This window comes from Pseudomonas sp. BN505 (assembly GCF_029873175.1).
Lineage (GTDB): Bacteria > Pseudomonadota > Gammaproteobacteria > Pseudomonadales > Pseudomonadaceae > Aquipseudomonas > Aquipseudomonas putida.
The window spans coordinates 227245-284915 of record NZ_SSOI01000032.1 but is presented as its reverse complement, the minus strand read 5'-3'; the positions used below and the strand labels follow the sequence as shown (position 1 = coordinate 284915).

At 63.1% G+C, this 57671-nt stretch carries 46 protein-coding genes (2 of these 46 only partly in view); 21 read left to right on the top strand and 25 right to left on the bottom strand.

The window, feature by feature from the left end; genetic code table 11:
• Together E8E78_RS10360 and E8E78_RS10355 are read left to right on the top strand one after the other, a co-directional pair.
• A protein-coding gene (locus E8E78_RS10360) for a pyridoxal phosphate-dependent aminotransferase (RefSeq protein ID WP_059394691.1) crosses the window boundary here: on the top strand, nucleotides 1-1068 show its 3' portion. It extends 81 nt beyond the left edge of the window; the window shows 1068 of its 1149 coding nt (coding positions 82-1149); its start codon lies off the left edge, out of view; its stop codon occupies nucleotides 1066-1068.
• Nucleotides 1056-1847, top strand: a complete 792-nt coding sequence (locus E8E78_RS10355) for an amidohydrolase (RefSeq protein WP_059394690.1) — start codon at nucleotides 1056-1058, stop codon at nucleotides 1845-1847. The genes E8E78_RS10360 and E8E78_RS10355 overlap by 13 nt, the downstream gene beginning before the upstream one ends.
• 129 nt (nucleotides 1848-1976) lie before the next feature.
• Here E8E78_RS10355 and E8E78_RS10350 read toward each other — a convergent pair whose 3' ends face one another.
• On the bottom strand, nucleotides 1977-4532 hold the full coding sequence (locus E8E78_RS10350; RefSeq protein ID WP_280312190.1) for a sulfite reductase flavoprotein subunit alpha: 2556 nt from the start codon (nucleotides 4530-4532) through the stop codon (nucleotides 1977-1979).
• A gap of 102 nt (nucleotides 4533-4634) precedes the next feature.
• Complete coding sequence (locus E8E78_RS10345) at nucleotides 4635-6926, bottom strand: TonB-dependent siderophore receptor (RefSeq protein WP_049274102.1); 2292 nt, start codon at nucleotides 6924-6926, stop codon at nucleotides 4635-4637.
• A gap of 221 nt (nucleotides 6927-7147) precedes the next feature.
• Here E8E78_RS10345 and E8E78_RS10340 point away from each other — a divergent pair, with 221 nt between their 5' ends.
• Both E8E78_RS10340 and E8E78_RS10335 read left to right on the top strand, forming a co-directional pair.
• Complete coding sequence (locus E8E78_RS10340) at nucleotides 7148-7828, top strand: Fe2+-dependent dioxygenase (RefSeq protein ID WP_016501384.1); 681 nt, start codon at nucleotides 7148-7150, stop codon at nucleotides 7826-7828.
• 3 nt (nucleotides 7829-7831) lie between these two features.
• A complete protein-coding gene (locus E8E78_RS10335; protein ID WP_016501383.1) occupies nucleotides 7832-8581 on the top strand; it encodes a tetratricopeptide repeat protein in 750 nt (249 codons plus the stop codon).
• Between the two features lie 156 nt (nucleotides 8582-8737).
• Here the strand turns inward: E8E78_RS10335 and E8E78_RS10330 are convergent, their stop codons facing one another.
• Nucleotides 8738-9901 carry a type III PLP-dependent enzyme gene (locus E8E78_RS10330; RefSeq protein WP_016501382.1) on the bottom strand — a complete coding sequence of 388 codons (1164 nt, stop codon included), beginning with the start codon at nucleotides 9899-9901 and terminating at the stop codon, nucleotides 8738-8740.
• A gap of 494 nt (nucleotides 9902-10395) precedes the next feature.
• On the opposite strand from E8E78_RS10330, the gene E8E78_RS10325 reads away from it, so the two are divergent.
• The 3 genes from E8E78_RS10325 (at nucleotide 10396) to E8E78_RS10315 (ending at nucleotide 14414) form a co-directional block, all read left to right on the top strand.
• On the top strand, nucleotides 10396-10893 hold the full coding sequence (locus E8E78_RS10325; RefSeq protein WP_016501381.1) for a sigma-70 family RNA polymerase sigma factor: 498 nt from the start codon (nucleotides 10396-10398) through the stop codon (nucleotides 10891-10893).
• 20 nt (nucleotides 10894-10913) lie between these two features.
• Entirely contained in the window at nucleotides 10914-11876 is a 963-nt protein-coding gene (locus tag E8E78_RS10320) for a FecR family protein (RefSeq protein WP_059394686.1), read from the top strand.
• 108 nt (nucleotides 11877-11984) lie between these two features.
• A complete protein-coding gene (locus tag E8E78_RS10315) occupies nucleotides 11985-14414 on the top strand; it encodes a TonB-dependent siderophore receptor (RefSeq protein WP_280312184.1) in 2430 nt (809 codons plus the stop codon).
• Nucleotides 14415-14550: 136 nt separating this feature from the next.
• Here the strand turns inward: E8E78_RS10315 and E8E78_RS10310 are convergent, their stop codons facing one another.
• From E8E78_RS10310 to E8E78_RS10295, 4 genes are read right to left on the bottom strand one after another with little or no spacing between them, the layout of a single operon-like run.
• Nucleotides 14551-15708: an ABC transporter ATP-binding protein gene (locus tag E8E78_RS10310; RefSeq protein ID WP_049275033.1), complete on the bottom strand. Its 1158-nt coding sequence runs from the start codon at nucleotides 15706-15708 to the stop codon at nucleotides 14551-14553.
• Nucleotides 15705-16358 carry an ABC transporter permease gene (locus E8E78_RS10305; protein ID WP_016501377.1) on the bottom strand — a complete coding sequence of 218 codons (654 nt, stop codon included), beginning with the start codon at nucleotides 16356-16358 and terminating at the stop codon, nucleotides 15705-15707. Before E8E78_RS10305 ends, E8E78_RS10310 begins: the two co-directional genes overlap by 4 nt.
• Nucleotides 16355-17269, bottom strand: a complete 915-nt coding sequence (locus E8E78_RS10300) for a glycine betaine ABC transporter substrate-binding protein (protein WP_016501376.1) — start codon at nucleotides 17267-17269, stop codon at nucleotides 16355-16357. The genes E8E78_RS10305 and E8E78_RS10300 overlap by 4 nt, the downstream gene beginning before the upstream one ends.
• Nucleotides 17270-17282: 13 nt before the next feature.
• On the bottom strand, nucleotides 17283-17996 hold the full coding sequence (locus tag E8E78_RS10295) for an ABC transporter permease (RefSeq protein ID WP_016501375.1): 714 nt from the start codon (nucleotides 17994-17996) through the stop codon (nucleotides 17283-17285).
• A 556-nt stretch (nucleotides 17997-18552) separates the two neighbouring features.
• Between E8E78_RS10295 and E8E78_RS10290 the strand changes: the two genes are divergently transcribed.
• A complete protein-coding gene (locus tag E8E78_RS10290; RefSeq protein ID WP_016501372.1) occupies nucleotides 18553-20136 on the top strand; it encodes a peptide chain release factor 3 in 1584 nt (527 codons plus the stop codon).
• A 116-nt stretch (nucleotides 20137-20252) separates the two neighbouring features.
• Here the strand turns inward: E8E78_RS10290 and E8E78_RS10285 are convergent, their stop codons facing one another.
• From E8E78_RS10285 to E8E78_RS10270, 4 genes are all read right to left on the bottom strand, one after another.
• Entirely contained in the window at nucleotides 20253-21332 is a 1080-nt protein-coding gene (locus E8E78_RS10285) for a polyamine ABC transporter substrate-binding protein (protein ID WP_061203523.1), read from the bottom strand.
• A 52-nt stretch (nucleotides 21333-21384) separates the two neighbouring features.
• Complete coding sequence (locus E8E78_RS10280; RefSeq protein ID WP_016484999.1) at nucleotides 21385-21726, bottom strand: cupin domain-containing protein; 342 nt, start codon at nucleotides 21724-21726, stop codon at nucleotides 21385-21387.
• Between the two features lie 33 nt (nucleotides 21727-21759).
• Nucleotides 21760-23166, bottom strand: a complete 1407-nt coding sequence (locus E8E78_RS10275) for an FAD-binding oxidoreductase (RefSeq protein ID WP_174370901.1) — start codon at nucleotides 23164-23166, stop codon at nucleotides 21760-21762.
• 64 nt (nucleotides 23167-23230) lie between these two features.
• On the bottom strand, nucleotides 23231-24031 hold the full coding sequence (locus tag E8E78_RS10270) for a nuclear transport factor 2 family protein (RefSeq protein ID WP_016501368.1): 801 nt from the start codon (nucleotides 24029-24031) through the stop codon (nucleotides 23231-23233).
• 211 nt (nucleotides 24032-24242) lie between these two features.
• Here E8E78_RS10270 and E8E78_RS10265 point away from each other — a divergent pair, with 211 nt between their 5' ends.
• The gene (locus E8E78_RS10265) at nucleotides 24243-25142 is read left to right on the top strand and encodes a hypothetical protein (protein ID WP_280312179.1); all 900 of its coding nucleotides are present in this window, start codon (nucleotides 24243-24245) and stop codon (nucleotides 25140-25142) included.
• 223 nt (nucleotides 25143-25365) lie between these two features.
• On the opposite strand, the gene E8E78_RS10260 is transcribed toward E8E78_RS10265, so the two are convergent.
• The 9 genes from E8E78_RS10260 to E8E78_RS10220 form a co-directional block, all read right to left on the bottom strand.
• Nucleotides 25366-26334, bottom strand: a complete 969-nt coding sequence (locus E8E78_RS10260) for a peptide ABC transporter ATP-binding protein (protein ID WP_016501366.1) — start codon at nucleotides 26332-26334, stop codon at nucleotides 25366-25368.
• Entirely contained in the window at nucleotides 26334-27302 is a 969-nt protein-coding gene (locus E8E78_RS10255; protein ID WP_016501365.1) for an ABC transporter ATP-binding protein, read from the bottom strand. Before E8E78_RS10255 ends, E8E78_RS10260 begins: the two co-directional genes overlap by 1 nt.
• 10 nt (nucleotides 27303-27312) lie before the next feature.
• The gene (locus E8E78_RS10250; protein ID WP_016501364.1) at nucleotides 27313-28239 is read right to left on the bottom strand and encodes an ABC transporter permease subunit; all 927 of its coding nucleotides are present in this window, start codon (nucleotides 28237-28239) and stop codon (nucleotides 27313-27315) included.
• A gap of 10 nt (nucleotides 28240-28249) precedes the next feature.
• The gene (locus tag E8E78_RS10245; protein WP_016485006.1) at nucleotides 28250-29260 is read right to left on the bottom strand and encodes an ABC transporter permease subunit; all 1011 of its coding nucleotides are present in this window, start codon (nucleotides 29258-29260) and stop codon (nucleotides 28250-28252) included.
• Between the two features lie 91 nt (nucleotides 29261-29351).
• Nucleotides 29352-30962, bottom strand: coding sequence for an ABC transporter substrate-binding protein (locus tag E8E78_RS10240; protein ID WP_236197793.1), 1611 nt, complete (start codon nucleotides 30960-30962; stop codon nucleotides 29352-29354).
• Nucleotides 30963-31041: 79 nt separating this feature from the next.
• Nucleotides 31042-32421, bottom strand: coding sequence for an OprD family porin (locus E8E78_RS10235; protein ID WP_049275223.1), 1380 nt, complete (start codon nucleotides 32419-32421; stop codon nucleotides 31042-31044).
• A 229-nt stretch (nucleotides 32422-32650) separates the two neighbouring features.
• Nucleotides 32651-34243: an ABC transporter substrate-binding protein gene (locus E8E78_RS10230; RefSeq protein ID WP_049275224.1), complete on the bottom strand. Its 1593-nt coding sequence runs from the start codon at nucleotides 34241-34243 to the stop codon at nucleotides 32651-32653.
• Nucleotides 34244-34386: 143 nt separating this feature from the next.
• A complete protein-coding gene (locus E8E78_RS10225) occupies nucleotides 34387-36012 on the bottom strand; it encodes an ABC transporter substrate-binding protein (RefSeq protein ID WP_061203525.1) in 1626 nt (541 codons plus the stop codon).
• Nucleotides 36013-36364: 352 nt separating this feature from the next.
• Nucleotides 36365-37081, bottom strand: a complete 717-nt coding sequence (locus E8E78_RS10220) for an SIMPL domain-containing protein (RefSeq protein ID WP_061203526.1) — start codon at nucleotides 37079-37081, stop codon at nucleotides 36365-36367.
• A 201-nt stretch (nucleotides 37082-37282) separates the two neighbouring features.
• Between E8E78_RS10220 and E8E78_RS10215 the strand changes: the two genes are divergently transcribed.
• The 4 genes from E8E78_RS10215 (at nucleotide 37283) to E8E78_RS10200 (ending at nucleotide 41671) form a co-directional block, all read left to right on the top strand.
• The gene (locus E8E78_RS10215) at nucleotides 37283-38539 is read left to right on the top strand and encodes an ATP-binding protein (protein ID WP_016501358.1); all 1257 of its coding nucleotides are present in this window, start codon (nucleotides 37283-37285) and stop codon (nucleotides 38537-38539) included.
• Nucleotides 38539-39099, top strand: coding sequence for a response regulator (locus E8E78_RS10210; RefSeq protein WP_003255244.1), 561 nt, complete (start codon nucleotides 38539-38541; stop codon nucleotides 39097-39099). Before E8E78_RS10215 ends, E8E78_RS10210 begins: the two co-directional genes overlap by 1 nt.
• A gap of 215 nt (nucleotides 39100-39314) precedes the next feature.
• Complete coding sequence (locus E8E78_RS10205) at nucleotides 39315-40256, top strand: AEC family transporter (RefSeq protein ID WP_049274375.1); 942 nt, start codon at nucleotides 39315-39317, stop codon at nucleotides 40254-40256.
• A 56-nt stretch (nucleotides 40257-40312) separates the two neighbouring features.
• A complete protein-coding gene (locus E8E78_RS10200; RefSeq protein ID WP_016501356.1) occupies nucleotides 40313-41671 on the top strand; it encodes an amino acid permease in 1359 nt (452 codons plus the stop codon).
• A 95-nt stretch (nucleotides 41672-41766) separates the two neighbouring features.
• On the opposite strand, the gene E8E78_RS10195 is transcribed toward E8E78_RS10200, so the two are convergent.
• The 5 genes from E8E78_RS10195 to gatC all read right to left on the bottom strand — a co-directional run bounded on the left by E8E78_RS10195 (nucleotide 41767) and on the right by gatC (nucleotide 46592).
• Nucleotides 41767-42810 (bottom strand): calcium/sodium antiporter, encoded by a 1044-nt coding sequence (locus E8E78_RS10195; protein WP_016501355.1) that lies wholly within the window; start codon nucleotides 42808-42810, stop codon nucleotides 41767-41769.
• A 60-nt stretch (nucleotides 42811-42870) separates the two neighbouring features.
• Nucleotides 42871-43245, bottom strand: a complete 375-nt coding sequence (locus E8E78_RS10190) for a septal ring lytic transglycosylase RlpA family protein (protein WP_016501354.1) — start codon at nucleotides 43243-43245, stop codon at nucleotides 42871-42873.
• A 135-nt stretch (nucleotides 43246-43380) separates the two neighbouring features.
• Nucleotides 43381-44826: an Asp-tRNA(Asn)/Glu-tRNA(Gln) amidotransferase subunit GatB gene (gene gatB / locus E8E78_RS10185; protein ID WP_016501353.1), complete on the bottom strand. Its 1446-nt coding sequence runs from the start codon at nucleotides 44824-44826 to the stop codon at nucleotides 43381-43383.
• 11 nt (nucleotides 44827-44837) lie between these two features.
• Nucleotides 44838-46289, bottom strand: a complete 1452-nt coding sequence (gatA, locus tag E8E78_RS10180; RefSeq protein WP_280312166.1) for an Asp-tRNA(Asn)/Glu-tRNA(Gln) amidotransferase subunit GatA — start codon at nucleotides 46287-46289, stop codon at nucleotides 44838-44840.
• Between the two features lie 15 nt (nucleotides 46290-46304).
• The gene (gene gatC / locus E8E78_RS10175; RefSeq protein WP_003255165.1) at nucleotides 46305-46592 is read right to left on the bottom strand and encodes an Asp-tRNA(Asn)/Glu-tRNA(Gln) amidotransferase subunit GatC; all 288 of its coding nucleotides are present in this window, start codon (nucleotides 46590-46592) and stop codon (nucleotides 46305-46307) included.
• 205 nt (nucleotides 46593-46797) lie between these two features.
• On the opposite strand from gatC, the gene mreB reads away from it, so the two are divergent.
• The 8 genes from mreB to tldD all read left to right on the top strand — a co-directional run.
• On the top strand, nucleotides 46798-47835 hold the full coding sequence (mreB, locus tag E8E78_RS10170; RefSeq protein ID WP_003255163.1) for a rod shape-determining protein MreB: 1038 nt from the start codon (nucleotides 46798-46800) through the stop codon (nucleotides 47833-47835).
• 166 nt (nucleotides 47836-48001) lie between these two features.
• On the top strand, nucleotides 48002-49069 hold the full coding sequence (gene mreC, locus E8E78_RS10165; RefSeq protein WP_080889172.1) for a rod shape-determining protein MreC: 1068 nt from the start codon (nucleotides 48002-48004) through the stop codon (nucleotides 49067-49069).
• Nucleotides 49069-49557 carry a rod shape-determining protein MreD gene (gene mreD, locus E8E78_RS10160; RefSeq protein WP_016485021.1) on the top strand — a complete coding sequence of 163 codons (489 nt, stop codon included), beginning with the start codon at nucleotides 49069-49071 and terminating at the stop codon, nucleotides 49555-49557. Before mreC ends, mreD begins: the two co-directional genes overlap by 1 nt.
• Nucleotides 49558-49590: 33 nt before the next feature.
• The gene (locus tag E8E78_RS10155; RefSeq protein WP_174370911.1) at nucleotides 49591-50202 is read left to right on the top strand and encodes a Maf family protein; all 612 of its coding nucleotides are present in this window, start codon (nucleotides 49591-49593) and stop codon (nucleotides 50200-50202) included.
• Between the two features lie 54 nt (nucleotides 50203-50256).
• Complete coding sequence (rng, locus tag E8E78_RS10150) at nucleotides 50257-51714, top strand: ribonuclease G (RefSeq protein ID WP_049275123.1); 1458 nt, start codon at nucleotides 50257-50259, stop codon at nucleotides 51712-51714.
• An 82-nt stretch (nucleotides 51715-51796) separates the two neighbouring features.
• Nucleotides 51797-55618: a YhdP family protein gene (locus E8E78_RS10145; RefSeq protein WP_280312160.1), complete on the top strand. Its 3822-nt coding sequence runs from the start codon at nucleotides 51797-51799 to the stop codon at nucleotides 55616-55618.
• A gap of 8 nt (nucleotides 55619-55626) precedes the next feature.
• Complete coding sequence (locus E8E78_RS10140; RefSeq protein ID WP_059394671.1) at nucleotides 55627-56478, top strand: carbon-nitrogen hydrolase family protein; 852 nt, start codon at nucleotides 55627-55629, stop codon at nucleotides 56476-56478.
• A gap of 2 nt (nucleotides 56479-56480) precedes the next feature.
• Nucleotides 56481-57671, top strand: the 5' portion of a protein-coding gene (tldD, locus tag E8E78_RS10135; protein WP_049275119.1) for a metalloprotease TldD. It continues 249 nt past the right edge of the window; the window shows 1191 of its 1440 coding nt (coding positions 1-1191); it begins with the start codon at nucleotides 56481-56483; its stop codon lies off the right edge, out of view.

Genomic DNA, 57671 nt, shown 5'->3' with positions numbered 1-57671 from the left:
AACCTGTCCCAGGGTTTCCCTGATTTCAACGGCCCGCAGGCCCTGCTCGATGCAGTGGGCCGGCATGTGGCTGCCGGGCACAACCAGTATTCGCCAATGACCGGCCTGCCGGCCTTGCGCCAGCAAGTGGCGGCGAAGGTGGCGCGGCTGTATGGCGCACAGGTGGATGCCGACCAGGAAGTGACCATCACCCCCGGTGCCACCGAGGCGATCTTCTGTGCCATCCAGGCGGTGGTCCATGCCGGTGACGAAGTGATTGTCTTCGACCCGTGCTACGACAGCTACGAGCCGTCCGTGGAACTGGCCGGTGGCCGCTGTGTGCATGTGCAACTGAGCGACGGCGACTTCCGTATCGACTGGCAGAAGTTCAGTGATGCCCTGAGCCCGCGCACCCGCATGGTCATCCTCAATTCGCCGCATAACCCCAGTGGCGCACTGATCACTCGCGAAGACCTTGAGCAGTTGGCAACGCTGATTGCCGACCGCGATATCTACCTGGTCAGCGATGAGGTCTACGAGCATCTGGTTTATGACGGCGTTCGTCACGCCAGCGTGTTGGCCCACGAGCAGTTGTATCAACGCGCCTTTGTGGTCAGTTCGTTCGGCAAGACCTACCACGTTACCGGCTGGAAGACCGGCTACGTGATCGCGCCCCCGGCGCTGAGCGCAGAGCTGCGCAAGGTGCACCAGTACGTCAACTTCTGTGGCGTGACGCCATTGCAGTGCGCCCTGGCTGATTTCATGGCCGAGCACCCTGAGCATATCGATGAGCTGCCGGCCTTCTACCAGGCCAAGCGCGACCTGTTCTGCGGCTTGCTGGAAGGCTCGCGTTTCAACTTTACCCGCACGGCGGGCACTTATTTCCAGCTGGTGGACTACTCGCAGATTCGCCCGGACCTGAACGATGTCGACATGTCGCTATGGCTCACCCGTGAGCACGGTGTGGCGACCATCCCGGTATCGGTGTTCTACCAGCAACCCATCCCCGAGCAACGCCTGGTACGCCTGTGCTTTGCCAAACGTGAGGAGACGCTGCGTCAGGCAGCGGAACGACTATGCGCGATCTGAGCACACTGCCCAACCTGAAAGTCGCCCTGGTGCAAACCACCCTGGCCTGGCACGACCGCGAGGCCAACTATGCACACTTCGAGGTGTTGCTGGAGCAGGTAGGGGAGGTGGACCTGGTAATCCTGCCAGAGATGTTCACCACCGGATTTTCGATGGACTCCGAAAGCCTGGCCGAACCGGAGAATGGCCCGACCTACAAATGGCTGAAGGCCCAGGCGAAGAAGTACAACGCGGTGATCACCGGCAGCGTGATCATCCAGGCCGCCGATGGCAGCCACCGCAACCGCCTGCTATGGGCGCGGCCGGACGGCGAGATATTGCACTACGACAAGCGCCACCTGTTCCGCATGGCCGGTGAGCACAAGCACTACACCCCCGGTGAACGCCAGGTGCAGTTCGAGCTCAAGGGTTGGCGAATTCGCCCGCTGATCTGCTACGACCTGCGGTTCCCGGTATGGAGCCGTGACGCCCAGGACACTGACCTGCTGCTTTACACCGCCAACTGGCCGGCTGCACGCCGCCAGCACTGGAACCGTCTGCTACCGGCGCGGGGCATCGAGAACCTGTGCTATGTGGCAGCGGTGAACCGGGTGGGCACGGACGGCAAGGGCTTTGCCTATTCGGGCGACAGCCAGGTGCTGGACTTCCAGGGCGAGAGCCTGCTCGGTGCCGGCGAGGCAGACGGGGTGTTTACCGCTGTGCTGAGTGCGCCGGAACTGGCGGCGTACCGGGCCAAGTTCCCGGCCAACCTGGATGCCGATACCTTCGATTTACACTGACAGCTTGTACCGGCCTCTTCGCGGGTAAACCCGCTCCCACAGGTACTGCACAGTCTTCGTAATCTGTGATGATCCTGTGGGAGCGGGTTTACCCGCGAAGAGGCCGGCGCTGGTTAAATCAATAGATGATCAGTACACATCCCGCCGATACCGCCCATCCTCGATCAACTGCTGCACAGCGGCTTCACCAAGCATGCCGTTGAGCGCCGCATCCACCCCCGCAGCCATCCCTTGCAGGCTGCCGCAGACATACACACAGGCGCCATCCGCCACCCAGCGCTTGAATTCCTCGGCTTGCTGCAGCAACACATCCTGCACATACACTTTCTCGGCCTGATCCCGCGAGAACGCCAGGTCCAGGCGTGCCAGGTCGCCGCTCTGCAGCCAGCCTTGAAGCTCGTCACCACACAGCAGGTCATGCGCCCGGTTACGCTCGCCAAACAGCAGCCAGTTGCGCTGTTCGCCAGCATTCACCCGTGCGCGGATCAGGCTGCGCAGGCCGGCCAGGCCGGTGCCGTTACCGATCAGGATCATCGGGGCTGCGGTCTCCGGCAGGTGGAAGCCGCTGTTGCGCCGCAGGCGCAAGCTCAGCGTGCCGTTCAGTGGCAGGTATTCGGTGAGCCACCCGGAGCCCAGGCCCAGGTTCCCATCGCTATGGCGCTCCTGGCGCACGATCAGCTCCAGCGCGCCATCACTGGCGATGGAGGCGATGGAGTATTCGCGGCTGCCGATCGGCACCAGGGCGTCTACCAGCGCCTGCGGCTGCAAGCCGATCAGGTGATCACGGCGCGCCGGCAACTGGCGGCCAGCGAGGGCTTGGGCAAGTGTTTCCCCCAGGCCATTCACCTGTACCCGGGCGCTGGCGTCCAGCGCCATGCCCTTGAGGAACGCGTCGATCCGTGGCTGCCCATTGAGCGGCAGTATCTCCACCAGGTCGCCGGCTTCCCAACTGGCAGGCTCTTCAGCCAGCAGGCCAAGCAAGTACACCGGCTGGCCCTGGCTGCCCGGGTTGAGCAGTTCGCGACGCACCAGTGACCAGTTGCCAAAGCTTGCCGGCTGCCAGGCGGCCACTGGCTGGGCGCCGGTCAGTTGCGCCAGCTCCTGCTGCCACTGCTGCAGGGCGGCCTGGTCGGCGTTGTCCACTTCCACCGGGCTGAACGCGCTGCTGGCACCGCGTTCTCCCAGCCACGCCTGCAGGCGACGGGCGAAGCCACAGAAGTGCGGGTACTGGCGGTCGCCGAGGGCGAGCAGGGCGTAGTTGAGGTTGTTCAGCGCCCAAGGCTGGCCGAGCACCTTGCGCTCGAAACCGCGGGCGCTGTCGGGTGCTTCGCCGTCGCCGAAAGTACTGACCACGAACAACGCGCGGCGGGCCTGGCGCAGGTCGTCTTCACGCAGTTCGGCCAGTGCGCGTACCTGCACCGGCAGGCCGGCTGCCTGCAACTGGCCGGCACTTTGCCAGGCCAGTTGTTCGGCAAAGCCGCTTTGGCTGGCAAAGCCGATCAGCCAGCTGTCGCCGCTGCCGTCGCCGGTGGCGACGTTGCCACGGGCTGCGCGGACCTGGCGCTTCTTGCGGCGGCGGTCGAGGTACAGCAGCCAGCCCGTGACGAAAAACAGTGGCATGGTCAAGCTGGCGATGGTGACGATGATGCGCCCCGGCAGGCCGAAGTATTCGCCCACGTGCAGGGCGTAGACGCTCTGCAGCAGCTGGGCCTTGAAGGATTTGTCGGAGTAGCGGTCGTGTCTTTTCACCTGGCCGGTGGCCGGGTCCAGTTCCAGGGTGTTGAAGGCGCGCGGGTGATCGGCGTTGTCCAGCAGGTAGAACAGGTTGGCCGGCTGGCCGCCAACCGGTGGCAGGCGCAGGTTGTAGGCGGCAAGGCCTGGCCCTGCGGCGTCTTTGAGGTTGGCCCAGATGGCGTCGTAGTCGACCACCAGCGGCGGGGCGTTCTTGTCGACCTTCTGTGGGCCGTGACGGCCACGGCCTTCGCCGCGTTTTTGTTGCTGGCCGGCTGCCGGCGCGTCGGCCAGCAGCTTGTTCAGGCCTCCGCGGTACCACTCATAGGACCAGAACAGGCCGGTCAGGGCGAACAGAAGATAGAACAGCAGGCACCAGGTACCGGCCACGGCGTGCAGGTCCCAGTTGAAGGCGCGGCCTTTCTTGGCCCAGTCGAAAGTAAGCCAGGTGCGCCAGTCCAGCGCCTTGCGCGGCCAGCGCAGGTACAGGCCGGACAGGCAGAAGAACACCAGCATCAGGGTGCAGGCGCCGGTGATCTGCCGGCCGGTGTCGCCAATGGCCAGGAAGCGGTGCAGGTTGAGCATGAGGTTGAAGAAGCCTTGCCCGGCCACTTCGCCTTTGAGTTCGCCCGTATAGGGGTCCGCATAGCGCAGCTCGCCACGGCGCTCGCCCGGTGCCGGCATGAAGAAGATGCGTGCGGCGTTGCCTTCACGTACGTCTACCCACAGCATCGATACCTTGTCGTGTTGCTGGGCCTCGACCCGTTGCACCAGCTCGGCCGGCGGCAGTACGCCTTCGGCGCGCACTTCTACCTTGAGCACATCGGCATTGAACGCGCGCAGCAGTTCTTCCTGGAACGAGTACAGGGCCCCGGTGATGCCCATCAAGGCCAGCACCAGGCCAGCGGTGATGCCAAAGAACCAGTGCAATTGGAACAGCGTCTTCTTCACCACATCGATCACCTTGTGTTGCTGCCGCAGACTGCGCGGCGTGCATTATGCCTTGATACGCAAAAGCCCCGCTCACTGGAATGAACGGGGCCCTTGGTTGTTGCTTTAGAAGTGGACGCTGGTGGTCAACAGTGCAGTCCGCCCGGCCGCCTGGTTGGCGAAGTGGGTGGAGAAGGCCTTGTCGTAGTACACCTCGTTGGTCAGGTTCTGCACGTTCAGCTGCAGGTCGACGTTCTTGGTCAGCTTATAGGCGGCCATGGCGTCGTAGCGCACGTAGCTGTCGACCATGGTGGTGTTGGCCACGCTGCCGTACACGTCATCCACGTAGAACGCACCGCCACCGACGGTCAGCTTTGGCGTGATCGAGTAGGTCGTCCACAGGCTGGCGCTGTTGTTCGGGGTGTTTGGCAACTGGTTGCCATCGTTGGCCTTGCCCAGCGGGCCGCCGTCGATCTGGCGAGCCTGCATGTAGGTGTAGCCGGCGAATACCTGCCACTTGTCGGTGATCTTGCCGCTGGCCGACAGTTCGATGCCTTGTACGCGGGTTTCGCCGACGTTTTCGTAGGTGGTGGTGTCCACCTGGACGCGGGCGTTTTCCTTCTCGGTGCGGAACAGCGCAGCGGTCAGCGACAGGCGCTGGTCGAGCAGGTCCCACTTGGTGCCGATTTCGTAGTTGGTGGTTTCCTCTGGCTCCATGTCGCTGGCCAGCAGGTTGCCGTTACGGTCCGGGGTGCCACCCAGCGGGTTGCCTTCTGTACCTTCGCCGAGCATCGAGCCTGGTGGCGTTGCAGAAGTGGCGTAGGAAACGTAGATACTGCCGTTTTCGGCCGGTTTCCACACCAGGCCCAGCTGGCCGGTCACGAACTCGCTGACATCCTTGCCCTTGGCGGTGGTGTTGCCAGCGGCGTTGTAGGTCTTGTAGTCGGTGTCGAAGTGGTCGTAGCGCAGGCCCATGTTGACCAGCCACTCGGGGGTAAGCTCCAGAGTGTCGAAAACGTAGATCGCCCGGGTCTTGCTGTTGGTGGTGGTGCCGGCGTAGTTGCGCGAGATGGTACCGTTCCACGGGTCATCCGGGTTCGGGTTGCTCAGTGAGGTGCAGTTGTAGCCACTGGTGGCGCCGATCATGCCGGGGGTGCAGTTGGTGTTGGCGGCGCCGCCTGGCACGGTGTCAGTCCCGACGGTGTAGGACGAACGGTCGCTCTCTTCGCGGCTGAGCTCGATACCGGTAGAGAAGCTGTTTTTCATACCACCGACGTAGAACTCGCCGAACAGGTCGGTCTGGTTGGTGGTGGTGGCGGTGTTGCCGACACGGGTGTTTGCACGGCGCCAGACGCTGCCGTTGTTGACGTTGCCCTTGCTGTCGTCAGGCTGGGTCAGGATGTAGTCCTGCATGCTGTTGCCGTGACGCAGGGTGTTCTTGATGGTCAACGAGTCGGTCAGGTCGTGCTCGATCGCGAAGGTGGCGATGTCTACACGGCTCTTGCGGAAGTCACGGCCGGTCAGGCCATAGAAGTTGTCGCTGTCGCCGCCGTCATTCGGCTTGCTCGGGTGTGCCGAGGTGCGCCCGCCGCTGCCGTTGGTCGGGATGGTGTACGGGATGCCCGAATCCGGCAGGTCGTCGCTTTCCAGGTGGTAGTAGTCGAGGTTGACGCGGGTCGGTGTGCCCAGGCCGAAGGCCAGCGACGGGGCGATCCCCCAACGGTCGTAGTTGACCTTGTCGCGGCCGGCAACGTTGCTTTCGTGGGTCATCAGGTTCAGACGGCCGGCAACGGTGTCGCTGAACTGGTAGTTGCCATCGAAGGTGTAGCGCTGGGTCTGGTCACTGCCCCAGGTCCAGGCGCCGTCCAGCGAGTTGCCCAAGTGCGCACGCTTGCTCACCAGGTTGATGGTACCGCCGGCAGCACCACGGCCACCGATGGCCGAGTTCGGGCCCTTGGCCACTTCTACCGACTCGATGGCGAAGATTTCGCGGGTTTGCGCGCCAGTGTCACGCACGCCGTCCAGGTAAGTATCGCCTTGGGCGTCGAAGCCGCGGATGAACGGGCGGTCGCCTTGCGGGTTGCCGCCTTCGCCAGCGCCGAAGGTGATGCCTGGCACGGTACGCAGGGCGTCCTGCAGGGTCAGGGCGTTGGTGTCCTTGATCACCTGCTGCGGGATGACGGTGACCGAGCGCGGGGTGTCTACCAGCGGCGCGGTGTACTTCTGCGAGGCGGCCTTCTCGACTTTGTAATCGGTGCTGGCCTGTTCAGCCTTGCCGTTGACGCTGGTAGCGTCGAGGGTGATCGCGCTATTGGCGGCCGGGTCGGCGGCATACACCGATGTGGCGCTAAGCGCGACGCCGATGGCGGATACGATCAGGCGTGGCGAACTCACTGCAGATGGTACGTACTGGCGCATTGCTAAGGACCTTCCCCAAGGTGTTGAGGCGGCGGATCTTAATGTAAGCAATTGTGACTAACAATTGAGAGTCGTTACCATTCGTGAAGAATTTACAATCTTTACATTTGTCCTTTACGGTTTCATCAAGCTGAAACGTCTTAAGCGGCGAAAAGGCTTGTGCAGCGCAAAAGGGAATCAATATCATTGGCGCCTTTACATTTCCTAACGGTGCTGCCGCCATGCTGCTTCACATCCCAGGCCTGTTTGACGCTGACGAGCTGGCCCGTATCCGCGAGGCGCTGGAGCAGGCCGACTGGGCTGATGGCAAGGTGACTGCCGGATATCAGTCGGCCAAGGCCAAACACAACCTGCAGTTGCCGGAAGGGCACCCGTTGGCCAAGGAGATCGGCACTGCGCTGATCGACCGCCTGTGGAAAACCCCGCGCTTCATGTCTGCGGCCCTGCCGCACAAGGTGTTCCCGCCGTTGATCAACTGCTACCGCGAGGGTGGCAATTTCGGCTTTCACATCGATAACGCCTTGCGTCAGCCCAAGGGCAGTCCTGAGCGGGTGCGTACCGACCTGTCATCGACGTTGTTCCTCAGCGACCCGGACAGCTACGACGGCGGTGAACTGGTGATTCAGGACACCTATGGGGAGCGGCAGGTGAAGTTGGCGGCCGGGGACCTGGTGCTGTACCCCGGTACCAGCCTGCACAAGGTCAACCCGGTGACCCGAGGCCAGCGTTACGCCGCGTTCTTCTGGACCCAGAGCCTGGTGCGCGAGGACAGCCAGCGGGCGCTGCTGTTCGAGATGGACGATGCCATCCAGCAACTGACTGCCGATGTACCCGAGCACCCCTCGTTGCTGCAGCTGACCGGCACCTACCACAACCTGCTACGCCGCTGGGCCGAGGTCTGAACCGTGTCCTATCAGTTGCGACGTGAGGAAGTGGTGGATGTGGCTGGCTTGCAGTCCATGCTGGAGGAGAGCCCCGGCAAAGCTGCCCAGGCAATCCTGGCAGCGGCGGGGCAGGGCGCGGTCGAGGCGCAGTTGCTGCTGGGGCAGATTCTGCTGGATGGGCGCGGTATCGAAGAAGATGCCACCGTGGCCCGGCGTTGGTTCGGCATCGCCGCACAGGGCGGCAGTGCCATGGCGCATAACATGCTCGGGCGTTGCCTGGAGCATGGTTGGGGGGGGGAGCCGAGCCTGGAGCAGGCAGCCATTCATTATGCGCGTGCGGCTGACGCCGGGCTGGACTGGGGCCTTTACAATCTGGGCAACCTGCTGGCCACCGGGCGCGGGGTGCCGGCCAACCAGGCACAGGCACTGATGTGCTACGAGAAGGCTGCGCAGCTGGGGCACGCCAAGTCGATGAACCTGTATGGGCGTTACCTGGAGCAGGGCATTGCCACGGCGCCCAGCCCGGCGCGGGCGGTGCGCTGGTATCGGCGCTCGGCAGAGGCGGGGGATTTCCGTGGGATGTTCAGCCTGGGGCTGGTGCTGGTCGAGCGCGGGCAGCTGGCCGAAGCAGGGCAATGGCTGGAGCAGGCGCGGGTTGAGGGGAACATGAATTTCCTGCGTGCTGCGTTGGTAACCTTGCAGGGTGCAGGGCCGGTGTTGATGGCCTTTGCGGCGCGGTATGCCGAAGAGATCGAACGGCGCGGGGATTGAAGTTGCCTGTGCTGGCCTCTTCGCGCGCTTGCCGGCTCCCACAGGTACTGCGCTGGGCCTGAAGGAAGCACCGCACCTGTGGGAGCGGGCAAGCCCGCGAATGGGCCGGTACAGTGGAGCACACATGAAAACGGGGCCTTGCGGCCCCGTTTTGCGTTACAGGTAGTAAGCCTTCAGCGGCGGGAAGCCGTTGAATTCGACTGCGCTGTAGCTGGTGGTGTAGGCACCGGTCGACAGCCAGTACAGGCGGTCACCGATGGCCAGGTTCAGCGGCAGGCCGTACTTGTAGTTTTCGTACATGATGTCGGCGCTGTCGCAGGTCGGGCCGGCGATGACGACTTCTTCGGTTTCGCCTTTCTTCTCGGTCCAGATCGGGAACTTGATGGCTTCGTCCATGGTTTCGATCAGGCCGGAGAATTTGCCCACGTCGGTGTAGATCCAACGCTCGACGGCAGTGCGCGACTTGCGCGCCACCAGCACCACTTCGCTGACCAGGATGCCGGCGTTGGCAATCAGCGAACGGCCTGGCTCCAGGATGATTTCCGGCAGCTCGTCACCGAAGTCTTCCTTGAGGAAGCGGATGATTTCTTCGGCGTAGGTTTCCAGGCTGTTGGTACGGGTGATGTAGTTGGCCGGGAAGCCGCCACCCATGTTGATCAGCTTCAGCTCGATGCCGTCTTCTTCCTTCAGGCGCTCGAAGATCACCTTGACCTTGGCGATGGCGGCGTCCCACACGCTGATGTCGCGCTGCTGCGAGCCCACGTGGAAGGAGATGCCGTAAGGCACCAGGCCCAGGTCACGGGCGAGGATCAGCAGGTCCATGGCCATGTCGGTCTGGCAGCCGAATTTACGCGACAGCGGCCAGTCGGCAGTGGTGGAGCCCTCAGTCAGGATACGCACATACACTTTCGAACCCGGTGCGGCCTTGGCGATGTTGCGCAGGTCGGCTTCCGAGTCGGTGGCGAACAGGCGCACGCCCTTCTCGTAGAAGTAGCGGATGTCCTTGGACTTCTTGATGGTGTTGCCGTAGCTGATGCGGTCGGCGCTGACACCGCGGTCCATCACCTTGTCCAGTTCGTAGATCGAGGCGATGTCGAAGCTCGAACCTTTCTCTTTGAGCAGGTCGATGATTTCGACGGCCGGGTTGGCCTTGACCGCGTAGTAGACCTTGGCGAATTCGAAACCGGCGCGCAGGTCGTCATAGGCCTGGCTGATCATCTGGGTATCGATGAGTACGAACGGGGTTTCCTGCTTGTCGGCGAACGCCTTCATTTTCTGGAAGGTGTCACGCGCGAAATAGTCTTCGACCTGGATCGACATGCTCAGGGACTCCATGGGCAAACAAAAAGAATAAGTGGCTGCAAACTGAACGTCCTCCGTATCCCCACTTTGGTTCGCCTACTCAGTACTTGAGCCGGATGGATCGTTTCCAGCATGGACGTTCGGCGCGCACTTTAGGGCGTGAAGAATGCAGAATCAACAGGCAATCCGGGCGTGATCGGCGTGGATCGACGACCAGCCATTTGAATAACCGACTCGTGTGACCGGCTGATGTTCCCCGCGATGTTTCAAGCGTTAAATATTGTGGAATAGACCGTGTTGGCCCCTTTGTGGGTAAACCCGCTCCTATAGGCTTTTCGCAATTCTCGGGTGTGCGGGGTCACCCGTTAAGGGGCCAGAGGTGTTCATATTTATGGCCACATTTTCCTGGTACCCACGTACAGGAAATGGCCCATAAATTTTTTGTTACCGACTGGCGGATTTGCTGGTTTTGATGAGAAACATTACTATTCGCACCCTTATCCGCCTCCCTGATGACCCAGACCGTGTCCGGACACAAAGGCTTCCTCGACCATTACCATGAGCTGATCGGCACCTGGACGCGCAAACTGCGCAATCGCCAGCAGGCTGAAGACCTCACCCACGATGCCTTTGTCCGGGTACTGGAAAACCCGCGCGACCAGGTCGAGCAGCCCCGCGCCTACCTGCACCAGACCGCACGTAACATTGCCGTGGATGGCTTGCGCCGCGAAGACCGCCGCCAGGCCCTGGCGCTGGAAGCGTTAGACGAAGGCACTGGCGGCAGCGATGACCCGGAGGCCTACGTGCATGCGCTGGAATTGGCCGACAGCGTCGAGCGGGCGCTGGCCGAGTTGCCGCTCAACTGCCGGCAGGTTTTCATCTGGCAGAAACTCGAAGGGCTGACCCAGGCCGAGATCGCCGAGCGGATGGGTTTGAGCAAGAACATGGTCGAAAAGTATATGATCCGCACGCTCCGGCATTTGCGTGAGCACCTGGATGTGTCGGCATGATGAGTCAGGAGACCTTTTCGATGAAACAGCACGGTACCGATACCGTCCGCGAGCAGGCGGCCGCATGGTTTGCCCGCGTGCAGGATGCGCCTCAGGATGCCGGGCTGCAGAAACAGTTGCGCGCCTGGTTGGCCAGCGACGAGCGCCACCGGGAGGAGTACCAGCACCTGTGCCGCGTGTGGCAGGCCGCCGACTTCATTCCACGCCAGCGCCTTGAAGCGTTGTGCCAGCCGGACCCGGTGCAGCAACTGCCTCGTCGGCGTTTCGTGCGTCACGCCCTGGCTGCCAGTGTCGCGGTATTGGCCTTGGGCCTGGGTTGGGGCGGCTGGCACCACCAGCAACTGAATCACCAGGGTAGCTTGCAGACCGCCTTCAATGAACGCCGCCAGGTCGAACTGCCGGATGGCTCCTTGCTGGATCTCAATGGCAGCACACAGCTGCAGGTCGACTTCAGCGCCGGCCAGCGGCATATCCGCCTGAGTGCCGGCGAGGTGATGTTCAACGTCGCCCACGACAGTGCCCGGCCGTTTGTGGTCGACACCGCCCAGGGCAGCGTGACGGTAACCGGTACCCGCTTTGACGTGCGGCAGGACCCTGCCAGCACCCGGGTGGCGGTGGAGCAGGGTTCGGTGCGTGTGCAGGGCAAGGGCGACGCGCTGGCGCAGCTTACGGCCGGCCAGGGTTCGCATATAGATGCACATGGCGGGGTGGCCGCCCCCTACGCCGTCAATACCGCTGCCGTTACCGCCTGGCGCCAGGGCAAGCTGGTGTTCGACAACGCTACCCTCGCCGAGGTGGTGGCCGAAGCCTCGCGCTATCGTAGCCAACCGCTGCGGGTCGCCCCCGGTAAAGTCGCCCAGATGCGCCTTTCGAGCACCTTCAGCACCGACGACACCGACGCACTGTTGCGGGCCTTGCCGAGCATCCTGCCGGTGGCCATCAAGGCCCATGAAGACGGTTCTCGCGAAATAATTGCGAAATAGATTCAGGTTTTTTCTCGCTCGTTCGTCTTCCTCGCCAGCTGCAACTGCCAAGCATTTCCATTTGCACGCGGTTGGCGTTTATTCCGCATTCCAGGATGTTTCGACGACGTGAACAACAACAAACCCTTCCCACGCTTCCGCGCCCTGGCGCTGGCCCTGGCGGTCAGCGCCGTGACCGTCAACAGCCAGGCTGCTGAGGCGGGCAACACCATCCAGATCCAGGCTCAACCGCTGGCCTCGGCCCTGAATCAGCTTGGTCAGCAAACCAACCTGCAGCTGTTCTTCAGCCCCGAACTGGTGGCGGGCAAACAGGCCCCGGCGGTGTCTGGCAACCTGGCGCCGGTGCAGGCGCTGCAACAGTTGCTGCAAGGCAGCGGGCTGACCTTCGAGATGTCCCAGGACACCGTCGTGGTAAAGCCGCTGCCGACTACCCTCGACCTGGGCAGCGGCAGCCTGGAGCTGGCGCCCACCGACATCAAGGTGGTCGGTGACTGGTTGGGCGATGCCCAGCAGAGCGTGGTGCAGAACCACCCCGGGGCGCGCACCGTGGTGCGTCGCGAGGCGATGGTGGAGAAGGGCGCGATGAACGTGCGCGACGTACTGCGCGGCATCCCGGGTGTGCAGGTGCAGGACTCCAACGGCACCGGCGGCAGCGACCTGTCGCTGAACGTGGGCGTGCGCGGCCTGACCTCGCGCCTGTCGCCGCGCTCCACCGTATTGATCGACGGCATCCCGGCCGCCTTCGCGCCCTATGGCCAGCCACAGCTGTCGATGGCGCCGATCTCCTCGGGCAACCTCGACAGCATCGACGTGGTGCGTGGGGCCGGCTCGGTACGCTATGGCCCGCAGAACGTGGGAGGGGTGATCAACTTCGTCACCCGGGCGATTCCGGAAAAGGCTTCGGCGGAACTGTCCACCACCCTGGAAACCTCCCAGCGCGGCGGCTGGAAGCACACCGAGTCGGCCTTCGTCGGCGGCACGGCTGACAACGGCATGGGCGTGGCGCTGCTGTACACCGGGGTGAACGGCAACGGTTACCGTGAAAGCAACAATGGCAACGACATCGACGACGTCATCCTCAAGACCCACTGGGCGCCCACCGATGTCGATGAGTTCTGGCTCAACTTCCATTACTACGATGGCCGTGCCGACATGCCCGGCGGCCTGACCCAGGCCCAGTACGACAGCAACCCGTACCAGTCGCTGCGCGACTATGACTACTTCGCCGGTCGGCGCAAGGATGTGTCGCTCAAGTGGCAGCGCCAGCTTGACGATGCCACCCAGTTCGAAGTGCTGACCTACTACACCGACAGCTTCCGCGGCAGCGCCATCGCCTCGCGTGACATGAAGACCCTGTCATCGTACCCGCGCAACTATCACACCTTCGCCATCGAGCCACGGGTGTCGCGCATCTTCTTTGCCGGCCCGACCACCCAGGAAGTCAGCGTGGGTTATCGCTACCTGAAGGAAGCGATGCGCGAACAGTCGACCCGCCTGGCGCTGATCGACAACGTGCCGACCGTGACGCCGACCTCTGACGGCCACGTGTTCCAGGACCGCAGCGGCGGTACCGAGGCCAGCGCCTACTACATCGACGACAAGATCGATGTGGGCAACTGGACCATCACCCCGGGCGTGCGCTTCGAGCACATCAATACCGACTGGCGCGACCGCCCGGTGCTGGATGCCAACAACCGCCCGGTGGCGGAAAAGAAGCGCAGCATCACCAGCAACGAACCGCTGCCGGCGCTGAGCGTGATGTACCACATCTCCGACGCATGGAAAGTGTTTGCCAACTATGAAACCTCGTTCGGCAGCCTGCAGTACTTCCAGCTGGGCCAGGGCGGTACCGGCAACAGCACGGCCAATGGCCTGGAGCCGGAAAAGGCCAAGACCTACGAAATAGGCACGCGCTATGACGATGGTGGCTTTGCCGGCGAGCTGACGGCGTTCTACATCGACTTCGATGACGAGCTGCAGTACATCAGCAACGATGTGGGCTGGACCAACCTCGGGGCGACCAAGCACCAGGGTATCGAGGCGTCGGTGCGCTACGACCTGGCCGGGCTGGACCCGCGCCTGGAAGGGCTTTCGGTGAGCGGTGGGTACACCTTTACCCGCGCCACATATGAAGGTGAGATCCCGGGTTTCAAGGGCCGTGACTTGCCGTTCTATTCACGGCAGGTGGCCACCGCCGGCGTGCGTTACGCGGTCAACCGCTGGACCTGGAACCTGGACGCCTACGCCCAATCCAAACAGCGCGCGCCGGGGACCGGGATCAACGCCGATGGCAGCTTCAACGGCGACTACATCACCGAGCCAAGTGCGGATGGGCAGTATGGCGATATTCCGGGTTACGTGACCTGGCATGCCCGTGGCGGGTATGAATTCGGGCCCGAGATGTCCAACCTGAAGCTGGCGGCGGGGGTGAAGAACCTGTTCGACAAGCAGTACTTCACCCGCTCCAGCGACAACAACGCCGGCCTCTACGTGGGTGAGCCGCGGACCTTTTATGTGCAGGCCAGCGTAGGGTTCTGACTGGAGATTGCCGGGGCCGCTTTGCGGCCCATCGCCGGCAAGCCAGCTCCCACAGGTACAGCGCATGTCTTGAGGTTCTCGCTGTACCTGTGGGAGCTGGCTTGCCGGCGATGGGGCGCGAAGCGCCCCTGGCTTTCTAGGACACCACCGCTTCGGCTGGTGAGACGATGCTGGTCTTGGCCCCGCGCGATCTGCCCGAACTCAGGTACGCCGCAATCGACTCCTGCGTCACCTCGCCCAAAAACACCTGCTCGGCGTCCAGCACCGGCAACCACGCCCGGTTGAACTCGTACATGCGCGACAGCAGGATGCGCAAATGCTCATCGTGCGATGCCGTGGCATTGAACGGCCGCAGGAAGTCGCTACACGTCCCTTGCTGGCGGTGCATGTCACGTCGGCGTACATAGCCCAGTGCCTTGTTCTGTGCATCGGTCACCACCACGTAGCGGCGGTCGTGCTCATCCAGCAGCTCCAGTGCATCGCTCACGGGCGTCTCCGGGCTCACCGACGGCGCGTTGTCCGCTGCATCCTCGGCACGCACCAGCAGCAGGCGCTTGAGCGTGCTGTCCTGGCCAACGAAGTTGCTGACAAAGTCATCCGCCGGGTGCGCCAGCAGCGTGTCCGGGTGGTCCAGCTGCAACAGTTTGCCGGCACGGAAGATGGCAATCTTGTCGCCCAGCTTGATCGCTTCGTCGATGTCGTGGCTGACCATGATCACGGTCTTGTTCAGCGCCCGCTGCATCTCGAAGAACTCGTTCTGGATCATCTCGCGGTTGATCGGATCGACTGCGCCGAATGGCTCGTCCATCAGCAATACCGGCGCGTCGGCCGCCAAGGCACGGATCACGCCGATGCGCTGCTGCTGGCCACCGGACAGCTCGCGCGGGTAGCGCTGCAGGTACTGCTTGGGTTCGAGCTTGATCATGTGCATCAGCTCGCGAGCACGCTCGTGGCACTTTTGCTTGTCCCAGCCGAGCAGGCGCGGGACCACGGTGATGTTTTCTTCGATGGTCATGTTGGGGAACAGGCCGATCTGCTGGATCACATAGCCGATATGGCGGCGCAGGGTGACTTCGTCCAGCCCGGTGGTGTCCTCGCCATTGATGAACACCTGGCCCGACGTAGGCGTGATCAGCCGGTTGATCATTTTCAGCGTGGTGCTCTTGCCGCAGCCCGAGGGGCCGAGGAACACGCAGATTTCCCCTTCGTTGACAGTGAGGCTTACCGCGTCGACGGCTTTGACGTCCTTGCCGTTGACGTTGAAGGTTTTGCTGAGGTTCTTCAGTTCGATCATGGGCGCAGTCCTTCTGGAGTCAGGGCACGTTGCAGGGTTTGCAGCAGCAGGTCGGCAATGATGGCCAGCAGGCTGACCAGCACGGCACCGACCAGCAGCATCGACATGTCGCTGCGGCTGATGGAGGTAAGAATGAGCACGCCCAGGCCGCCGGCGCCGATGGTGGCGGCAATGGTCATGACGCCGATGTTCATGACCACGGCAGTGCGCACACCGGCGAGGATCACCGGCACGGCGATGGGCAGCTCGACCATGCGCAGGCGCTGGCCGAAGGTCATGCCGATGCCGCGCGCAGCTTCACGGATACCGGGCTCTACGTTGGTCAGGGCCAGGTAGGTGTTGCGCAGGATCGGGAGCAGCGAATAGAGGAACACCGCGGTGATCGCTGGCAATGGCCCCAGCCCCTGGCCGAACTTGGAATAGAACGGCAGCAGCAGGCCGAACAGGGCAATCGACGGGATGGTCAGCAGCACCGTGGCGCTGGCTTGCAGCGGCCCGGCAACGGCCGGGAAGCGGGTCATCAGGATGCCCAGCGGCACGCCGACGAGAATGGCCAGGCTCACCGCAACGCCCACCAGCATGATGTGCTGCCAGGTCAGTTGCAGCACCTGGGCCCAGTCCAGGTGGCTGAAGGTATCGATCAGGTTCATGGCTGGCCCTCGCTGTTCAGTGGGTGCTCGCGCAGGAAGGTGGCGGCCACGGCAGTCGGGTTCTGGTGCTCGACGTCGACCTTGGCGTTGAGCTGGCGCATGGTTTCGTCATCCAGCTGCTCGGCCAGTGGCTTGAGCAGTGCGGCCAGTTGCGGGTTGGCGTCGAGCACGGCTTTGCGCACCACGGGCGCTGCGGTGTAATCGGGGAAGTAGTGCTTGTCGTCTTCCAGCAGCTTGAGGTTGAACGCACTCAGGCGGCCGTCGGTGGTGTACACCAGCCCGGCGAATACCTGGTTGTTGCGCATGGCGGTGTACACCAGGCCACCGTCCATCTGGCGGATGTTGCGCCGGTCCAGCGGCAGGCCGTACATCTCGCGCAGGCCAACGAGGCCGTCGGGGCGGTTGGCGAACTCGGTGTCCAGCGCCACCAGGTGGTTGCGCTGGCTTTCGTCACGCAGTACCTGGTTGAGGTCACTGATGGTGTTGACCTGCGGGTAGGCCTCGGCCACTTGCTTGGGCAGGCCTAGCGCGTAGGTGTTACTGAACTTCGACGGGGTCAGCCAGATCAGGTCCTTCTTTGCATCCAGCTCCTTGACCCTGGCGAAGGTGGCTTCGGCACTGGGCATGCGTTCGTCGATGTGGTTGTACGACACCAGCGAAACCCCGGTGTATTCCCACATCAGGTCGAGCTGGCCGGTCTCCTGGGCCTGGCGCGCGATGTTGCTGCCAAGGCCGCTGGTGACACGCACGTCAAAGCCATTGGCGCGCAGGTATTGCGCAGTGATTTCGGCGAGCACGGTCTGCTCGGTGAACACCCGTGCGCCGATGCGCACCAGCGGTTTTTCCACTGCCTGGGCAAATCCTGCGAACAGCAGGGCCGCGCCCAGCAGCAAGGCGATTCTCTTGTTCATACGTTCCCTATCCTTATTGGGCCAGGCCACGTTCCAGCCAGCGCTTGCTGGAGAAACTCACCGCCGCGTCCAGCACCAGTGCCAGCAGTGCGGTGCAGGCGGCACCCAGCAGCAGCTGTGGCTGGTTATTCAGGGCGATGCCGGGGAAGATCAGGCTACCCAGGCTGTTGGCGCCGATCAGGAAGGCCAGCGGTGCGGTGCCCACGTTCAACGCCAGGGCCACGCGTACACCACCGACGATGATCGGCACGGCATTCGGTAGCTCCACCTGCCAGAGTTGCTGGCGCGGGGTCATGCCGATGCCGGTGGCGGCTTCCTTGAGCGAGGCGGGGACGTTTTTCAGGCCCTCGTAGGTGTTGCGCACGATGGGCAGGAGGGAGGCGAGGAACAGCGCGAAGATCGCAGGCCCGGCGCCGATGCCCAGGATACTGAGCGCGATGGCCAGAACGGCCAGGGGAGGGATGGTGTTGCCAACGTTGAAAAACTGCATGAAGCGCTCTGCCTTGTCGACCCGGTGCGGTCGACTGAGGGCAATGCCAGCCGGGATGCCCACGGCCAACGCCGCCGCCATCGAAGCCAGCACCAGAACCAGGTGCGCTTGCAGGTAGAACCCAAGATCGTCGCGGTAACGCGCGATCGTGTCGATGCCGATCCAGTGGACCAGCAGGGCCAGGATGACGAGCACGGTGGCGCATCCCAACAGCCCTTTACCGTAGCGTTTAGCCACAGGCGGACTCCTTGTGTTGTCGGCGAGCACACTTCTTTTTTGCCGGCCAGTCCTGGCGGCGGTTGGTGTGTTCGCGAGTAGCAGCGTGACGCACGCCGAAGGCTGCGATCAGGCCATGAGCCGAACCCCGTCGGGCCCGAAAATGCTGATGAAACCAGTCCCCAACCGAAGCGGGTTGCAGGGGAATGGACGTCTCCGTGGGCGCAAAGGTTCCCATCTGAGGCGGCATTTGGCCAGCGTTAATCACTGGGTCTCAGGAATTTTGGCGAGAAAAAACAGCAGCTTAATGCGCTGCAGGCGTTGAAATAACTGCGCTTTGGCCATTTGTCGTGATAAAGCGATTGCCTGATGATTTTTTGCTGTCGGGCTGGCCCTGTCACCGGCAAGCCAGCTCCCACAGCCTGTGCAAGGCTTGAAAACAGCGCAGGTCATTGTGGGAGCGGGTTCACCCGCGAAGAGGCTGGAACAAGTGCCGCTGGTTCAGCAGATTTTGGTCCCAGCCCAACTTCAGGTATGATATCGCCCCTTTTTGAATCCCCCAGTCAGGCGATTTCCCATGACCAACCAGGCCGCCGAAGTCGCGAAGCGCCGCACTTTCGCAATCATTTCCCACCCCGACGCCGGTAAGACCACCATCACCGAGAAGCTGCTGCTGATGGGCAAGGCTATTGCCGTCGCCGGTACCGTGAAGTCGCGCAAGTCCGACCGCCACGCCACCTCCGACTGGATGGAAATGGAGAAGCAGCGCGGCATCTCCATCACCACCTCGGTGATGCAGTTCCCGTACCGCGAGCACATGATCAACCTGCTCGACACCCCCGGCCACGAGGACTTCTCGGAAGACACCTACCGCACCCTGACCGCGGTGGACTCGGCGCTGATGGTGCTCGACGGCGGTAAAGGTGTAGAGCCGCGTACCATCGCCCTGATGGACGTGTGCCGCCTGCGCGATACGCCAATCGTCAGCTTCATTAACAAACTCGACCGTGACATCCGCGACCCGATCGAACTGCTCGACGAGATCGAGGCCGTTCTGAAGATCAAGGCTGCGCCGATCACCTGGCCGATTGGCTGCTACCGTGACTTCAAGGGTGTGTACCACCTGCAAGGTGACTACATCATCGTCTACACCCCGGGCCACGGCCATGAGCGTACCGAGGTGAAGATCATCGAGAAGCTCGACTCCGATGAAGCCCGCGCGCACCTGGGTGACGAATATGATCGCTTCCTCGAACAGCTTGAGCTGGTACAGGGTGCATGCCACGAGTTCGATCAGGACGAGTTCATCAATGGCCAACTGACCCCGGTGTTCTTCGGTACGGCGCTGGGCAACTTCGGTGTCGACCATGTGCTCGATGCCGTTGTCGACTGGGCGCCGCGCCCGCTGGCCCGTGTCGCCCACGAGCGTACCGTGGAGCCGGTGGAAGAGAAGTTCACAGGCTTCGTGTTCAAGATCCAGGCGAACATGGACCCGAAACACCGCGACCGTATCGCCTTCATGCGCATCTGCTCGGGCAAGTACGAGAAGGGCATGAAGATGCGCCACGTGCGTACCGGCAAGGACTTGCGCATCGGTGACGCGCTGACCTTCTTCTCCTCCGAGCGCGAGCAACTGGACGAGGCATTTGCCGGCGACATCATCGGCCTGCACAACCACGGCACCATCCAGATTGGCGACACCTTCACCGAAGGTGAGGCGCTGGGCTTCACGGGTATTCCGCACTTCGCCCCGGAGCTGTTCCGCCGGGTGCGCCTGAAGGACCCGCTCAAGTCCAAGCAGCTGCGCCAGGGCCTGCAGCAGCTGGCCGAAGAGGGTGCAACCCAGGTGTTCTTCCCGGAGCGCAGCAACGACATCATCCTCGGTGCGGTCGGTGTGCTGCAGTTCGATGTGGTCGCCAGCCGCCTGAAGGAAGAATACAAGGTCGAATGCGCCTACGAGCCGATCACCGTGTGGTCGGCGCGCTGGATCAGCTGCGATGACAAGAAGAAACTCGAGGAATTCCAGACCAAGGCCATGGAGAACCTGGCCATCGACGGTGGCGGGCACCTGACCTACCTGGCGCCGACCCGGGTCAACCTGGCACTGATGGAAGAGCGCTGGCCGGACGTCAAATTCCGCGCGACCCGCGAGCACCACTGATTTCCAGAGCTGGCTGCTGACCCTGTGGGAGCGGGTTCACCCGCGAATGCGTTGTTGAATTTACCGACGCATTCGCGGGTGAACCCGCTCCCACAGGGACCGCACTACGGCCGCGCTCAGTTCCCGGCTTTGATACTGGTCCAGATCCGGGTGCGAATGCGGTCGATCTTCGCCGGCATCGCTTCCAGCGCATACAATTTACCCATCATGTCTTCGCTCGGGTAAATCATCGGATTGCCCTTCATGGCCGGCTCCACAAGCCCGTCCGCCTTGAGGTTACCGTTGGCGTACTGCACATGGTTGCTGATGTTGGCCATCACCTCTGGCTGCAGCAGGTAGTTCATGTAGGCATACCCGGCTTTTTCGTCCGGTGCATCGGCCGGCATGGCCACCATGTCAAACCACATGGGCGCGCCTTCCTTGGGTATCGAATAGCCCACCTTCACCCCGTTCTTCGCTTCTTCGGCACGGTTTTTCGCTTGCAGCACATCCCCCGAGAAGCCCACCACCACACAGATATCGCCATTGGCCAGGTCGCCGGTGTACTTCGATGAATGGAAGTAGCTGATGTAAGGCCGCACCTGCATCAACAGCGCCTTGGCCTTGTCGTAGTCCGCCGGGTTCTGGCTGTGGTGCGGCAGGCCCAGGTAGTGCAGGGCAATCGGCAGCAGTTCGGGGCCGTTGTCCAGCACGGCGACGCCACAGCTTTTCAGCTTGCTCATGTACTCGGGCTTGAAGATCAGGTCCCACGAGTCCACCGGCGCGTTGTCGCCGAGCACCGCCTTGACCTTGTCGATGTTGTAGCCGATGCCGGTACTGCCCCACAGGTACGGGAAGCCGTACTGGTTGCCCGGGTCGTTCACCTCCAGCGCCTTGAGCAGCACCGGGTTGAGGTTTTGCCAGTTGGGCAGCTGCGACTTGTCCAGGCGTTTCAGGGCCTTGCCCTGGATCTGCCGGGCCATGAAGTGGTTGGAGGGGAACACCACATCGTAGCCGGAGTTGCCGGTCATCAGCTTGCCGTCGAGGGTTTCGTTGCTGTCGTACACGTCGTAGGTGGGCACGATGCCGCTGGCTTGCTGGAAGTTCTTCAGCGTGTCGGGGGCGACGTAGCTGGACCAGTTGTAGATTTTCACCGTTTCGGCGGCGCCGGCCACACTGGCGGCCAGCATCAGGGGGGCGAGAAGGAGCGTGCGCATGTCGGGTTTACCTTGCTTTGTCTGTTGTTATCGAAGGCAGGCGATCAGCGGATCAGAAAATGAGTACGTAGGTCTTGCGCACGGTCTCCTGGATGTCCCAGGTGCCGGTGCTGTTGGCCGGTAGCATCAATGCGTCTCCGGCTTCTATGACCAGGGGCTCGCCACCGTCGGGGGTGAAGGTGCAGCGGCCCTTGATGAAGTGGCAGAACTCCTGTTGCACGATCTGCCGCCGCCAGCGCCCCGGGGTGCACTCCCAGATGCCGGTTTCGACGCCATCGCTGCGCTCTACGCAGGTAACAGACGTCACTGCCACGGGGTCGCCAAGCGGCACCGCGACCGGGTTGGAGCTGTCGAGCACAGCGCTGTCGGTGTTCTTGAACTGGGTAATGCTCATGACCGGTGGATCCTGTGCAGTTGATAAGGGAAGTCAGTGCATGAAGCCTTCCATGAAGTCCGCGAGCGAGCTGGCCAGGCGCCGCCTCCACGGCGCGCTGGCGGGGTTGGCGAGGGTCCGGTCCTCGTGGACGAAGCTCTGGATGATCGCGTTGTAGCCCAGCCAGCGGCAGGGCTCTGGCGGCCAGCTGGCCAGACTCGATACCGGGCGGTTGTCCAGTACCCAAGGTTGCGCAGTCAGTTCGTTGTGCTGGTTAAGGATTAGCGCCGCCAGGGTGCGCCCGCCCAGGTTGGTGGCGCCAACGCCTTCACCACCGTAACCACCGGCCAAGGCTATGCCGCGCTGGCGGTCGCAGAGCATGTGCGGGTGGAAGCGCCGGGCCATGCCCAGGTTGCCGCCCCAGGAGTGGGTGATGCGCACATGCTTGAGCTGCGGGAACAGCTCGCTGAACAGGTAGCGGCGCAGTTCGATTTCGTGCTCTTGGAGGTTGAAGTTTTCGCGCAGGCGGCCACCGAAGCGGTAACCACCGCGTGCGCCGAATACCAGACGGTTGTCGGCAGTGCGCTGGCCATAGGTGACCTGGCGGCTGCTCTCGCTGAAGGCCTGGCCCTGGCTCAGGCCGATCTGCTCCCAGGTCGATTCCGGCAGCGGTTCGGTGGCTATCAGCAAACTCTGTACCGGTAACTGGTGCTTGCCCAGCGGCGGCAGGCTGGCGGCGTAGCCTTCGACGGCCGGCACCATCCACTGACAGCGAATCCGCGTCAGCGGGGTGCGCACCTCGCCGGGTTGCCAGTCGATGGCCGGGGTGTTTTCGTAGATTGGCACCCCCAGCGCTTCCACGGCCCGCGCCAGGCCACGCACCAGCTTGGCCGGCTGGATGGTCGCGGTGTGCGGGCTGTAGATGGCACCAAATGCATTACTGACCCGCAGCTGGTTTTCCAGTTGCTCGGGGCGTAGCCAGCGGTAGTCTTCCTCGGTCATGCCTTGGCGATACAAGTCATCGAGGTAGGCACGCAGGCTGCGTTCTTGCTCCGGGTAGCGCGCGGCGCAGTACAGCACGCCGCCCTTGCGGTAGTCGCAGTCGATGCCTTCGCGTTGCAACACACCCTGCACTTCATCGGGAATGCCGTGCAGCAGGTCGATGCTGGCGCGGCGCTGTTGTGGCGACAGGGTGGCGAGCAGGCGGTCTTCGCCCAGCAGGTTGCCCATCAGCCAGCCGCCATTGCGCCCGGACGCGCCGAAGCCGGCGATGTTGGCGTCGATCACGGCGATGCTCAGTTGTGGCGCCTGGCGCTTGAGGTAGTAGGCGGTCCACAGGCCGGTGTAGCCGGCACCGATGATGCACACATCCACTGCCAGGTCTTCGCGCAGGGCCGGGCGGGCGCACAATGGCTCTTCGAGCTGGTCCATCCACAGGCTGAGCGTGCGCAGGGGTTGCATCGGGTTCGGCTCCACATCGGTCAAGGTCTGTGGGCGATCCTAGTGCTGTCAGCCAGTGGCTGTCTTACGTGCGTGCACGCAGAGAAATTTGCTTGAGGTAGGCCTTGGGCGTGAGCCCGGTGTGCTCGCGGAAGCACTTGTAGAACGCCGACAGCGAGTTGAAACCGGCGCTGAACGCCAGCTCGTCGATCGTCGCCTCGACGCTGTCGTCGTCGAGGCTGGCCATCAGGTGCTGCAGGCGGGCCTGGTTGACGTAACGGTAGAAGCTTTGCCCGAGCACCTGGTTCAGCAGGTAGGAAATCTGGTTGCGGCTGTAGCCGCTGGCGTCGGCCACCTGCTGCAGGTCCAGCTCCGGGTCCAGGTAGGGGCGCTGGCGCTGGAAGTAGTGCTCCAGGTCCTGGGCCATGGTCGACAGCTGCCGCGGCGACAGGCCCAGGCGGCTGGTGGCCGGGCGCGGGCCGCTGCGGCCATGCCCGCTGCCGTTCTGGCGAACCAGCGTGGCGTATTCGTTGACCCGCCAGATCAGCCCGTCCTTGACGGTGATCGCCTCGCTGGACTGGAACGCCACCAAGCCGTCACCACCCTGGACGGTGACCTGGTACTGGATGAACGCGGTGCAGCCATCGACGCGGATGCGGTCGCTGTGAACGATATCTTCGCCGGCTTCATGGGGCAGGCAGGCGCGCACGTAGTCGCGCAACTCAACGTAGCCAAGCACGCGGTTCTGGAAGAAGTCGTGGTACTGGATGTCGGGGTGGTACAGCGCAATGACGCCGTCGAGGTCGCGATGCTTCCAGCACAGGTGGTAGCGCAGCACCGTGTCGGCGGTAATCGGGGTCTGGGCGGGGCCATCGGGGAGCGTCATGGGTGAATGATGCCTCGCCGCAAAGCTTGCTACAAGAATGCAGAACACCTGATGCACAGGGCCAAGTCGCGCAATTTGCACGATTATGAACGAGCCGCTATTTCTAACTCATTGTTTTATAAGGGTGTAATTTTTTGTCGCAAATGGCACAGCCGCTGCAATGGTTACTGCGCGAATGGACTTGTCGCTAACCACTTAAGGCGAAAACATCATGATCACCCCTGCCGACTATCCCGCTGTCGATTCACAAAGCCGCTCAGGTGTTTCCTGGGCTGCAATTTTCGCTGGCGCCGCTACCGCAGCTGCCTTGTCCCTGATCCTGGTGGTCCTTGGTGCAGGGCTGGGCTTCGCAGCCACTTCCCCCTGGGCAGACGAGGGGGCCAGTGCCAAGGCCCTGGGCATTTCCACCATCGTATGGCTGCTGCTGACGCAGATCATCGCTTCGGGCCTGGGCGGCTACATTGCCGGTCGGTTGCGGGTGAAATGGGCCAACCTGCATGGCGATGAAGTGTATTTCCGCGATACCGCGCATGGCTTCCTGTCCTGGGCTGTAGCTACCCTGGTCACGGCCATGCTGGTGCTGGGCGCTGCGGGCAACCTGGTGGGCGCTGGTGCCAGCGCGGCTTCGCAGGCGGCCACAGTATCGGCGGCTGCCGGTGGTGCGGCGGCGTCCGGTGACAACAACGATTCGATGGGCTATTTCGTCGATAGCCTGTTCCGTGGCGATGGCCCTGCACCCGTGAGCGAAGATGCAGCAAACGGCGTGGCCGCCCGCATCCTGGCCAAAGGCATTGCCAGCGATGGTGCGCTGCCTGCCGAGGACCGCACGTACCTGGCGCAGCTGGTGGCCCAGCGCACCCGTCTGACCCAAGCCGAGGCCGAAGCCCGTGTCGATCAGGTGATGGCCCAGGTGCAACAGCTGAAAGTGCAGGCCAAGCAAGCTGCTGATACCGCCGCCAAAGTAGCTGCCTGGACAGCATTGTGGACCTTCGTCGCGCTGCTGTGTGGCGCCTTCTTCGCCAGCCTTGCAGCGCTCTACGGTGGTCGCCGTCGTGACCAGGTGCAGTGGCTGGAAGGCGAAGACGTCGCACATCGCACCATTCAACGTTAAGCAAGGAGAACTGACATGCGCTCGATACTGCTCTGGATGCTTGGGGTACCGATCCCGGTGATCATCCTCATCGCCATTTTCATGCATTGACCGAGAGGGCCGCTTTGCGGCCCTTTCGCAGCACGAGGCTGCTCCTGCAGACGACTGCGATATCCCCTGTTATCGCGATCTCTTGCAGGAGCAGCCTTGTGCTGCGAATGGGGCGCAAAGCGCCCCCGGTCATCTACAGGAACTGCTCGGCATAGTGGCAAGCCACCTGCCGGCTACTCACCTGCCGTAACGCCGGCACCTCCTTGGCACACCGCTCAGTCGCGTACGGGCAACGCTTGTGAAACGCGCACCCATCCGGTGGATTCAGCGGGTTGGGCAGCTCCCCGACAATGCGGATCTTCGGCTTCAGCGGGTCGGGATGAATGGCTGGCGTCGCCGACAGCAGCGCCTGGGTGTAGGGATGCAGCGGTTTCTCGTAGATATCGTCCTTGGCCCCCATTTCCACCGGGCGCCCCAGGTACATCACCAGCACGTGATCGGCCACATGTCGCACCACCGCCAGGTTGTGCGAGATGAACACGTAGGCGGTGTCGAATTCCTTCTGCAAGTCCATGAACAGGTTTAGCACCTGTGCCTGGATCGACACGTCCAGCGCCGAGGTTGGCTCGTCCGCCACCAGCACTTTTGGCTGCAGCATCATCGCCCGTGCCAGGGCAATGCGCTGGCGCTGGCCCCCGGAGAACATGTGCGGGTAGCGCTGGTAATGCTCGGGGCGCAGGCCCACCTGCTCCATCATTTTTTGTACCTTCTCGCGCCGCTCGGCCTTGTTCAGTGAGGTATTGATCACCAGCGGTTCAGCCAGCTGGTCGCCAATCTTCTGCCGTGGGTTAAGCGAGGCGTAAGGGCTCTGGAACACCATTTGCACATCGCGGCGCAGTTGCTTGCGCTGCGCCTTGCTGGCGCCTGTCACCTCGGTACCGGCGATTTGCAGCGAACCGGACGACGGTTCTTCGATGAGGGTCAGGGCACGGGCCAGGGTCGACTTGCCGCAGCCGGACTCGCCGACCACCGCCAGGGTCTTGCCGGCTTCCAGTTCGAACGACACGCCATTCAGTGCGCGGACCAGGGCGTGGCCTTTGAACAGCCCGCGGGAGACTTCGTAATGCCGGGTGAGGTCCCGGGCAGATAGAACGACGGCCATCACGCCACCTCCTGGTTCAGCGGATAGAAGCAACGCACCAGGCTGTGGGCCTGAGGATCGAGAGGCGGGCGCTGGCGCCGGCAGTTGTCCTGCACGTAGGGGCAGCGCGGCGACAACAGGCAGCCGACCGGGCGGTCGTAGCGGCCGGGGACAATGCCGGGCAGGGTGGCCAGCCGCTCGGCGCCGATGCTGTGCTCGGGGATCGCCGCCAGCAAGGCTTCGCTGTAAGGGTGGGCGGGCACGTCGAACAGCGTCGGCACCTGGCCCACTTCGACGGCTTCGCCTGCGTACATCACGCATACCCGCCTGGCCGTTTCGGCGACCACGGCAAGGTCGTGGGTGATCAGGATGAGCGCCATGTTGCGCTCCTTCTGCAGGTTGACCAGCAGCTCCATGATCTGCGCCTGGATGGTCACGTCCAGCGCGGTGGTTGGCTCGTCTGCGATCAGCAGCTTGGGCTCGCCGGCAATGGCCATGGCAATCGCCACGCGCTGGCTCATGCCGCCAGACAACTGGTGCGGGTAGGCGTCCAGGCGGCTTTCGGCTGCCGGGATCTCGACCTTTTTCAACAGCTCAAGGGCACGCTGGCGCGCGGCTTTGCCCTTCAGGCCCAGGTGCTGGCGCAGCACTTCTTCGATCTGGTAGCCCACGGTATAGCTGGGGTTGAGCGCGGTCATCGGGTCCTGGAAGACCATGGCGATGTCCTTGCCCACCACCTTGCGCCGCTGGCGGCCGCTGAGCTTGAGCATGTCGGTGCCGTCGAAGCTGAGGGTGTCGGCGGTGATGCGCCCTGGGGCGTCGATCAGGCCCATCAAGGCCATCATGGTCACGGATTTGCCCGAGCCGGATTCGCCGACGATGGCCAGGATTTCTCCGGCGTCCACCGACAGGTCCAGGCCATCGACCACGGGTACCGCATTGGCGTCGCCGAAGCGCACATTCAGGTTTTTGATCTGCAACAGTGACATGGCGTTCTCCTCAGGCGGCGTTCTTGAGTTTCGGGTCCAGCGCATCGCGCAGGCCGTCGCCCATCAGGTTGATTGCCAGCACACTGAGCAGAATGGTCAGCCCGGGCAGGCTCACCACCCACCAGGCACGCTCGATGTAGTCACGGGCCGAAGCCAGCATGGTGCCCCACTCCGGGGTCGGCGGTTGCACGCCCAGGCCGAGGAAGCCCAGGGCGGCAGCGTCGAGGATCGCCGAGGAGAAGCTGAGGGTGGCCTGCACGATCAGCGGCGCCATGCAGTTGGGCAGCACGGTGACGAACATCAGCCGTGGCAGCCCGGCGCCGGCCAGGCGTGCGGCGGTGACGTAGTCGCGGTTCAGCTCGACCATCACCGCAGCCCGGGTAAGGCGCACGTAGGAGGGCAGGGAGACGATGGCGATGGCGATCACCGTATTGATCAGGCCTGGGCCGAGGATGGCGACGATGGCCACGGCCAGCAGCAGGGAGGGCAGGGCCAGCATCACGTCCATCAGGCGCATGATCGACGGGCCGAGGATTTGCGGGAAGAAGCCGGCCAGCAGGCCCAGCAGGATGCCCGGGATCAGCGACATCACCACCGACGACAGGCCGATCAGCAGCGACAGCCGCGCCCCCTGGATCAAGCGCGAAAGCAGGTCGCGGCCCAGTTCGTCGGTGCCGAGGATGAACTGCCAGGTGCCGCCTTCGAGCCATACCGGCGGGGTCAGCAGGAAGTCGCGGTACTGCTCGCTCGGGTCATGGGGGGCAACCCATGGCGCGAACAGTGCGCAGAACACCACCAGGCACATGAAGGCCAGGCCCATCACTGCGCCTTTGTTGCGCGCAAAGGCTTGCCAGAATTCTTTGTACGGTGAGGGGTAGAGCAGGCTCTGGTCCACCGGGCTGGCCGGCGACACGGATTTTGCAATCGGGCTAGTCATGGCAAAGGCCTCAGCGCTGATGACGGATGCGTGGGTTGGCCAGGCCGTAGAGGATGTCCACTACGAAGTTGACCAGGATCACCAGGCAGGCAATCAACAGGATGCCGTTCTGGACCACGGGGTAGTCACGGGCACCGATGGCTTCGATCAGCCACTTGCCGATGCCCGGCCAGGAAAAGATGGTTTCGGTCAGCACCGCACCGGCCAGTAGTGTGCCGACCTGCAGGCCGAACACCGTGAGCACCGGAATCAGGGCGTTGCGCAGGCCATGCACGAACACCACCCGGGCGGGCGAAAGGCCCTTGGCGCGAGCGGTGCGGATGTAGTCTTCGCGCAACACTTCAAGCATCGACGAACGGGTCATGCGGGCGATTACCGCCAGCGGGATGGTGCCGAGCACGATGGCTGGCAGTATCAGGTGCATCACCGCGTCCTTGAACGCGCCTTCTTCGTCGCTGAGCAGGGTATCGATGAGCATGAAGCCGGTCTTCGGCTCGATGTCGTAAAGCAGGTCGATACGCCCGGACACCGGGGTCCAGCCCAGGCTTACCGAGAAGAACATGATCAGGATCAGGCCCCACCAGAAGATCGGCATCGAGTAGCCGGCCAGGGATATGCCCATGACCCCGTGGTCGAACAGTGAGCCGCGCTTGAGCGCGGCGATCACCCCGGCCAGCAGGCCGACGATGCCGGCGAACAGCAGGGCGGCGAAGGCCAGTTCGAGGGTGGCCGGGAACAGCGTGAGGAATTCGGTCCACACGCTTTCGCGGGTGCGCAGCGATTCCCCGAGGTCACCCTGGGCGAGCTTGCCGACATAGTCCAGGTACTGGACCGGCAGCGGCTTGTTAAGGCCCAGGCGTTCCATGGCCTGGGCGTGCATTTCGGGGTCGACCCTGCGCTCGCCCATCATCACTTCCACCGGGTCCCCGGGGATCAGGCGTATGAGCGCGAAGGTGAGCAAGGTGATGCCGAAAAAGGTCGGTATCAACAGGCCAAGGCGCCGGGCAATAAAACTCAACATTGTCGGGGTTACCTCATCAGGCCGTGGGGCGATCAGCCCGCTACGGCAGTGCCGCCGGTTCCCGTATGGGTTGCCGGCGGTCGTTGTTGTTCTACTTCACCTTGGTGGTGGCGAAGTTATTGTTGGTCAGAGGGCTGATCACGTAGCCCTCCACGTTGTCACGCATGGCCGTGAACACCTTGGGGTGGGCCATGCTGATCCAGGGTTGGTCGTCATCGTACACCTTCAATGCCTCGCTATAGAGCCTTGCACGCTCCTCGTTGTCGATCACCTCGCGGGCGCGGGTGATCAGCTCCTGGAACTTAGGGTTGCACCAGCGGGCATAGTTCTCGCCGTTCCTGGCCGCCTCGCAGCTCAGCAGTGGGGTCAGGAAGTTATCCGGGTCGGCGTTGTCGCCGGCCCAACCGGTAGACACCAGGTCGGCTTCGCCATTCTTGGCGCGGCGCAGCATCTCGGCCCACTCCATCACGCGTATATCCAGCTTTAGGCCGATCTGCTTGAGGTCGGCTTGCAGCATCTCGGCGGACAGACGCGGGTTAGGGTTGGTCATGCCGCCGCCGTTACGGGTGAACAGGGTGATCACCGTACCTTCGGGTACACCGGCCTGCTTGAGCAGGGCACGCGCTTTGTCGAGGTCGCGCGGCGGGTTCTGGTTGCGGGGGTTGTACCCGATCATGGTCGGTGGGTAAGGGTTTACACCCACCAGTGCGTTGCCTTTGCCAAACAGTTGGTCGACATGGGCCTGGCGGTCGAAGGCCATGTTGATGGCTTTACGCACGCGCACATCGTTGAGGTATTTGTGCTGGGTGTTCATGGCGATGTAGCCGGTGACCAACGCTTCGGTTTGGGCAACCTTGAGACTGGGCTCGGCCATTATCGACGGCACGTCATCCGGCTTGGGGTACAGCGCCACCTGGCACTCGTTGGCGCGCAGCTTTTGCAGGCGCACGTTGCTATCGGTAGTGATGGCGAATATCAAGGAGTCGGCGGGTGGCTTGCCGCGGAAGTAGTCCGGGTTGGGTTTGAAGCGGACCTGAGCGTCCTTGTTGTAGCGCTGGAAGATGAATGGGCCGGTACCGATCGGCTTGCTGTTCAGTTCGGCGGTCTTGTCGGCTTTGAGCAACTGGTCGCCGTACTCGGCGGAGTAGATCGAGGTGAACCCCATCGCCATGTCCCGCAGGAACGGCGCTTCCGGGCGGTTGAGGGTGATTACCACCGTGTGGTCGTCGGTTTTGTCCACCGACTTGAGCAGTTGCTTGAAGGCCATGCTTTCGAAGTACGGGTAGCCGACGCTGGTCTTGTCGTGCCATGGATGAGCGGGGTCGAGCTGGCGGCGCAGGCTCCACAGCACATCGTCGGCGTTGAATTCACGGGTAGGGGTGAAGTACTCGGTGCTGTGGAACTTCACCCCCTGGCGCAGGTGAAACGTGTAGGTCAGGCCGTCGGCTGAAATCTCCCAACGCTCGGCCAGAGCCGGCTGGATATCGGTAGTGCCGGGCTTGAAGTCGACCAGGCGGTTGAACAGGGTTTCGGATGAGGCATCGAAGGTGACTCCAGTGGTGTATTGGACCACGTCGAACCCTTCCGGGCTGGCTTCGGTGCACACCACCAGCGGCTTGGCCGCCACCTGCGTGGCGCCGCCGAGCACCAGCGCGGCCAGGGCCAGGCGTAGCGGTATCGATTTGATGAAAGCTCTCTGCATGGGTTGAAGACTCCCTGCTTTTGCATTGATTCCAGCGTAGCCGCCACGGCCCGTCACGAAGGGGCCGTGGCGCCAGCGGTCAAAGAATGTTGAATGGAATGGTGGTGACCACGCGGAACTCGTCCAGGCTGCCGTCACCCTGGGCCTTGCTGGCGCGGTGGGTGGTGTAGGTGGCGCGGACGCTGGTGTCTTTCAGCGGCCCGCTCTGCACCGCGTAGCTGGTGCCGATGCCCCACTCGTAGTGGGTTTCGCCGTTCAGGCCATTCACGTCGTAGGCGGTGCCGCGGTAGTGGGTGCCGTCGATGCCCCAGCCGCGGGCGTTGTACAGGTTGAACTTCAGGCCGGGCACGCCGTAGGGCGCCATGTTCAGTACGTAGGAGATCTTCAGCGATTTTTCGTTGGGGCCGTTGAAGTCCGACAGCAGCGAGTTGGCCAGGTAGATGCCGTTGGTTTCGTGCAGGTAGTCGAAGTACTCGTTGCCGTTCACCTGCTGCCAGGAGGCACCGAGGGTGTGGGCCTGGTGGGTCAGGTCGAGCGACAGGCTGTAGGTGTCGTTGTCGATCTTGCCCATTTTCTGGCTGCCGGCATCCACGGTCTTGTAGTAGTTCAGGCCGGTGCTCAGGCTGAGCACTGCGCTGTCGCCGAGCACGTGGTTGGCGCCGAAGTAGTACTGGTTCCAGAAGTCGTCGACCTGGGTGGCGTACAGGCTGGTGCTCAGGCTCCTGAACGGCTGGTAGTTGATGCCGGTGGTGCTGGCGCGGTCGGTTTCCACGCCCGTGGCGCTGTATTCGCTGCGGAACTTGCTCAGGCTCTGTTCGGTACGTGGCGAAACGCGGTCGAAGGTGCCCAGATCGAAGCTCAGGTTGTCAAACTCGGCGCTGTGCAGGAACGCGCCCTGGAAGCTCGATGGCAAGGCGCGGTTGCCGATGTAGGCGATCATCGGCGTGTCTACCGACTGGCGACCGAGGGTAAGGGTGGTGTTGGACACACGCGCCTTGATATTGCCCAGGCCCAGCTTGCTCCACTGGCCGATGGGATCGCCATCGCTGTGGGTAAGGGTGCGGTTGTTGGGGCCGGCGACGGCCTGGCGGTTCTGTTGCAGGGCAATGGCATTGTAGGCTGCGGCCTCGACGGCGATGCCCACGGTGCCTTGGGTGAAACCGGAGCTGTAGTTGAGGATGGTGCCTTGCAGCCAGTTTTCCCGGCTGTGGGTGGGGTGGCGGGTGCCGTCGCTCTTGTAGTAGCGCCACAGCGGCGCGCGTGCGGCGCGTTCACGGGCGTACCAGTTGCGGGTGGTGCCGGACAGGCTCTGGCCGTCGATGAAGCCGCTGGCTTGCGCCTGCTCGCTGCTGGCTTTGAGGGTGAGCGGGATGAAGGCCTGGCTTTGCGGATCGGCCTGGGCCACGGTGGAAAAGGCACTGATGGATAAGGCCAGTGCGGTCAGGGTGAATACTCTCAAGGTTGAAGCTCCCATTTTTTTCTAGTCATTGCCGGCCTTGTGGGCCGGATGGTTGTTGCGGTGTTGCCAGGGTTGCCCGGGGTCGCCGGGCTAAATCGGGGGCGTTGGGCTACCTGTACCGGCCTTTTCGCGGGTAAACCCGCTCCCACAGGGACCTGTGCAGGCCCTGGCTGATGGGGGGACTTGTGGGAGCGGGTTTACCCGCGAAGAGGCCCTTGAAGGCTAAAAGTCAGTCAACACGCACGCCGGAGAAATCATTGCGCCCAAACGGGCTGACCTTGAACCCGGAAACCTTGACGCTGAGCGGCTGGTTCACGGTGGAGTGCGCCACCGGGGTAATCGGCACCTGCTGCTTGAGCCGCTGCTGGGCCTGCTGGTACAGGGCGCTGCGCTGCGCCTGGTCGGTGACCTGCTTGGCCTGCTTGACCAGGCTGTCGTACTGCGGGTCGCACCACAGCGAGTAGTTGTTGCTGCCGATGGCATCGCAGCTGTAGAGGGTGCCGAGCCAGTTGTCCGGGTCGCCGTTGTCGCCCGTCCAGCCAATCAGGGCGATGTCGTGTTCGCCGCTTTTCATGCGCTTGAGGTACTCGCCCCATTCGTAACTGACGATGCGCACCTTGAAACCAAGCTTGTTCCAGTCGGCCTGGAGCATTTCGGCCATCAGCTTGGCGTTGGGGTTGTACGGGCGTTGCACCGGCATGGCCCACAGGGTGACTTCGGTGCCCGGTTTGACGCCCGCCTGCTGCAGCAGCTGCCTGGCCTTTTCCGGGTCGTAGGGTGCGTCCTTGAGGCTTTCGTCATAGGACCACTGGGTGGGTGGCATGGCGTTGACGGCCAGTTGGCCGGAATCCTGATACACCGCCTGGATGATGGCTTTCTTGTTCACCGCCATGTCCATCGCCTGGCGCACTTCCAGGCGGTTGAACGGTGGGTGCTGGGTGTTATAGGCGATGTAGCCGAGGTTGAAGCCCGGTTGCTGCAGGACCTGCAGTTTGCTGTCGGCCTTGAGTGCCGGCAGGTCGGCCGGGCGTGGGTGCAGGGTGACCTGGCACTCGTTGCGGCGCAGCTTCTGGATGCGCACCGAAGGGTCGACGTTGATCGAGAACACCAGGTTGTCGAGTTTCACCTGCTCCGGCGCCCAGTAATCCTTGTTGCCCTTGTAGCGGATCTGCGAGTCCTTCTGGTAGCGCTGGAACACGAAGGCGCCTGTGCCGATCGGCTGCTGGTTGATGTCGCTGGCACGCCCAGTGGCCAGCAAGGTGTCGGCGTACTCGGCGGAGAGAATCGAGGCGAAGCTCATGGCCAGGTTCTGGATGAACGCGGCATCGACCGTGTTCAAAGTGAACACCACAGTCAGCGGGCTGGTTTTCTCGACCCGGGCGATGTTCTTGTCCAGGCCCATGCTGATGAAGTAGGGGAACTCGGTAGGGTAGGCCCGGCGGAACGGGTGGTCCTTGTCGAGCATGCGGTTGAAGGTGAACAGCACGTCGTCGGCATTGAAGTCACGGCCAGGTTTGAAGGCCTTGTTGCTGTGGAACTTCACCCCTTCACGCAGGTGGAAGATGTAGCGCAAGCCATCGTCGGAGACTTCCCAGCGGGTCGCCAGGGCAGGGTGCACGGCAGTACCGCCGCGCTCGAACTCGACCAGGCGGTTGTAGATCGGTTCGGCGGCGTCGTTGTCGGTGGCGCTGGTGTACTGTGCGGTGTCGAAACCGGCAGGGCTACCTTCAGAGCAGAACACCAGGTTGTTGGCCAGCAGGACCGGGGATTGGCTGACCAGGCCCAGGGCCAGCAGCGCGGAAAGGCGGGTAACGTGGCGCATGGCAAATCCTTTTTCATCTGTTTGCGCCGCCCTCGGGTACGAATTGCGGCAACAGTTCGCCGACCCCGCAGCGTATGGCCGCAGGACGACATGAAGAGGTGGGGGGGAAGGGCACCCGCGATTCAGCGGGTGCCTCAGTCAGCCTATTTGTCCACGCTGACGCCATAGAAGGAGTTCAGCGCAAACGGGCTGATCTTGAAGTCCTTCACTTTGGCGCTCATGGGCTGGTACACGGTGGAGTGGGCGATCGGGGTGATCGGCACCTGCTCCTTGAGGATGTGCTGCGCCTTTTGGTACAGCTCGGTGCGCCTGGCCTGGTCGGAGGTGGCCTTGGCCTGCTTGATCAGGTCGTCGTAGGGCTTGAAGCACCACTTGGAGAAGTTGTTGCCGTCGACGGCATCGCAGCCGTAAAGGGTGCCCAGCCAGTTGTCCGGGTCACCGTTGTCGCCGCTCCAGCCAATCAGCATGGCGCCCTGTTCGCCACCCTTGGAGCGTTTGATGTACTCGCCCCATTCATAGCTGACGATCTTCGCCTTGATGCCGATCTTGGCCCAGTCGGATTGCAGCATTTCGGCCATCAGCTTGGCGTTGGGGTTGTACGGCCGTTGTACGGGCATGGCCCACAGGGTGATCTCGGTGCCTTCCTTGATGCCGGCTTCGTTCAGCAGTTGTTTGGCCTTTTCGGGGTCGAAGGCGGCGTCCTTGATACTGTCGTCATAGGACCATTGCGTTGGCGGCATGCCATTGACTGCCAACTGGCCGGCCCCCTGGTAGACCGACTCGATGATCTTCTTCTTGTCCACGGCCATGTCCAGCGCCTGGCGCACTTTCAGCTGGGCCATGGGGTTGGGCTCGTTGCTGCCCTTGATCTTGTCCATCACGTTGTAGGCGATGTAGCCGAGGTTGAACCCGGCTTGCTGCGGCATTTGCAGATTCTTGTCGGCCTTTAGCGGCTCGATGTCGGCCGGGCGCGGGAACAGGGTGACCTGGCACTCGTTCTTCTTCAGTTTCTGCATGCGCACCGAGGCATCGGTGGTGATGGCGAAGATCAGGTTATCGATCTTCACGTCATCGGGCTTCCAGTAGTCCTTGTTGCCCTTGAAACGGATCTGCGCGTCCTTCTGGTACTTGCTGAACACGAACGGGCCGGTGCCGATCGGTTTCTGGTTGATGTCGGCAGCCTTGCCATTCTTGAGCAACTGGTCGGCGTATTCGGCCGACTGGATGGAAGCAAAGCTCATGGCCAGGTTCTGGATGAACGCTGCGTCGACTTCGTTGAGGGTGAACTTCACCGTCTGCTCGTCGAGTTTCTCCACCTTGGCGATGTTCTTGTCCATGCCCATGTCGGTGAAGTACGGGAACTCGGTGGGGTAGGCCTTACGGAACGGGTTGTCCTTGTCGAGCATGCGGTTGAAGGTGAACAGCACGTCGTCGGCGTTGAAGGGGCGGCTGGGCTTGAAGTAGTCGGTGGTATGGAACTTGACCCCTTCGCGCAGGTGGAAGGTGTAGGTCTTGCCGTCGTCGGACACTTCCCATTTGGTCGCCAGGCCCGGGATGACCGCAGTGCCGCCCCGTTCAAACTGGGTCAGGCGGTTGAACACGGTCTCTGCCGAGGCGTCGAAGTCGGTCCCGGTGGTGTACTGCCCCGGGTCGAAACCGGCCGGGCTGCCTTCGGAGCAGAACACCAGGTTGGACGCGGCCAGGGCCGACGGTGCACCGGTGAGTAAGCCTGCGCCAAGCAGGAACGGAATGACTGCGTGTTTGAGCATGGTGGCCTCATTGTTGTCATTTTTTGGATGAGGTGGCCTCGTGAGCCGACCTGAGGATACTTATGCAGGGGGTGTTCCCAATGCAACAGGTAGAAGGATAGTTGGCGCCGGAAAAGTGGTACGACCGTACATGGATGTCGCATCGGTATAACTTTTGACGAAGTTGAACGTTTGCGCAGGCAAAATGCTGGCATTTTGCGAGATGTTTCGAGACGGGGTAGTCGTAGGAGACGGCTTGGTGGTGCGTAGGAAACGTCTGAAAAGCAGATTCAAGCGGCAAGCTTCAAGCAGCAAGACAAAGCAGACCGGGTTCACAGCCGACTTGAAACTTGCCGCTTGAAGCTTGTGGCTGTCAGGGCATCTGCACTTCGATCAGGCCATCGGCATTCATGCTCACTTCGCTGGTACCCGCCTCGATGTCCGGCGCTGGCGCGGCTTCATCAGCCCCCATGGCTTTCATTGCCATCGGCGCACTGCGCAGGTACGGGCGTGGGTAACCGCTGCTGTTGAGGTTCAGGCTGACCACTTTATAGCCCTTGCCGCCCAGCGCTTCGGTGGCCAGTTGCGCGCGTGCCTTGAAGGCATCGACCGCGTCCTTGAGCAGTGCATCCTCGCTTGCCTTGCGCGTGGCCGGGGCGATGGAGAAGTCCATGCCGCCCATTTTCAGCTCTTGCAGCAGGTCGGCGGTAAGCTGGGACAAGGCCGGGAAGTTTTCGCTTTCCAGGCGCAGCTCGGCGCGCTCGCGCCAGCCGGTAATCTTCTGGCCCTTGCTGTCATACACCGGGTAACTGTTGCGGCTGCCCTGGCTGATCTTCACGTCCTTGACCTGGCGCGACTGCTGCACGGCCCTGTTCATGGTTTCGGTGATCTGCTTGGCGAGCTTGCCCGGGTCGGTGTTCTGCGCTTCGCTGTACAGGGTCACGACCATCAGGTCGCGCGGCACTTCCTTGCTCACTTCGGCACGCAGCGATACCTGGTTGTAACGTGGCTCATCGGCAGCCAACGCCGGCAGGCTGGCGAGCAAGCCGCAAGACAGGATCAGGGCGGCGCCGCGACGTGGGATTTGCATGTGGTACTCCTTGGCAATAAAAGGCGTGGGGTCTGGTCATCCATTCCACGCATGGCCCATCAGACCGGCGACAGTGTAGTGGGTTCAAAAGTGCCATCATCAACCTGTGACAAAGTGTGGCGCTTTGCCGCATCGCTGCAGTGAGGCGCCCGGCTTCGGTATACTCCAGCCGATTTTCTGGAGCACTCATCAGGAGAGCTCATGCTCGCTGCCGTACAACCGCTGTCCGCTACCCGCCAGAACCTGTGGCGCCTGACCGTCATTCGGGTCCTGGTCCTGGCTGCCCAGGCCGGCTCCGTGGGCGTCGCCTACTGGACCGAACTGCTGCCGTTGCCCTGGCTGTCGCTGGCTGGCACCTTGGCGTTGTCCTCGCTGCTATGTGCCTTTACGGCGCTGCGCCTGCGCCTGTCGCTGCCAGTCACCGAAATGGAGTACGCCCTGCAGCTGGCCTGCGACCTGCTGATCCACAGTGCCTTGCTGTACTATTCCGGCGGCTCGACCAACCCGTTCGTGTCGTATTACCTGGTACCGCTGGCGATTGCCGCGGTGACCTTGCCGTGGCTGTATTCGCTGATTCTTTCGGGTATCGCCCTGACCGCCTACAGCCTGCTGCTGGTGCAGTTCTACCCGCTTGAAGGCCTGCCCATGGCGCGGGACAAGATGCAGGTCTACGGCATGTGGCTGAGCATTGCCCTGGCTGCGGCGGTGATTACCTTCTTTGCCGCGCGCATGGCCGAAGAGCTGCGCCGCCAGGAGCAGCTGCGCTCCGAACGGCGTGAAGAAAGCCTGCGTGACGAGCAATTGCTGGCCGTGGCTACCCAGGCCGCCGGTGCTGCCCATGAGCTGGGCACGCCGCTGGCGACCATGAGCGTGTTGATCAACGAAATGCGCCAGGACCATACCGACCCGCTGCTGCAGGAAGACCTGCAGATCCTCCAGGACCAGGTAAAGCTGTGCAAAGAGACCTTGCAACAGCTGGTGCGCGCTGCCGAAGCCAACCGCCGCCTGGCGATCGTGGAGCAGGATGTGACCGCGTGGCTGGACGAGGCGCTGAACCGTTGGCACCTGATGCGCCCCGAAGCCAGCTACCGCTTCCAGCGCCTGCGCGATGGCAAGGTGCCGCGGCTGACACCGCCGCCAGACCTGACCCAGGCGTTGCTGAACCTGTTGAACAATGCCGCCGATGCCTGCCCCGATGACCTGGAGGTGCACCTGGACTGGGATGCCCAGGACATCGTCATCAGCATCCGCGACCATGGCCCTGGCGTGCCGCCGGCCATTGCCGAAGCCATCGGCAAACCCTTCATTACCACCAAAGGCAAAGGCTTCGGCCTGGGCCTGTTCTTGAGCAAGGCCAGCGTGACCCGTGCGGGCGGTTCGGTAAAACTCTATAGTCATGAACAGGGTGGCACCCTGACCGAATTGCGCCTGCCCTATGGCAAGCGAGGAGATGAATGATGAGCGAAGAAAACCAGGTCGAAAGCGAAGAGCTGCCGCACCTGCTGTTGGTGGATGACGATGCCACCTTCACCCGGGTCATGGCTCGGGCAATGAGCCGTCGCGGTTTCCGCGTGAGCACCGCCAGTTCTGCCGAAGAAGGCTTGATCCTGGCGCAGCAGGACTTGCCGGACTATGCCACGCTGGACCTGAAGATGGACGGTGATTCCGGCCTCGTGCTGCTGCCCAAGCTGCTGGAGCTGGACCCGGAAATGCGCGTGGTGATCCTGACCGGCTACTCGAGCATTGCCACTGCGGTGGAAGCGGTCAAGCGCGGCGCCTGCAACTACCTGTGCAAGCCGGCCGACGCCGATGATGTGCTGGCAGCGCTGCTGTCGGAACACACCGACCTGGATACCCTGGTGCCGGAAAATCCCATGTCGGTCGACCGCCTGCAGTGGGAACACATCCAGCGCGTGCTGAACGAGCACGAGGGCAACATTTCGGCCACCGCACGGGCGCTGGGCATGCACCGGCGGACCTTGCAGCGCAAGCTGCAGAAGCGCCCGGTCCGGCGCTGATCCCTTTCGCCTGTACCGGCCTCATCGCCGGCAAGCCAGCTCCCACAGGCACCCCGCAGGTTCCGGTGTATATGCAATACCTGTGGGAGCTGGCTTGCTGGCGATAGGGCCAGCACTGTCGGAAACGTCTCTTTATCGCACCTGATCCCCGCAACTAGCGGCCGTTGGCGTATCATTAGCCACCTAACGGCAACCCTCTCCAGGATCGCTTGCGCATGCTCGCCCTTCTCATCCAGACGCTGAACATCACGGCACCTGTCTTCGCCATGCTGTTCATGGGCGTGCTGCTCAAGCGCATCCACCTGATAGACGACAATTTCAACCGTGTCGCCTCGCAGTTGGTGTTCAACGTCTGCATGCCGGCGCTGCTGTTCCTCGGTATCTACCACGCCGACCTGGCTGCAGCGGTAAAACCCGGCGTCATCCTCTACTTCATCGCCGCCACCCTGGTTGGCTTCGCCGTCGCCTGGGGCATGGCCATCTGGCGCAGCCCGCTGGCCGATCGGGGCATCTATACCCAGGGCGCGTTCCGCGGCAACAACGGCGTGATTGGCCTGGCCCTGGCTGCCAGCCTGTACGGCGACTACGGTATTTCGCTGGGGGCGGTGCTCGCCGGCCTGGTGATCCTCATGTACAACTCGCTGTCGGCCGTAGTACTCGCGGTGTACAGCCCGGACCTGAAGTCCGACCCGTGGAGCATCTGCAAGAGCATCTTCAGCAACCCGCTGATCATCAGTGTGCTGGTCGCGACACCCATGGCTTACGGCCAGGTGCCGCTACCCAACTGGCTGCTGACTTCGGGGGATTACCTGGCGCAGATGACCCTGCCGTTGGCCTTGATGTGTATTGGCGGCACCCTGTCGCTGACGGCATTGCGCGACAGCGGCAAGCTGGCCATCGACGCCAGCCTGGTGAAGATGGTCTGGCTACCGCTGGCCGGCACCCTCGGCGCCTGGCTGTGTGGTTTTCGCGGGGCCGAACTGGGCATCCTGTTCCTGTACATCGGCAGCCCTACCGCAGCAGCCAGTTACGTCATGGCGCGAGCAGCCAATGGCAACCATGAGCTGGCTGCGTCGATCATCGTCATTACTACGCTAATGGCGGCAATCACCACCAATATCGGCATTTTCATCTTGCAGTGGGGCGGATGGATCTAGATCCTTGACTGCAAACAACACAAAAAACACAGCCTCACTGAGCTAAAGGACACTTCATGCAAGACCAGAGCACGCCCGAGCTACAGCGCGGGCTGAAAAATCGCCATATCCAGCTGATCGCGCTGGGCGGGGCCATCGGTACCGGCTTGTTCCTGGGCATCGCCCAGACCATTCAGCTGGCCGGCCCCTCCGTGTTGCTGGGGTATGCCATCGCGGGCCTGATGGCCTTCCTGATCATGCGCCAGCTGGGCGAAATGGTGGTGGAAGAGCCGGTAGCCGGTAGCTTCAGCCACTTTGCCCACCAGTACTGGAGCGAGTTTGCAGGCTTCGTGTCGGGCTGGAACTATTGGGTGGTGTATGTGCTGGTAGGCATGGCCGAGCTGACGGCTGTGGGTATCTACGTGCAGTACTGGTGGCCGGATTTCCCCACTTGGGCCACGGCGGCGATCTTCTTCGTGGTGATCAACCTGATCAACCTGACCCAGGTGAAAGTCTACGGCGAAATGGAATTCTGGTTCGCCCTGATCAAGGTAGTGGCCATCGTCAGCATGATCGGCTTCGGCGCCTGGTTGCTGAGCAGTGGCCATGGCGGCCCGGATGCCAGCGTGGCCAACTTGTGGCAATACGGCGGCTTCTTCCCTAACGGTGTCAGCGGCCTGGTGATGGCGCTGGCAGTGATCATGTTCTCGTTCGGTGGCCTGGAGCTGGTGGGTATCACCGCTGCCGAGGCCGACAACCCGCGCGAAAGCATCCCCAAGGCCACCAACCAGGTGGTGTATCGCATCCTGATCTTCTACATCGGTGCCCTGGCGGTGCTGCTGTCACTGTACCCGTGGCAGAAGGTGGTGCAGGGCGGTAGCCCGTTCGTGATGATCTTCCACGAACTGGACAGCGACCTGGTGGCGACCATTCTCAATATCGTGGTGCTGACGGCCGCGCTGTCGGTCTACAACAGCTGCGTATACGCCAACAGCCGCATGCTGTTTGGTCTGGCCAGCCAGGGCGATGCACCGCGCCAGTTGCTGAAAGTCAGCCGCAGTGGTGTGCCGCTGACTGCGCTGGGCGTGTCGGCCTTCGCTACCGGGCTGTGCGTGGTGATCAACTACCTGATGCCGGGTGAGGCCTTTGGCTTGCTGATGGCCCTGGCTGTGTCGGCGCTGGTGATCAACTGGGCGAGCATCAGCATTACCCACCTGAAGTTCCGCAAAGCCAAGCTGGCGGCCGGGATTACCCCGTTCTACAAGAGCCTGGGGCACCCGCTGACCAACTACCTGTGCCTGGCGTTCATTGTGCTGATTCTGGTGGTGATGTACCTGACCCCGCCGATTCGCATCTCGGTGATGCTGATCCCGGCATGGATTGCCGTGCTGTGGGTGGCCTTCAAGCTGAAGAAGGCTCGGCAGGTTCGCCGTTAGATTTGTATCGCCTGTGAGATCGAGCGCCGCCCGCGCGGCGCTTGATCTAAAGGGCGACACAAGGCTTAAGGCATGCGCCAGATGACATGGCCCGATCAATGCTGCCGGCGCCAGGCGCGCACGGTGGTATACAGCAGCACCACGGCGAGCACAGGCAGCACATAGAACAGCATCAACCGCTCCAGGCGCCCGGCCAGTGGCATGCCCATTGTGAATGCCGCCACGTGCAGCCCGTACGCCAGGTACAGGCAGAGGAACACCAGGCCTTCGGCGCGGGTGATCCGGTAGCCGGAATAGAACACTGGCAGGCTCAGCACGGCAACCCCGAGCATTACTGGCAGGTCGAACGCCAGGGCGTTGGGCGAGATTGACAGCGGCTCAGGGGTGATCAGCGCGGTCAGGCCCAGCACGGCCAGCAGGTTGAACAGGTTGCTGCCGATGACCGTGCCCACGGCAATTTCCCGTTCACCGCGCAGGGCAGCGATCAATGCGGCGGCGAGCTCTGGCAGGGATGTGCAGATGGCTACGACGGTCAGGCCGATGATGCGCTCGGACAGCCCCAAGTCGGTGGCAACCTCCACCGCGGCCTCCAGCAGCAGGTGCCCCGCCAGGCTCAGCAGGGCAAGGCCGGCCAACACCAGCAGCAGCGTGCCTGACCAGAAGCGCCTGGCGCTGGATTTGGCCGTGTCCGGCGCGGGGTAGGTGCGTGCGTAGTGGCGCGACTGGTGCCAGAGCATTACCAGGTAGCCGACCAGGCCAAGCAGCAGCAGCCCCCCTTCAACCCGGCCCAGGTAACCGTTGGCGCACAGGGCATAGACCAGGCCGCTGGCGACAATCATCAGCGGAATGTCCAGACGCACCAGCTGGCGCGACACGCGCAAGGGGATGATCAGCGCGGCCAGGCCGAGAATGACCAGGACGTTGAATATGTTGCTGCCGATCACGCTGCCGACCGCCACATCCGGCGCGCCCTGGTAGGCGGCCTGCAGGCTGACGGTGAGTTGTGGCGCGGTACTGCCGAAAGCCACCAGGCTCAGGCCGATGATCAACGGGCGAACATGAAGGCGTTGTGCCAGGCGCAGCGCTGCGCGCACCAGCAATTCGGCGCCGCCGACCAGCAGCAGCAGGGCAACGCCCAATTGCAGCAGGCTGAAGGTGGGAAGGGTGGCCAGGTCGAAAATGGTCGGACTCCTGTCGCGTCAGTCGCTAAGCCCTTGTACTCGCACGCGCGCTGTTCCGCTACGGAGCATGCCGATTTTTTCTGCTGCGGCGCGAGACAGGTCGATCAGGCGGCCGCGGGTGTGCGGGCCACGGTCGTTGATGCGCACCACCACACTGCGCTGGTTAGCCGTGTTGGTGACCAGTACGCGAGTGCCGAACGGCAGGCTGCGATGGGCGGCGGTAAGGCCGTGCTGGTTGAACGGTTCGCCGCTGGCGGTGCGTTTACCGTGGTGGCGCGAGCCGTAATAGGAAGCGGTGCCCGTCTGGTCGTAACCGCGCGGGTCGATGTCGTGGCTGGCGCAGCCGGCCAGCAGGGAGAAGAGGGCGAGAGTACCCAGGGATCTTTTCAGCAAGTGAGATGCGCTCCAGTGCGGCCATTCGCGGGCTTGCCCGCTCCCACAGGCATATCACCGCCTGTGAGAGCGGTGCAGTACTGTGGGAGCGGGCAAGCCCGCGAACGAGGGCAGAGCCCTCGCAGCATATTCAGGTCAGCCTTCGAGCTTGGCCTTGAGCAATTGGTTCACCTGCCCCGGGTTGGCCTTGCCTTTGGAAGCTTTCATCGCCTGGCCGACAAAGAAGCCGAACATCTTGCCACGCTTGGCCTCGTCGGCGGCGCGGTACTGTTCGACCTGCTCGGCGTTGGCCGCCAGCATTTCGTCGAGCATCTTGTCGATCGCACCGGTGTCGGTAACCTGCTTCAGGCCTTTGCTTTCGATGATGCTGTCGGCATCGCCTTCACCGGCGGCCATGGCCTCGAACACGGTCTTGGCGATCTTGCCGCTGATGGTGTTGTCGCGGATGCGCAGCAGCATGCCACCCAGGTGCGCGGCGCTGACCGGTGCCTGGTCGATCTCGATGCCCAGCTTGTTAAGCAGGCTGCCCAGCTCGACCATGACCCAGTTGGCCGCCAGCTTGGCGTCGCCACCAATTTTCACCACTTCTTCGAAGTAGTCCGCCTGTTCGCGGCTGGATGCCAGCACGTTGGCGTCGTAGGCCGACAGGCCGTACTGGCTCTGGAAGCGTTCGACCTTCTGCGGCGGCAGCTCCGGCAGGCCGGCGCGGATGGTTTCGAGGAAGCTGTCCTCGATCACCACCGGCAGCAGGTCCGGGTCGGGGAAGTAACGGTAGTCGTTGGCTTCTTCTTTGCTGCGCATGGAGCGGGTTTCGTCTTTGTTCGGGTCGTACAGGCGGGTTTCCTGCACGACCTTGCCGCCGTCTTCGATCAGGTCGATCTGGCGCTGGATTTCGCTGTTGATCGCGCGCTCGATGAAGCGGAACGAGTTGACGTTCTTGATCTCGCAGCGGGTGCCGAACTCGACCTGGCCTTTCGGGCGAATCGACACGTTGCAGTCGCAGCGTAGTGAGCCTTCCGCCATGTTGCCGTCGCAGATGCCCAGGTAGCGCACCAGCGCGTGGATCGCCTTGACGTAAGCCACGGCTTCCTTGGCACTGCGCATGTCAGGCTCGGAGACGATTTCCAGCAGCGGGGTACCGGCACGGTTGAGGTCGATGCCGGTGGAGCCGCTGAAGTCTTCGTGCAGGCTTTTGCCTGCGTCTTCTTCCAGGTGCGCGCGGGTTACCCCTATGCGCTTGATGGTGCCGTCTTCCAGGGCGATATCCAGGTGACCCTTGCCGACGATCGGCAGGTCCATCTGGCTGATCTGGTAGCCCTTGGGCAGGTCCGGGTAGAAGTAGTTCTTGCGCGCAAACACGTTGCGCTTGCCGATTTCAGCATCGATGGCCAGGCCGAACATGCACGCCATGCGCACGGCTTCCTGGTTCAGCACCGGCAGTACGCCGGGCATTCCCAGGTCAACCAGGCTGGCCTGGGTGTTCGGCTCGGAACCGAAGGTGGTGGCGCTGCCGGAGAAGATCTTCGACTGGGTGGCGAGCTGGGTGTGGATTTCCAGCCCGATCACAACTTCCCATTGCATGTGTGAACTCCTCAGAAGCCGTTGGGGGCACGGGTGTGCCAGTCGGTCACTTGCTGGTAGCGGTGCGCGACGTTGAGCAGGCGGCCTTCATGGAAGTACGGCGCCAGCAGCTGCACACCGACCGGCAGGCCGTCGACGAAGCCGGCCGGCATCGACAGGCCCGGCAGGCCCGCCAGGTTGGCGGTGATGGTGTAGACGTCTTCCAGGTAGGCGGCGACCGGGTCGCTGCTCTTGGCGCCAAGCTTCCAGGCCGGGTTCGGCGTGGTAGGGCCGAGGATCAGGTCGACATCGTTGAAGGCGGCCATGAAGTCGTTCTTGATCAGGCGGCGGATCTGCTGCGCCTTCACGTAGTACGCGTCGTAGTAACCGGCCGACAGGGCGTAGGTGCCGACCATGATGCGGCGCTGCACTTCAACGCCGAAGCCTTCACCACGGGAACGCTTGTACAGGTCGGTGAGGTCTTTCGGGTCTTCGCAGCGGTAGCCGAAGCGCACGCCGTCGAAGCGCGACAGGTTGGAAGAGGCTTCAGCCGGGGCGATCACGTAGTAGGCCGGGATGGCGTGCTGCATGTTCGGCAGGCTGATTTCCTTGACCACTGCGCCGAGCTTTTCCAGCTCTTTGACGCTGGCCTGAACCAGGTCGGCGATACGCGGGTCGAGGCCTGCACCGAAGTACTCTTTCGGCAGGCCGATGCGCAGGCCCTGCAGCGAACCATTGAGGTTGGCGCTGTAGTCCGGCACCGGCTCTTCGATGCTGGTGGAGTCCTTGGCGTCGAAACCGGCCATGCCTTGCAGCAGCAGGGCGCAGTCCTCGGCAGTGCGGGCCAGCGGGCCGCCCTGGTCGAGGCTGGAGGCGTAGGCGATCATGCCCCAGCGCGAAACACGACCGTACGTCGGTTTGAGGCCGGTGAGGTTGGTCAGTGCCGCCGGCTGGCGGATCGAACCGCCGGTGTCGGTGCCAGTGGTGGCCGGCAGCAGGCGCGCGGCCACGGCAGCGGCCGAACCGCCCGACGAACCGCCTGGGACGTGTTCGAGGTTCCAAGGGTTCTTCACCGCGCCGTAGTGGCTGGATTCGTTGGCCGAACCCATGGCGAACTCGTCCATGTTGGTCTTGCCCAGGGTGACCATGCCGGCTTCAGCCAGCTTGGCGACCACGGTGGCGTCGTACGGCGCCTTGAAGTTGTCGAGCATCTTCGAGCCGCAACTGGTGCGTACGCCGTTGGTGCAGAACAGGTCCTTGTGGGCGATGGGGGCCCCCAGCAGCGCGCCGGTTTCGCCTGCGGCGCGATGGGCGTCGGCGGCACGCGCCTGGCCCAGGGCCAGGTCTTCGGTGACGCTGATGAAGCTGTTGATTTGCGGGTCGAGTTGCTTGATGCGCGCCAACAGGGCGCGCGTCAGCTCTTCGGAGGAAAACGACTTGTCGGCGAGTCCGCGGGCGATCTCGGCCAGGGTCAATTGATGCATGGCAGGCTCTATCCCTTACTCGATGACTTTGGGAACCAGGTACAGACCGCTTTCGGTCGACGGCGCGATAGCCTGGTAGGCGTCGCGCTGGTTGCTTTCGGTGACCTGGTCGGGACGCAGGCGCTGGCTGGCCTCCAGCGGGTGGGCCAGGGGCTCGATGCCAGTGGTATCGACCGCTTGCATCTGGTCGACCAGCCCGAGGATGCTGTTCAGGGCATCGGTAATGCGTGGCAGTTCGCCATCATTCAGCCCCAGACGGGCCAGATGGGCGATCTTTTCCACGTCGCAGCGTTCAAGCGCCATGAAGATCTCCAAGGGAAACAAAGAACGGAATTTGGGTCCGCGATGAGGAACATGTCAGCTTTCTGGCGGTCCAACGGCCGCGATCATCGGCTGGCATGCTCGGAAAAACAGCCAATTTAACATATTGGCTCCTTGCCCAAAATCCCTGCCATTGTTAGAGTTTGCCGCACTTTTTTACCCACGCTTTCCCCAGGGTCACTTTCCCATGTTCAAGAAACTGCGTGGCATGTTTTCCAGCGATCTCTCCATCGACCTGGGTACTGCCAACACCCTTATTTACGTGCGTGAGCGCGGTATCGTCCTGAATGAGCCCTCGGTTGTTGCCATCCGTACCCATGGCAATCAGAAAAGCGTCGTCGCCGTCGGTACCGAAGCCAAACGCATGCTGGGCCGTACGCCTGGCAACATTGCTGCCATTCGTCCGATGAAGGACGGCGTTATCGCCGACTTCAGCGTTTGCGAAAAAATGCTGCAATATTTTATCAACAAGGTTCACGAGAACAGCTTCCTGCAGCCAAGCCCGCGCGTGCTGATCTGCGTGCCGTGCAAGTCGACCCAGGTAGAGCGCCGCGCCATTCGCGAGTCGGCCCTGGGGGCCGGTGCCCGTGAAGTGTTCCTGATCGAAGAGCCAATGGCGGCTGCCATCGGTGCCGGCTTGCCGGTTGAAGAGGCCCGCGGTTCGATGGTCGTCGATATCGGTGGTGGTACCACTGAAATCGCACTGATCTCCCTGAACGGCGTGGTCTATGCCGAATCCGTACGCGTTGGCGGCGACCGCTTCGATGAAGCCATCGTCACCTACGTGCGCCGCAACTACGGCAGCCTGATCGGCGAGTCCACCGCCGAGCGCATCAAGCAGGAAATCGGTACCGCTTACCCGGGCGGCGAAGTGCGCGAAGTCGATGTGCGTGGCCGCAACCTGGCCGAAGGCGTACCGCGTGCCTTCACCCTGAACTCCAACGAAGTGCTCGAAGCGCTGCAGGAATCGCTGGCGACCATCGTCCAGGCCGTGAAGAGCGCCCTGGAGCAATCGCCGCCCGAGCTGGCTTCGGACATCGCCGAGCGTGGCCTGGTGCTGACCGGTGGTGGCGCGCTGCTGCGTGACCTCGACAAGCTGCTGGCCCAGGAAACCGGCCTGCCGGTGATCGTCGCCGAGGACCCGCTGACCTGTGTCGCCCGTGGCGGCGGTCGCGCCCTGGAGATGATGGACAAGCACGCGATGGACCTGCTCTCCAGCGAGTGATCCCACTCGCTGTTCACGAGCGCCCGGTTTACAGGTAGCACGCACAGTGCTACCTGTATGTGCTGGGCTGGCGCCCGTCAAGGGCGCTGTATCCGTCAACCCGCAACCAGGCTGGTGCGTTGTTCCATGTCCAATGACCTCCTGAGTCGTCCACGAGGAACGGCCCATTAAACCGCTTTTCTCCAAGGGCCCTTCGCTGGGCGTTCGCCTGCTCGTTCTGGTGGTGATGTCGGTCGCGTTGATGGTTGTCGACGCGCGCTTTGACATACTCAAACCCGCGCGCAGCCAGATGGGCATGGTGCTGATGGAGTCGTACTGGATCACCGACCTGCCGCAACGTGCGTGGCAAGGCGTGGCCGGCCAGTTCGGCAGCCGCACTGAACTGATCGCCGAAAACGAAAAGCTCAAGACCGAAGCCCTGCTGTTGCAGGGGCGTCTGCAGAAGCTGGCAGCCCTGACCGAGCAGAACGTGCGTCTACGCGAGTTGCTGAACTCTTCGGCGCTGGTCAACGAAAAGGTCGAAGTGGCCGAGCTGATCGGTGTCGACCCCAACCCGTTCACCCACCGCATCCTGATCAACAAGGGCGAGCGTGATGGTGTGTTCCTTGGTCAGCCGGTGCTCGATGCGCGCGGTCTGATGGGCCAGGTGGTCGAGCTGATGCCCTACACCTCGCGGGTACTGTTGCTGACCGATACCACCCATAGCATTCCGGTGCAGGTCAACCGCAACGGCCTGCGCGCCATTGCCAGTGGCACCGGCAACCCGGAGCGCCTTGAACTGCGTCACGTGGCCGATACCGCCGACGTCAAGGAAGGCGACCTGCTGGTCAGCTCCGGCATGGGCCAGCGCTTCCCGGCTGGCTACCCGGTGGCGACGGTCAACGAGGTGATCCACGATTCCGGGCAGCCGTTCGCCATTGTGCGAGCCATTCCCACCGCCGCGCTCAATCGCAGCCGTTACATGCTGCTGGTGTTCAGCGACCGGCGTACCCCGGAGCAGCGCGCCACTGATGCTGCCATCGCCCAGGAAGAGGCTGACCGCAAGGGCACCTCGGTCCCCGGCCAACCGGCGGGTACGGGCGAGCAGGGCACACCTGCCAGCACTACGCCTGTAACCCCAGCCACACCCGCAGCGCCGACAGCACCGGCCGCACAGCCTGCAGCCCCGGCGGCTACTAACCCTGCCACGCCTGCCGCAGCGCCTGCCGCACCCGCTCACACCCGGAGACAATGATGGCTGCTTCGCGCCGCAACAACGGCTGGGTCATCTGGCTGACTTTCGCCATCGGCCTGCTGCTCAGCGTCTCGCCCATGCCGCAGTTCATGGAAGTGTTCCGGCCCATGTGGCTGGCTTTGCTGGTGTCGTTCTGGACCCTGGCGGTGCCGGGCAAGGTCGGCATGACCACGGCGTTCGTGCTGGGCCTGGCCGAGGACGTGTTGTACGGCACCCTGCTGGGCCAGAACGCGTTGATCCTCACCCTCATCACCTTCCTGGTGTTATCCCTGCAGCAGCGCTTGCGCATGTTCCCCATGTGGCAGCAGAGTCTGGTGATCCTGGTCATTTTCGGCATCGCCCAGCTCATCCAGCTATGGCTCAGCGCCCTGACCGGCAACCGGTTGCCTACCCTGGCGCTGGTCTGGTCGGCGGTCATCAGTGCCTTGCTCTGGCCATGGATCAGTTTCGCCCTGCGCGACCTGCGCCGACGCTTGCATATCAACTGACGGCGACGCCGCAACTGACAGGGAGATGTCTGCATGAACCCGTTATACCTGGCCTCTGGCTCGCCCCGCCGTCGTGAACTGCTGACCCAGATCGGTGTGCCTTTCACCGTTGTCAGTGCACCCATCGATGAATCCCCGCTGCCTGACGAAAGCGCCCCGGCCTACGTTGAGCGCCTGGCTCGGGCCAAGGCTGCGGCTGGTCTGGCCCGTGTCGAGGGCCCGGCTGTGGTGATGGGGGCGGACACTGCCGTGGTGCTCGATGGTCGTATTCTGGGCAAACCGGAAAACCGCGAAGATGCCATGGCCATGCTGGCTGACCTGTCGGGCCGCGAGCACCAGGTATTGACTGCGGTTGCCCTCAGCGACGGGCTGCATACGCAAAGCCTGTGCGTCACCAGCAAGGTGCGCTTCCGGGCGATCAGCGCCGATGAAGCACAACGCTACTGGGCTAGCGGCGAGCCTGTGGACAAGGCCGGTGGCTACGCCATCCAGGGCCTGGGCGCAGTGTTCGTCACCGGTCTGTCCGGCAGTTATTCGGCCGTGGTAGGCCTGCCCCTCAGTGAGACGGCCGAGTTGCTTGGCACGTTTGGTATCGCCTGTTGGCAATCGCCCGTGCATACGCCAGAGGTAACAAACCCGCAGTAGGCAGCACGGCATACGCCATCCATCATTACAAAAGACCTTTGACGAGAGCCGGCCATGAGTGAAGAGATCCTGATCAACATCACCCCGATGGAGTCACGCGTGGCGGTGGTGGAAAACGGGGTACTGCAGGAAGTGCACGTCGAGCGCACCCAGCGCCGTGGCATCGTCGGCAATATCTACAAGGGCAAGGTGGTGCGTGTGCTGCCAGGCATGCAGGCGGCCTTCGTCGACATCGGCCTGGAGCGCGCCGCGTTCATCCATGCGTCGGAAATTTCTCAGCGTGAAGGCTCGGCGGTCGAGACCATCACTGCGCTGGTGCACGAAGGCCAGGCCCTTGTGGTGCAGGTGACCAAGGACCCGATTGGCACCAAGGGCGCACGCCTGACCACCCAGCTGTCGATCCCTTCGCGCTACCTGGTGTACATGCCGCGCAGCAGCCATGTCGGCATTTCGCTGAAGATCGAAGACGAAGCCGAGCGAGACCGCCTCAAGCAGGTGGTCAGCAACTGCATGGAAAGCGAAAACATCAAGGATGCCGGTGGTTTCATCCTGCGCACCGCCGCCGAAGGCGCTCGTGCCGAAGAGATCTTGCAGGACATCCGCTACCTGCGCCGCCTTTGGGAGCAGATTGGCGCCCAGATCAAGACCTGCGGCGCGCCGATGGTCATCTACGAGGATCTGGGCCTGGCCCTGCGTACCCTGCGTGACCTGGTCAACCCGAAGATCGAGAAGATCCGCATCGACTCGCGTGAAACCTTCCAGAAGACCACGCAGTTCGTCGGTGAACTGATGCCGGAAATCGCCGACCGCCTCGAACACTACCCGGGCGAACGGCCAATCTTTGACCTGTACGGTGTCGAAGACGAAATCCAGCGCGCCCTCGAGCGCAAGGTGCCGCTCAAGTCCGGTGGCTACCTGGTGGTCGACCCGGCCGAAGCGATGACCACCATTGATGTGAACACCGGTGCATTCGTCGGCCATCGCAACCTTGAAGAGACCATCTTCAAGACCAATCTGGAGGCTGCCACCGCCATCGCCCGGCAACTGCGCCTGCGCAATATCGGTGGCATCATCATCATCGACTTCATCGACATGGAAGATGAAGAGCACCAGCGCCAGGTGCTGCGCACACTGGAAAAACAGCTGGAACGGGATCACGCGAAGACCAACATCATCGGCATCACCGAGCTGGGCCTGGTGCAGATGACCCGCAAGCGCACCCGTGAAAGCCTGGAGCAGGTGTTGTGCGAGCCGTGCCTGGCCTGTCAGGGCCGCGGCAAGCTGAAAACCCCCGAGACCATCTGCTACGAAATCTTCCGCGAGATCCTGCGCGAGGCACGTGCCTATCAGGCCGAGGGCTACCGTGTGCTGGCCAACCAGAAGGTGGTCGACCGCCTGCTGGATGAAGAATCGGGCAACGTGGCAGAGCTGGAGGCCTTTATCGGTCGAACCATTCGCTTCCAGGTCGAGTCGATGTATTCGCAGGAACAATACGACGTGGTGCTGCTCTGAGGTCTTCTCGAACGCGCCACTGGATGCTCGGGCTGGCAAAACCGCCACTACCGGCCATCATGGATAAACGACTTGGAGGGCCATGGCCATGGGACGTCTGACCCGCGTTCTTGTCGCCTTGACCCGCTGGGGGCTGGGCTTTTGCGCCCTGCTGGCGGTATTGGTGGCGTTGTATGTCAGCCTCGGCCGCGAGCTGGTACCGCTGGTGGCCGAATACCGTGCCGATGTGGAACGCAAAGCCGAGCAGGCGCTGGGCCTGCCGGTGCATGTCGGTGCCCTTGAGGGGCGCTGGAGCGGCCTGGCACCGGTGCTGCGTGTGCGTGACCTGCAACTGGGTGAAGGCGCGACGGCACTGCGCCTGGACGACGTCAAGGTTGTGCCCGATGTCTGGGCCAGCCTCAGTGCCCGCGAAGTGCGCCTGGCGCGTATACAGCTGGGTGGCCTGCAACTGATCCTGCGTGAGAACGAGCAGGGGGCCTGGGACCTTGAAGGCCTGCCGAAGAAGGACGATGCGCCGCTTGACCCCGCCGAACTGCTGGAGCGCCTGCGCCAGCTGGGCCGCATTGATGTGTTCGACAGCCAGGTCACCTTGCACCCGTGGCAGCGTGACCCGCTCACCCTGACGTATGTGAGCGCCGGCCTGCAGGCGGGTGCTTCGCGCCAGGCCCTGGACTTGAATGCGACCCTGCCCGATGGCCAGCCCCTGGCGCTGAACCTGCGTAGCCGTGCGTCGGCAAAGGCCTGGCGTGATGCCCAGGTAGATGCCTACCTGAGCCTGCCGCAAAGTGACTGGGCGCGATGGTTGCCCCCACGCCTGCTGGGCCAGTGGCATGCCGAGGCGCTGCGAGCGGGCGGCGAGTTGTGGGTCGACTGGCGCGAAGGGCAATTGCAGCAGGCAGTGGTGCGGCTCAATGCACCCGAGCTGCAGGGCGGTTACGCCGGGCGCAAGGCCGCGACACTGAACAACCTGGCTCTGGGCGCCTGGTTCCAGCGCCAGGCCCAAGGCTTTGATGTAGTGGTCGACTCCCTGGCCATGGACATCGGCAAGACCCGTTGGGAGTCGCACCTGCAGTTGCAGCAGCGCCCCGGCCAGAGCGCTGCCGATGAAAGCTGGAAGCTGCAGGCCGACCGGCTGCACCTTACGCCCCTTACCCCGCTGATCGAAGCTCTGGCACCGCTGCCTGACAATGTCATGGCCGTAGTCGATGGCCTGAAGGTAACCGGCGCGTTGCGCAATGTACGGCTGGAGGCCCGGCCCAAGGCCGAGGGTGACCAACGCCTGCAATTCGACGCCAACCTGGAGAAGGTCGGTTTCGATGCCTATCACGGTGCCCCGGCTGCCGGTAACGTCAGCGGCAGCATCAGCGGCGACCTGGGGCATGGTGAACTGCGCCTGGATACCGATGCGTTCATGCTGCACCTGTACCCGATCTTCGCCAAACCTTGGCACTACCAGAAAGCCAATGCGCGCCTGACCTGGGCGCTGGACAAGGAAGGCTTCACCCTGGTTGCGCCTTACCTCAAGGTGTTGGGCGAGGAGGGCAAGATTGCTGGTGACTTCCTTATCCGCCTGTTGTTCGAAGAAGGCCGCGAGGACTACATGGACCTGCGTGTCGGCCTCACCGAGGGCGATGGCCGCTACACCGCCAAGTACCTGCCCGAGGTGCTCAGCCCGGCCCTCGACGAATGGCTGCGCAGCGCCATCGTCAAAGGCACGGTGGATGAGGGCTACTTCCAGTACCAGGGCTCGCTGAATCATGGCGCCGCACCGGAAGCCCGCAGCATCAGCCTGTTTTTCAAGGTGCGGGACGCGGCCGTGGACTTCCAGCCTGGCTGGCCGCAGGTGCAGCACGTAGATGGCGATGTGTTCATCGAGGACAGTGGTGTGCGCATCAAGGCCCAGCGTGGCCTGTTGCTCGACACCAAGGTGAGCGATGTCAGCGTTGATATCCCGCATGTCGAGGGTGAGCAGCACAGCCGCCTTTACCTGGATGGCGACTTCGACGGCAGCCTGGGCGATGGCCTGAAAATACTCAAGGAAGCGCCGATCGGCACGGGCGAGATCTTCGCCGGCTGGGAGGGCGAGGGGCCGTTGAAGGGCAAGCTCAAGCTCGACATCCCGCTGGCCCACGGGGAACGGCCGAAAGTGCAGGTGGATTTCGCCACCAGCGATGCGCGTCTGAAAGTTGCCCCGCCGAGCCTGGAGTTGAGCCGCTTGAAGGGTGATTTCAGCTTCGATTTTGACAAAGGCCTAAGTGGCAAGGGCATCAGCCTGCAGGCGTTCGGCAAGCCGGTGACGGCGCAAATTACTGCCGAAGGCCAGCCGGGGCAGATGCAGACGCGCATCGAAGCCAATGGCCAGGTATCGCTCACGGCACTGACCGACTGGCTGCAGTTCAAACAGGTTTTGCCAGCGTCCGGTGACCTGCCTTACCAGTTACAACTCAGCCTGGGTAGCCGGGACAACCGGCTGAGCGTCAACTCGAACCTGAAGGGCTTGGCCATCGACCTGCCGGCGCCCTTCGGCAAAGCCGCAGCAGACACCGGCGACAGCCGTTTCAGCATGAGCCTGCAAGGCCAGGAGCGGCGGTTCGATGCCGCTTACACCGACCTTGCACGCTTTGCCTACGCCGCACCGGCCGACAAGCTCATGCAGGGGCGTGGTGAATTGCTGTTGGGCACTGGTGACGCCCAACTCCCAGCTGGCCAGGGTTTGCGGGTACGCGGGCGCCTGGAGTCGCTGGACCTGGCGCCCTGGCAAGATCAGGCGGCCCGGCTTGCCGGTGACGACCCAGGTGGCAGCGCGCGACAGAACCTGCAAAGTGTCGACCTGAGCATCGGTCAGCTGAAAGCCTTCGGCATGGACCTGAACCAGGCCGTGGTGCGTATGGCCCGTGGCGGCGCGGCCTGGGACCTGCGCCTGGACAGCAAGGAAGTGATTGGCAACGCCCGTGTGCCGGATGCCAAGGGTGCGCCGATGGTCGTGCGTATGCAGACCTTGCGCCTGCCCGCTGCCGACCCTGCCCAGGCTCAGGCCGAAGAGGGCCCGGACCCGTTGGCCTCGTTCGACCCGCGCAAGGTACCGGCGCTGGACTTGAGCATCGACAAGCTTTACCGCGGCGACGACCTGTTCGGCAGCGCGGCGATCAAATTGCGACCGACAGCGCGGGGCGTGACCGCCAGCGATATTGACCTCGACTTCAAAGGGCTGCGCATCGACGGCGGTGGCGGCTGGGAAGGTGAGCAGGGCAGCACCAGCAGCTGGTACAAAGGGCGCCTGGACGGCAAGAACCTGGCCGATGTGCTCAAGGCCTGGGGCTTCGCTCCGACTGTGACCAGCCGTGATTTCCGCCTGGATGTGGACGGCCGCTGGCCGGGTTCGCCCGCTGCGGTGGGCCTGAAGCGCTTCTCTGGCAGCATGGACGCGGCGCTGCGCACGGGCCAGTTCGTCGAAGTCGAAGGCAGTGCACAGGCACTGCGCGTGTTCGGCCTGCTCAACTTCAACTCCATTGGCCGGCGCCTGCGCCTGGACTTCTCCGACCTGTTCGAAAAGGGCCTGGCCTACGACCGGGTCAAAGGCCTGCTGGTTGCCAGTGACGGTGTCTATGTGACCCGCGAGCCGATCAGTGTCACTGGCCCGTCGAGCAACTTTGAGCTGGAGGGCACGCTGGACATGGTGCGCGACCGGGTTGATGCCAACCTGCAGGTGAGCCTGCCGGTGACCAACAACCTGCCGCTGGCTGCACTGATTATCGGCGCGCCGGCCGTAGGCGGTGCGCTGTTCCTGGTCGACCGCTTGATCGGTGACCGCGTGTCGCGCTTTGCCAGCGTGCACTACCGTGTCGAAGGGCCGTGGAAAGAGCCTAGAATCACATTTGTGAAACCTTTCGAGAAATCCCGCTAGGAGTGCCCATGAAGGCAGCGGTAATCCAGATGGTCAGCCAGGATGATGTGCTGGCTAACCTGCAGCGTGCCGGTGCCCTGTTGGAGCAGGCCGCATCTGGCGGCGCACGGCTGGCGGTACTGCCGGAGAACTTCGCCGCCATGGGCCGCAAGGACGCCGCTGCCATCGGCCGCGCCGAAGCATTGGGCGAAGGTCCGATCCTGCCATGGTTGAAACGCACCGCCCGCGACCTCAAGTTATGGATTGTGGCCGGTACCTTGCCCTTGCCTCCGGTCGGCCAGCCCGAGGCCAAGGCGCATGCCTGCTCGCTACTGATCGACGAACACGGCGAGGTGGCGGCACGCTATGACAAGCTGCACCTGTTCGACGTGGACGTTGCCGACAATCGCGGTCGGTACCGTGAGTCGGATGACTACGCCCATGGCGCCCAGGTGGTGGTGGCTGACACGCCAGTTGGGCGGCTGGGGCTTAGCGTGTGCTACGACTTGCGCTTTCCTGAGCTGTACAGCGCACTGCGCGAGGCCGGCGCGGAACTGATCACTGCCCCAGCGGCCTTCACTGCCGTGACAGGCGCGGCACATTGGGAGGTGCTGGTACGCGCCCGCGCAATCGAAACCCAGTGCTACCTGCTGGCTGCGGCGCAGGGCGGCACCCATCCAGGCCCTCGGGAAACCCATGGCCATGCGTCGATCGTCGACCCTTGGGGGCGCATCGTCGCAGAACAGGCGCAAGGCGAAGCAGTACTGCTTGCCGAGCGCGACATTGAAGAACAAGCGTCCATCCGGGCGCGCATGCCGGTGGTATCGCACCGGCGCTTTTTCTCGCAGGGCGCGTTGCGGCCTGCGCACACCTCGGAGTGACTATGAGCCAGATGTTATCCACCGTCAGTGAGCAGCTCCTGGCCCCAGGCGGCTTGACCCTGGACAGCCTGCAGAGCGTACTGGGTGAGTTGGCCGGCCCCGGCATCGACGCCGCCGACCTGTATTTCCAGGGCCAGATCTCGGAAACCTGGGCGCTGGAAGACGGCATCGTCAAAGAGGGCAGCTTCAACCTGGACCAGGGCGTGGGCGTACGTGCCCAGTCCGGTGAAAAGACCGGCTTCGCTTACAGCAATGCGATCAACCTCGAGGCATTGACCTCGGCGGCGCGTGCCGCCCGTTCGATTTCACGTGCCGGGCAGAATGGCACGGTCCAGGCTTTCCGCAGTGAGGAAGTGGCCGCCCTGTATGGCGCAGACAACCCGCTGGATGTACTCAGCCGTGCCGAAAAGGTCGAGCTGCTCAAGCGTGTCGATGTCGCCACCCGCGCCCTGGACCCGCGCATCCAGCAAGTCAGCGTGAGCATGGCCGGGGTCTGGGAGCGCATACTGATCGCTGCGGCCGATGGCAGCCTGGCTGCCGACGTGCGCCCGCTGGTGCGCTTCAACGTCAGCGTCATCGTCGAACAGAATGGCCGTCGCGAGCGCGGCGGGCAGGGCGGTGGCGGGCGTACCGACTACCGTTTCTTCACCGAAGAACGGGTAATGGGCTATGCCCGCGAGGCATTGCGTCAGGCGCTGGTAAACCTTGAGGCGATCCCGGCACCTGCCGGCACCTTGCCGGTTGTACTGGGCTCGGGCTGGTCGGGCGTGTTGCTGCACGAGGCTGTAGGCCATGGCCTGGAGGGTGACTTCAACCGCAAAGGCAGCTCGGCGTTCAGCGGCCGCATTGGCGAGAAGGTGGCATCAAGCCTGTGCACCATCGTTGACGATGGCACGCTCGAAGGCCGCCGTGGCTCACTGAGCGTGGATGACGAAGGCACTCCGACCGAATGCACCACGCTGATCGAGAACGGTGTGCTCAAGGGGTACATGCAGGACAAGCTCAACGCACGCCTGATGGGCATGGCGTTAACCGGCAACGGTCGCCGTGAATCCTACGCGCACCTGCCGATGCCCCGCATGACCAACACCTACATGCGTGCAGGCGAAAGCGACCCGCAGGAAATCATCGCGTCGGTGAAGAAGGGCATCTATTGCGCCAACCTGGGCGGTGGCCAGGTGGACATCACCAGT

What these genes read in the sequence shown, in the direction of transcription:
- E8E78_RS10240 (WP_236197793.1), bottom strand. Translation starts at nt 30,962, where the DNA reads ATGCAGAGAGCTTTCATCAAATCGATACCGCTACGCCTGGCCCTGGCC.
- E8E78_RS10155 (WP_174370911.1), top strand. Translation starts at nt 49,591, where the DNA reads ATGAACCCGTTATACCTGGCCTCTGGCTCGCCCCGCCGTCGTGAACTG.
- gatA (WP_280312166.1), bottom strand. Translation starts at nt 46,289, where the DNA reads ATGCATCAATTGACCCTGGCCGAGATCGCCCGCGGACTCGCCGACAAG.
- E8E78_RS10305 (WP_016501377.1), bottom strand. Translation starts at nt 16,358, where the DNA reads ATGAACCTGATCGATACCTTCAGCCACCTGGACTGGGCCCAGGTGCTG.
- E8E78_RS10200 (WP_016501356.1), top strand. Translation starts at nt 40,313, where the DNA reads ATGCAAGACCAGAGCACGCCCGAGCTACAGCGCGGGCTGAAAAATCGC.
- E8E78_RS10230 (WP_049275224.1), bottom strand. Translation starts at nt 34,243, where the DNA reads ATGCGCCACGTTACCCGCCTTTCCGCGCTGCTGGCCCTGGGCCTGGTC.
- E8E78_RS10330 (WP_016501382.1), bottom strand. Translation starts at nt 9,901, where the DNA reads ATGTCGATCCAGGTCGAAGACTATTTCGCGCGTGACACCTTCCAGAAA.
- E8E78_RS10320 (WP_059394686.1), top strand. Translation starts at nt 10,914, where the DNA reads ATGAAACAGCACGGTACCGATACCGTCCGCGAGCAGGCGGCCGCATGG.
- E8E78_RS10290 (WP_016501372.1), top strand. Translation starts at nt 18,553, where the DNA reads ATGACCAACCAGGCCGCCGAAGTCGCGAAGCGCCGCACTTTCGCAATC.
- E8E78_RS10260 (WP_016501366.1), bottom strand. Translation starts at nt 26,334, where the DNA reads ATGGCCGTCGTTCTATCTGCCCGGGACCTCACCCGGCATTACGAAGTC.
- E8E78_RS10210 (WP_003255244.1), top strand. Translation starts at nt 38,539, where the DNA reads ATGAGCGAAGAAAACCAGGTCGAAAGCGAAGAGCTGCCGCACCTGCTG.
- E8E78_RS10340 (WP_016501384.1), top strand. Translation starts at nt 7,148, where the DNA reads ATGCTGCTTCACATCCCAGGCCTGTTTGACGCTGACGAGCTGGCCCGT.
- E8E78_RS10300 (WP_016501376.1), bottom strand. Translation starts at nt 17,269, where the DNA reads ATGAACAAGAGAATCGCCTTGCTGCTGGGCGCGGCCCTGCTGTTCGCA.
- E8E78_RS10280 (WP_016484999.1), bottom strand. Translation starts at nt 21,726, where the DNA reads ATGAGCATTACCCAGTTCAAGAACACCGACAGCGCTGTGCTCGACAGC.
- E8E78_RS10275 (WP_174370901.1), bottom strand. Translation starts at nt 23,166, where the DNA reads ATGCAACCCCTGCGCACGCTCAGCCTGTGGATGGACCAGCTCGAAGAG.
- E8E78_RS10145 (WP_280312160.1), top strand. Translation starts at nt 51,797, where the DNA reads ATGGCCATGGGACGTCTGACCCGCGTTCTTGTCGCCTTGACCCGCTGG.
- E8E78_RS10270 (WP_016501368.1), bottom strand. Translation starts at nt 24,031, where the DNA reads ATGACGCTCCCCGATGGCCCCGCCCAGACCCCGATTACCGCCGACACG.
- rng (WP_049275123.1), top strand. Translation starts at nt 50,257, where the DNA reads ATGAGTGAAGAGATCCTGATCAACATCACCCCGATGGAGTCACGCGTG.
- E8E78_RS10245 (WP_016485006.1), bottom strand. Translation starts at nt 29,260, where the DNA reads ATGTTGAGTTTTATTGCCCGGCGCCTTGGCCTGTTGATACCGACCTTT.
- E8E78_RS10325 (WP_016501381.1), top strand. Translation starts at nt 10,396, where the DNA reads ATGACCCAGACCGTGTCCGGACACAAAGGCTTCCTCGACCATTACCAT.
- E8E78_RS10310 (WP_049275033.1), bottom strand. Translation starts at nt 15,708, where the DNA reads ATGATCGAACTGAAGAACCTCAGCAAAACCTTCAACGTCAACGGCAAG.
- gatC (WP_003255165.1), bottom strand. Translation starts at nt 46,592, where the DNA reads ATGGCGCTTGAACGCTGCGACGTGGAAAAGATCGCCCATCTGGCCCGT.
- E8E78_RS10345 (WP_049274102.1), bottom strand. Translation starts at nt 6,926, where the DNA reads ATGCGCCAGTACGTACCATCTGCAGTGAGTTCGCCACGCCTGATCGTA.
- E8E78_RS10220 (WP_061203526.1), bottom strand. Translation starts at nt 37,081, where the DNA reads ATGCAAATCCCACGTCGCGGCGCCGCCCTGATCCTGTCTTGCGGCTTG.
- E8E78_RS10225 (WP_061203525.1), bottom strand. Translation starts at nt 36,012, where the DNA reads ATGCTCAAACACGCAGTCATTCCGTTCCTGCTTGGCGCAGGCTTACTC.
- E8E78_RS10250 (WP_016501364.1), bottom strand. Translation starts at nt 28,239, where the DNA reads ATGACTAGCCCGATTGCAAAATCCGTGTCGCCGGCCAGCCCGGTGGAC.
- gatB (WP_016501353.1), bottom strand. Translation starts at nt 44,826, where the DNA reads ATGCAATGGGAAGTTGTGATCGGGCTGGAAATCCACACCCAGCTCGCC.
- E8E78_RS10205 (WP_049274375.1), top strand. Translation starts at nt 39,315, where the DNA reads ATGCTCGCCCTTCTCATCCAGACGCTGAACATCACGGCACCTGTCTTC.
- mreB (WP_003255163.1), top strand. Translation starts at nt 46,798, where the DNA reads ATGTTCAAGAAACTGCGTGGCATGTTTTCCAGCGATCTCTCCATCGAC.
- E8E78_RS10265 (WP_280312179.1), top strand. Translation starts at nt 24,243, where the DNA reads ATGATCACCCCTGCCGACTATCCCGCTGTCGATTCACAAAGCCGCTCA.
- E8E78_RS10140 (WP_059394671.1), top strand. Translation starts at nt 55,627, where the DNA reads ATGAAGGCAGCGGTAATCCAGATGGTCAGCCAGGATGATGTGCTGGCT.
- E8E78_RS10215 (WP_016501358.1), top strand. Translation starts at nt 37,283, where the DNA reads ATGCTCGCTGCCGTACAACCGCTGTCCGCTACCCGCCAGAACCTGTGG.
- E8E78_RS10285 (WP_061203523.1), bottom strand. Translation starts at nt 21,332, where the DNA reads ATGCGCACGCTCCTTCTCGCCCCCCTGATGCTGGCCGCCAGTGTGGCC.
- E8E78_RS10255 (WP_016501365.1), bottom strand. Translation starts at nt 27,302, where the DNA reads ATGTCACTGTTGCAGATCAAAAACCTGAATGTGCGCTTCGGCGACGCC.
- mreD (WP_016485021.1), top strand. Translation starts at nt 49,069, where the DNA reads ATGGCTGCTTCGCGCCGCAACAACGGCTGGGTCATCTGGCTGACTTTC.
- E8E78_RS10355 (WP_059394690.1), top strand. Translation starts at nt 1,056, where the DNA reads ATGCGCGATCTGAGCACACTGCCCAACCTGAAAGTCGCCCTGGTGCAA.